The organism is Gilliamella sp. Nev5-1 (assembly GCF_001690895.1).
Classification (GTDB): Bacteria; Pseudomonadota; Gammaproteobacteria; order Enterobacterales; family Orbaceae; genus Gilliamella; species Gilliamella apicola_C.
The window spans coordinates 1-57,671 of the sequence record NZ_LZHO01000023.1; the positions used below are offsets into that span (position 1 = coordinate 1).

Genomic DNA, 57,671 nt, shown 5'->3' on the forward strand with positions numbered 1-57,671 from the left:
ATTATTATAAAATATATATTTAAATATAAAGTTTATTTGTTAAACCATTTTTTATAGATAGCATCTAGTTCACCGTTAGCTTTCAGTTTATCTATTGCTTGATCAAATTGGTTAAGTAGCTTTTCGTTACCTTTACGTATCGCAATTCCTAGCCCTTCACCAAAAAAGTTGTGGTCAATAATTTTATCACTTAAAGGAACAATGTCTGCATCTTTACCTAACCATTCACCAGCAACAATTGAACTTGAAACGATTGCATCAATTCGCTTAGCTTTTAAATCTAAAATAGCGTACTGATAGCTGTCATAACTTACCTGTTTTACATCTGGGTACTTTTCATTTAGATATTTTGGATAAGTTGTGCCTTTTTGGATCCCAACACGTTTACCCTTTAATTGTTCAAGATCCGTTAGTGTATCTTTTAATGTAATAAACTGAATTGAGCTGTCATCATAATAAATTTTTGTAAAATCAACTTGTTTTTGTCGTTCTGGCGTAATGTCAATACCCGCTATAGCAGCATCAATTCGACGTGTTTTTAAGCTAGGAATCAGGCCATCAAATGATTGATTAACCACTTTACAAGATGCTTTTATTTCATCACAAATTTTATTTATGACATCAATATCGAAGCCAATAATTTCATTTTTTTCATTAGTAAATTCAAAAGGCGCATAAGTTGCTTCAGTGCCAATGGTTAAAGTGTCTACAGCTTGAGCTAAAAATGTTGTTCCTGCAAGACAAATGGCTAGTAACGTTTTTTTCATATATCCACCCAATTTTATTTTAATTAATGTGATAAATAAGCTTTAAATTGCTCGGTTTTAGGATGTGCAAAGCATTCAAGTTGCCCTTGCTCAATAATTTTGCCATGCTCCATATAAATGACTTGTGAAGCTACTTTGCGTGCAAAATCGACTTCATGGGTCACAATAATTTGTGTAATACCTGTTTGCGAAAGTTCATTAATAATTTCAGCAATTTGTGATGTGATCGCTGGATCTAATGCGGCTGTTGGTTCATCAAATAATAATATTTGTGGCTCCATCATTAATGCCCTTGCAATAGCCACTCTTTGCTGTTGACCTCCTGATAGATGAAGGGGATAACGCTGAGCCATATTATCAATTTGTAACCGCGCTAAAATTGCCATTGCTTTATCGCTAGCTTCTTTTTTCGATAACTTTAAAACTTGGCAGGGCGCTTCAATCAAATTTTCTAACACCGTTAAATGTGGCCATAAATTGTAATTTTGAAAAACCATGCCGACATTTTTGCGAAGATGTCGAATTGTGGATTCGCTGATTTTTTCGGAAAAATCAAAATGCGATTTGGCAATAGTCATTTTACCTGATGTCGGTATTTCAAGTAAATTGAATACTTTTAATAAAGAGCTTTTACCGGCACCACTTTGACCAAGTAATACAATTGTTTCGCCAAGTGGATAGCTAAGAGAAACATCATTTAAGGCCTGATGTGCACCATAAAAACAGTTAATATGGTTTAATTCAATATTCATTATATATTTTTCTTGACTGTATAATTGATTAAATATTACTTTTTTTTGCATAAAAATGCAATCTAATTTATTGGACAATCTTTTCTTTGCTGTGTTTTTATCCCAAAATAGATGTATTACCTGAATTCTCTTTACAAAAAATTTAGGCTAAATAAAACTAATGACTATTAGTAATGATAGGAATTACTGGACCAAGATATTTAGGTTCTTTATTAAGAATATAGAGATCAATAAAGGCACTGACGCGCGCAAACATTTCACGAATGCGCACTAGTTTCATGCTTGCTGGCGCTGGCACAGCAAAGCATTGCGCTTGAATGTTATGCGCAAGCGCAATAAAAATAGCCCGTTCACAGTGAAATTCTTGCGTAATAATAGTAAAGTCATTGGCATCAAATACTTTATTGGCACGAACTACCGAATCAAATGTTCTAAAGCCTGCATAATCTAAAACAATCGAATCGCTAGGAATGCCTGCTTTTATTAAATCCTTCTTCATGGTGATTGGTTCGTTGTAACTCAAAAGCGCGTTATCGCCACTTAATAATAGATAATCAACTTTATTTTGCCAATATAGATCGATGGCTCCATCAATACGATTTCGATAAAAACCATTTATTCCGCCACCACGAACATATTTTGCTGTACCGAGTACCACACCGATCGCACGGTATGGCAGTTTGTTTTCATCATGGTAAATATAAGGTGCTGTTTTGTAGCTGATCCAATAGTCTAACCCCAATATTGCAGACATTGTAATCAAGCACAATCCAGTAAAATAAGCAATAAGCTTTTTTAAGTTCATGCTATAACCAGTCAAAAATAATTACCATTATTGGAAATAAAAAAGGCGCTGTCAATGATGTCATAATACCGCATAGTACTAAGGATAACGAACTGTAGGCTCCTTCGTTGTAATCTACTTCAATACAACGAGCAGTGCCAACAGCATGCGACACAGCACCAATAGATAAACCTCTAGCTGAGGCTGATTTTATTTTAAATAAATTTAATATTTGATGCCCAAATATGCCACCTAATGTGCCAACAAGTATTACACATAATGCTGCAATAGACGGAATTCCTCCCTGATTGCTGGCAATAGTCACTGCAATTGCCGTTGTAACTGATTTTGGTAAAACCGATGCGGCTATTTCACCATTACCACCTAACCAAAATGTAATACAAACACCTGTTATCATTGAAGCGATTGATGCGGTAAAAGTAATAAGCATTATCGATTTCCAACGTGCTTTGATTTGTGGAATTAATTCATACAAAGGGTAGGCTAAAGCAACTACGGAGTAAGGTAATAAGTCATTAATAATTTGTATGTTACTAACATATTCTACATAACTTGTGTTGGTTATTAGTAAAATTGGAATTAACACAATGACTGAAATCACTAAAGGGTTGAATAGCGGATTTTTTAGTTTAAATGCAGCCCGACGAACAATGAGAAAAACGCCAAGCGTTAAAGGCAACATCCATATCATGGTTGATTTTCCTTTTTTTGGGGTTCAACAATTGAGTTCTTAGTTGGTAAGCGATGGCAATGTTCAGTTAAAAATGCAGTTAGTAGCAGTACGATGAGTGATCCTCCTACACTACTAAATATTATAGGTATCCAGTTTTGCAATAAGAGTGAATAATTATCCATTATTCCCATAGCTGCGGGAATAAAAAGTAATGTCATGTAGCGCATGAAAAGGTTACAACTATTTTTAACCCAACAAGTAGGAATAAGTTGAAAAGCAAGTAAGAAAAATAGAATCAACAAACCGATAATACTACCAGGGATCATTATCGGTAATATTTTAGAAATAATGTTTCCCACCCATAAGCAAATAGTCAGTATAATCAACCCTCGGCTATAACTGAACAGTGTATAGTACAAAGAATAAAGCCGATGTCTTATTGTGGCGTGCTTCGCTAAAAAATGTTTCATAACGTGAATGCTATTAATCTTAATTTTTAATTATGACTATATGCCTGTAGTTAGCGTTGACATAAATCGAATAAAGCATATCATACGCCCGTCAAATCTAATTATCCAACTAAATAATGACAATAGTGATAAAGTTGTTTTAGTATTAAAAGTTTTTCCGGCTGTTCTATATAAGTTTCCGCAAGCTGTTCTAAGGTTAGTAAGTAATCTTGAATTTTTTGGATATTAAATTTATCGCGGCAATAATCCTTCCAAATAACCTGTTCATGCTCTGTTAGTATTTCTGGGTAATTGCGTGCTTTATATCTAAAAAATAGCGTTGCTAAGCGAGGATCATCAAATGTGAATGATAAGCTGTCTAATAAATGTGGCGGAGTTGTTCGAATAGTTTCACAGCGTAATTTGTCTTGGCTATTTAAAAAACCACTATATATTTGACCATCAACATCAGAACTAATCGAAAAATGATTATCTATTGCAAATAATTCTCTCATTTTATCTTGCAATATTGTTTGATTTTGCAATAGCCGTTGTTGATTGATTAAACATTGTTCTATATCAATATCAAACCTTGTTGCGTTTTCGGGTAATAGTGTTTTTAACGGAGCAACAATAGGGCATTTGTTTATATGAATTAACTTTAAAGGAATTCGTGATTCATTAAGTTCAAGATCTTCTGTTTTTGTATAAAGTTTTTCTTTAATTTTTTCTGCTGGTAAATCAATAATTGAGTTAATATCTCCAGTTAAATCACAAACAATAACGGCATTATTTTGTAACGGATGCCAAGCAATAGGGCAAACTAATGATAGATTGCCTCGATGGCTACCTAGCATGCCCGATATATGAACAATAGGATTCATATTAATTACATCAATAAGCTCAGCAACTTTATTTTTGTTGCGTAATGTAAAAAAGTAATTGAAAAGTTTAGGTTGTTTTGTTTTTATTAATTTTGCCATGGCAATTGTTGCATACACATCAGACATTGCATCATGTGCATGCTCATGTTCAATATGATTCGCTTTTGTTAAATGCTCCAAACGAAAGCTAGGTAATCCCGCATCATTAATCGGCCAGTTGATACCTTCAGGTCTTAGCGCATAACACGCTCGAACAACATCAAGAAGATCCCATCTTGAATTACCATTTTGCCAACTATAAGAATAGGGATCGTAAAAATTGCGATATAAAATATTACGCGTTACTTCATCGTCAAAACGAATATTGTTATAGCCTAAAATACAGGTATTGGGGTGGCAAAAAGCGTGATGAATTAGTCGGGTAAATTCTGCTTCACAAATACCTTCTTGATTGGCTTTTTGAGGTGTAATTCCAGTGATGAGTACAGCTTCTGGACTAGGTAGATAATCTTGTGTTTGACGGCAATATATCACTAGTGGGTCTTCAATAATATTAAAATCCGCATCAGTACGAACTCCAGCAAATTGAGCAGGGCGGTCTAATGCTGGATGAATTCCAAATGTTTCATAATCATGAAAGTAAAAAGTTGGCTGTTCTAGGTTGTTTTTCATGGTGCTTTTTTGTTTAGTATCGTTTTTTATTTAAATTTAATTAAATTGATATTTGTTCATTTTTGTTTTAGTTATTTACGTGTCTTGATTTGTTCACATTGCAAATGTGCACCGATTGAGTACATAACTATTTTTTTATATATGTACAGAATGTAAAAAATGGCGCTAAGTGATAGCAAATCAATATTAAATAAACCTTATACAGGGTTGTTTGAGCTAACCGATGGTTTAGGTGTAAGGATATCATAAAAAGAAACAATTGCATTTCAATTTCGTTACTGATTGTAACTATCTTCTAAAACAGTACAGTAAATAAGGTAGAAAATTCTCGATGATAAAAGTAAAAGGGGATTTAAGTATGAAAAAATGGCTGAACATCAAATTTTATCTATTTTAAAAGAAACCAAGGCAAGCGCTCTTGTTAAAGAACTGTGCCGTAAATATAGCATGGGTAATTTATCTTTTTGTATATGGTGAGAAAAATGTGGCGGAATGGAAACTTTAGACATCAGGTTAATCTTAAACAGATGCTTACCGAACTTAGCTTAAAATCATAACTTCAGTAGGAAATTATGAAAAAACTTTAAAGCCCACAAGGTCACGTAAAATTTGATTAAAACGACTTAGGAAAAATTATTTTATTGCTATTGCTACGAACGGTGTAATTGTTGGCTTAAGCCATTGTGCTTACTATGATCAACCTAAGTTGCAGGATCATTCTATGATTATTTCGGTACTGAGCGCCATTAATTACTAACAGGTATTTATACTGAGACTTTCCTAACATGTCAGGTATTACGCTTGCTTAAATGTGAACTAAAATCAAATAGCTATTAAGCACACCAAACTTAGTGCATGATATTAAGGGCAAGGCTATGATGCATCTGAAAAGAACCGTAAATAAGCATAATAAAAAACCGTCAGAAAAGTTATTGATTTTATTTGGTTTTTTAATTCTAGATCCTAGATTAAAACATGCATTACAATTTTAGACTCGGTGAAGCGAAGAAAGTAGAAAGGTGATTTATACTAGCTACTTCGCACCACAACGGTTTGGCGATTGTGATGCATTATAATCATCTTTCTTATATACTAGTTTAGTCTTTGGGGGCACTTTCGATAATATCAGCCAATTTTTCGAGTGTCAGTCTTAATAATTTTGGCATAGACTCCAATTCAATTGAGTCCATTAAATTTTTAACGTAAAGACCCAGCTCAGTATCACCTTCAACAATTAAACGTCGTTGAAAGAATAGGGTATCAGGATCTTGACGTCTGGTTGCTATCATAATCAAATCATTAGCATTACCAATAAAACTTACATCAGCAATCTCTTCTCTGCTTACGACAAGTTTATTGTCAATAAGGCTTACAAACCAAATAAGACCAAGATCGGTAACTTGAATTTTAAGCCATCGATTTTCTAAAAAGTCGAGATCACCATCTTCAAGGGAATGTTCAAATTGTAACTGTAATAATTGCTCTATGGCCTGCTTTTTTATATTAAAAGGAATGTGTCGTAAAGTAAGCCCCAAAATATGGGGCGCTTTATTAACAAACTGTGAATGAATCTTGCTTAAAATTTCGCTTCTTGATCCAATCATTTAGGCATCTCCAGAAATCATTTTTTCATAGATATCTAAATCAGTACTTAAATGTTCATAAACTTCTTCACTAACTTCATTACGAACTTTCATTTGTAGTAAAGCTGTACGTTCTGCACCAATTGCTACTAGACGCATACGCCTTTCTAGATTTTCTGCCTCAAGTGCTTTTTGTTCTAAGTCTTTCAGACCCGTTCGCCGTCTTAACGAACCAATAACACGAGAGCCAATTTCATGAATAATCTCTTGATCTAAACCTGTTTCTGATGTTTCTTGTAATAAATTGTTTTGCATTTTTTCAAGACTAGTAATGGCTTCTTCGGCCATATGTCCTTTAACTGTTAAAATTTCATTGTGTTGTTCAGAATTATCTAAAATGACACTACCTCGTAATAAGATAGGTAATATTATAACCGCTGTAATTAATGAAATTAAAATGATACCTGCTGCAATAAAAACAAGTTGATAACGGCCACTAATACTTATTGGTATTGCTAATACACCCGCTAGAGTAATAGCACCTCGAACGCCTGCAAATGTCGAAATTAAAAGATCTCTTGTTGAATAAGCTCTAAATGCAAGTGGACGTTTGGTTCCAAAAGGCATAGCAGGCATATGCTTCATTGCCCATAACCAAGCAAATCGAGTTCCCATTAGCACTGCAAAGACAAATAATACAATTAAACATAATTGCCACACTTCAATTGATTTATCTATTTGGTTTTCTGCAAAAGTATTATTTAAAATGCTTGGTAGCTGAATACCTAATAAAACAAACACAAATCCATTAAACACAAAAGTTAACATTGACCATGTGCTATCTGATTGTAAGCGTGCAGTTAACGGTGCATTTCGCATCATACCTGAATGGTTTACTGTCATACCTGCACTTACAGCAGCTAAAATACCTGAGCAGTGGAATTCTTCTGCAATGATATAAGCGGCAAATGGAAGTAAGAATAGTAATACAATTTGAATAGCTGGATCATTGTGAGTCAGCTGATTTATTTTACGTAAAATACGTGCATATAACCAAGTAAATAAGACACCAATAGCTAAACCACCAATGGCGACGATAAAAAAGGTTACGCTAATTTGTAATAAGTCAAATTGTAATGTGCCAGCTGCAATTGCTATAGCAAAATTTAAAGAAACTAAGCCGGAAGCATCATTCATTAATGCTTCGCCCTCAATGATTTCCATTTTTTCTTTTTCTATTCGTCCTTTACCCACAATTCCACTTAATGCTACAGCATCGGTTGGAGATAACACAGCAGCTAAGGCTAAGCATGCAGCTAACTGAACATTTGGTAGTATCCAATAAAGAATGTAACCCAATGCAATAATCGAAATGACAACTAAAACTAAAGCTAATCCGATGATTTCTCTACCATTGTAGATAAAATCTTTAACTGACGTTTTGCGTCCGTCAGCAAAAAGTAAAGGGGGAATAAATAAAACGAGAAATAATTTTGGATCAAATTCTACATAAACATTAAATGCTGCCAATATACAACCTAGTAATATTTGCATTAAAGGTAATGGAATTTGAATTGGCAACATTTTAACAACGACACCAGAAAGTGATACAATTAGCACCAAGAGTAAAATTATTGAAAAAAGTTCCATAGTTTTCCTTTTATTTATCCTATAATCCTGTTGTTTATATTGATTATACAGGATCTTTAGTTAAATTTCAGGTGAAAATTTCGTAGAATCACCTAAATTTTGGTCAGATACAAATTTTAATTAAAAAATAATCGAATTAATTAACAGGTATTTTTGATGGAAAGTTGGCAAAGGGCATTTATATTACACACTCGTTCTTATACTGAAAGCAGCCTATTAGTTGATTTGTTTGCTGAAAATGTTGGAAAAATAACGGTTTTAGCTAAGGGAGCAAAAAGAAAACGTTCATCATTAAAAGGGATGTTGCAACCTTTTACTCCACTAATTGTACAATATTCAGGTCAAGGTGACATAAAAACATTGCGTCAAGTTGAAGCAATGTCTCTCTCTTTGCCATTAGCATCTGTTTATTTATATAGTGCTTTTTACTTAAATGAACTATTACACCGAGTCTTAGTCACTGAAACTGAAATGCCAACACTTTTTGATGACTACTTAAAAAGCTTGCAACAATTAGCACAACAGGTTTCTGCTGAAAATGTGCTACGAGCTTTTGAATTATCCTTATTAGATAATTTAGGCTATTGTGTTGATTTTTTTCACTGCTGTGCCACTGGCGATAGTATTGTCGAATCGATGAATTATCAATATCAAAGTGAAAAAGGGTTTATTAGTAGCTTATTAAAAAACAGTACCAGTTTTACAGGTAAACAAGTTTTGGCACTAGGAAAACGCCAATTTAATAGTGATGATACACTGAAAGCCGCAAAACGTTTTACTCGAATGGCATTAAAACCTTATGTAGGATCAAAACCTTTTAAAAGCAGAGAACTATTTTTGAAGCTCTAATTTTTACCAATTACAATTTATACATAATACTAATAGAAAGATTTATTAGAAAAGTGATGAATTAATTTATCAAGTTGATTGGCAAACTTTTCTCTATCTTTAATTGAAAAAGGAGAAGGGCCTTTAGATTGTACGCCACTAGCTCGCATAGTTTCCATAAAATCGCGTATAGTTAGCCGCTCTTTTATCGTATCGAGTGTATATTGTTCTCCTCGTGGTGTGAGTACTAAAGCGCCTTTATTTAATGCATCTGATGCAAGTGGAATGTCGGATGTGATAACTAAATCGTTTTTTTTAACTAACTCAATAATTTTATTATCTGCGGCATCAAATCCTTTTCCAACTTGTAAACTTTGAATGTAAGGTGAGAGGGGAATCGTTAATCGTTGATTAGCTATTAATATTGTATTAATGGCTTTTCGATTTGCTACTCGATATAAAATCTCTTTAATTGGGTTAGGGCATGCATCAGCATCAATCCAAATGTTCATAGTTACTCTATTCAATATTCAATTAAAACTTCCAATATTTAGTGATTATATCGTCTATTATAAAAAAACAATCAATTATTTTTTGTAAAAGTGTTACAGAGTTAGGATACGTTATAGTCTATTTTATACATATGTTCATGTTGATGCTACGGCAATTGTTTCTATTTAAAATCTTAATGATAAGTGATAGTATATGCGGTCTACTTTATTTATGTATGCAAGTGCGCTTTCGTGTGGCGCACCACTGTTATAAGGATTTATTATGCCAATAATTACTCTTCCTGACGGAAGTCAACGTCAATTTGATAAAGCCGTTACTGTTTTAGAAGTTGCACAAAGCATAGGTGCAGGGCTAGCAAAAGCATGTATAGCTGGACGTGTAAATGGTGAGCGTAAAGACGCTTGTGATTTGATAGAACAAGATGCCACATTAGTCATTATTACGGCAAAAGATGAGGATGGTCTTGAAATTATACGTCACTCTTGTGCGCATCTATTAGGTCATGCTATTAAGCAATTATGGCCTGATACGCAAATGGCCATTGGTCCAACTATTGATAATGGCTTTTATTATGATGTTGATTTAGATCACTCTTTGACGCAAGAAGATCTTGATGCATTAGAAAAACGTATGCATGAATTGGCTAAAAAAGATTACGAAGTAAAAAAAGAAGTGGTTAGTTGGGAGCAAGCTAGGGAAGTATTTTGGAAACGACATGAACCCTATAAAATAGCTATCTTAGATGAAAATATTCCTAAAGATTCAAAACCAGCACTTTATCATCACGAAGAATATATTGATATGTGCCGAGGGCCACATGTGCCTAATATGCGTTTTTGCCACCATTTTAAATTGCAAAAAGTCGCCGGCGCTTACTGGCGTGGTAACAGTGATAATAAAATGTTACAACGCATTTATGGCACTGCATGGGCTGATAAAAAACAACTCGATAGTTATTTACAATTCTTAGAAGAAGCAGCCAAACGTGATCACCGAAAAATAGGTAAACAACTTGATCTTTACCATATGCAAGAAGAAGCACCGGGTATGGTATTTTGGCATAATGATGGTTGGATTATCTTCCGTGAGCTTGAAGTTTTCGTTCGCACCAAATTAAAGGAATACGATTATCAAGAAGTCAAAGGCCCTTTCATGATGGATCGCATTTTATGGGAAAAAACAGGGCATTGGGGTAATTATAAAGAGTTAATGTTTGTGACTTCATCTGAAAATCGTGAATATTGTATTAAACCAATGAATTGCCCAGGGCACGTGCAAATTTTTAACCAAGGGTTAAAATCATATCGTGATTTACCATTGCGTATGGCTGAATTTGGTAGTTGTCATCGAAATGAGCCGTCAGGATCTTTGCACGGATTAATGCGTGTTCGAGGCTTTACGCAGGATGATGCACATATTTTTTGTACGGAAGGCCAAATTCGTAGCGAAGTTAACAGCTGTATTAAAATGGTTTATGATACTTATAGCACTTTTGGATTTACTGACATTACGGTTAAGTTATCAACTCGCCCAGAAAAACGAATTGGTAAAGATGAAACATGGGATCTTGCTGAAAAAGATTTGGCTGAATGTTTAACTGAAAATGGCATAGAATTTGAGTACTTACCAGGTGAAGGCGCATTTTATGGACCGAAGATCGAGTTTACTTTACATGATTGTTTAGGTCGTGCATGGCAATGTGGTACTGTTCAGCTTGACTTTATGTTGCCTGAACGTTTAGATGCAACTTATGTAGGTGAAGATAACGAACGTCATATTCCAGTTATGATCCATAGAGCTATTTTGGGCTCAATGGAGCGTTTTATGGGGATTTTAACTGAAAACTGTGCGGGGTTCTTTCCAACATGGCTTGCTCCATTACAAGTTGCAGTAATAAACATCACTGATAATCAAGCTGAATATGCCAAACAATTATGCGAAAAATTACAAAAAGTTGGTATTAGAGCAAAAGCAGACTTGAGAAATGAGAAAATTGGGTTTAAAATCCGTGAGCATACTCTTAAACGTGTTCCTTATATGTTTGTTTGTGGAGACAAAGAAATGGAATCAGGAACAATTTCAGTTCGAACACGCCAAGGTAAAGATCTTGGTAGCTTTGAAGTGAAACATGTTATAGAATTGTTGCTTAACGAAATTCATAGTCGTTCATTAGAACAAATGAATTAATGATAAATTAATTTGGAGGAATGAGATATTAAAGTCAGTAAACGTATTCAGTCAACACGCGCGCATAAGATCAATGATGAAATTACAGCTCGTGAGGTGAGGTTAACCGGCGTCGATGGTGAACAGCTCGGTATAGTAAGCTTAGACGAAGCTTTAAAACAAGCTGAAGAAGCAACTCTTGATTTAGTCGAAATAAGCCCTAATGCAGAGCCACCTGTTTGTCGAATTATGGATTATGGCAAATTCCTCTATGAAAAGAGTAAAGCAACAAAAGAGCAGAAGAAGAAGCAAAAGATTGTTCAGGTTAAGGAAATTAAGTTCCGACCTGGTACAGACGAAGGCGACTATCAGGTAAAACTCCGCAGCCTGATTCGCTTTCTTGAAGATGGCGATAAAGCTAAAGTAACGTTGCGTTTTCGTGGACGTGAAATGGCTCACCAACAGTTAGGATCTGAAATGCTTGATCGTATTAAAGAGGACTTAGCTGATTTGGCTGTCATTGAATCTTATCCAACTAAGATTGAAGGGCGCCAAATGATTATGGTGCTTGCGCCGAAGAAGAAGTAATGGTTTTACAAGTTAATTTTTGATTCATCAAAGATTACACCATTATTTTATTTTTATTAACAATGCGAAGTGGAAATTAATAAAATGCCTAAAATTAAAACTGTAAAAGGCGCAGCAAAGCGCTTTAAAAAAACAGCTTCTGGTGGCTTTAAGCATAAGCAAGCTAACAAGAGTCATATCCTAACTAAAAAATCAACTAAGCGTAAACGTCATTTACGTGGTTTGACCACCGTGTCAAAAGGCGATTTAGGTTTAGTTACTGCGTGTGTTCCATACGCTTAAGTTATTGGTTAATTATTTAGAGGATATAATTTATGGCTCGTGTTAAACGTGGTGTTATTGCTCGTGCACGTCACAAGAAAATTTTAAAACAAGCAAAAGGTTACTATGGTGCACGTTCACGTGTATACCGTGTTGCTTTCCAAGCAGTAATTAAAGCAGGACAGTATGCTTATCGTGACCGTCGTCAACGTAAACGTCAATTCCGTCAATTATGGATTGTCCGTATTAATGCGGCAGCTCGTCAATGTGGTCTTTCTTATAGCCGTTTTATCAATGGTTTAAAGAAAGCATCAATTGAAATCGATCGTAAGATCCTTGCTGACATTGCTGTATTTGACAAAAATGCATTTGCCGCATTAGTTGAGAAAGCAAAAGCGGCACTATAATAGCTTTATAAAAGCCGAGTTATCTCGGCTTTTATATTTTCATTTTTATTATAAGAGTTGATTAATTATGAAGTTAGTTATTTTTCGTTTCTTTTTTGATTGCTTTAGCAATACTATTTTGTGAGGCAAAGAAAAAACGAAAAATAATTATAAAAGCCTCAAAAGAGGCTTTTTTTATGCAATAAACAATAAGCAGGAGAACTGTATGTCTCAATTAGTTGAACTGGTAAATAATGCCAAATCCGCTATTGAAAATGCTAATGACATTAATTCGATCGAACAAATTCGGGTGGAGTATTTTGGTAAAAAAGGTCATTTTACAATGCAAATGGCTTCATTACGCGATGTTCCAGCTGATGAGCGCCCAGCTGTCGGTCAAAAAATAAATGATGCAAAGCAAAAAGTTGTTGAAATATTAAATCATAAGCGCAAGTTTTTAGAGCGTCAGGCTCTTGATGCAAAACTAGCTAATGAAACAATTGATATTACGTTGCCAGGAAAATCAATTGAATTAGGTGGATTACATCCAGTGACAAAAACGATTAATCGGTTAGTCGATTTTTTTGGCGAACTTGGTTTTGCTGTTGAAACGGGGCCTGAAATTGAAGATGACTATCATAATTTTGACGCATTAAATATTCCTGCTCATCACCCTGCTAGAGCTGATCACGATACATTTTGGTTTGACTCAAAACGATTATTAAGAACACAAACTTCTACGGTGCAAATTCGCACAATGGAAAACCAAAAACCACCAATTCGAATCATTGCTCCAGGAAGAACTTATCGTAATGATTACGATCAAACTCATACGCCAATGTTCCACCAAATGGAAGGCTTACTGGTTGATAAGGATATCAGCTTTACACATTTAAAAGGGTTATTACACGATTTTCTTCATTGCTTTTTTGAAGATAATATGGAAATTCGTTTTAGACCAGCTTATTTTCCATTTACAGAACCGTCAGCAGAAGTTGATATTAAAGCGAAAAATGGCAAGTGGCTAGAAGTGTTAGGTTGCGGAATGGTTCATCCTAATGTATTACGTAATGTAGGCATTGATCCTGAAGTGTACAGTGGCTTTGCTTTTGGTATGGGAATCGAGCGGCTAACAATGTTACGTTACGGTGTCACTGATTTGCGTTCTTTCTTTGAAAATGATTTACGTTTTTTAAAGCAATTTAATTAATTCTGGAGATCAAAACATGAAATTTAGTGAAAGTTGGCTACGTGAATGGATCAATCCAGAAATTAGTAGCGAAACGTTAGCTGATCAATTAACAATGGCTGGTTTAGAAGTCGATGATGTTGAAAAAGTAGCAGGCGATTTTACAGGTGTTGTTGTCGGTAAAGTCGTTGAATGTATGCAACATCCTAATGCAGATAAACTTCGTGTCACAAAAGTCGATATTGGTAAAACTGAATTACTGGATATAGTTTGCGGGGCACCAAATTGCCGTAAAGGTTTAATGGTTGCTTGTGCAACGGTAGGCGCTGTATTGCCTGGCGATTTTAAAATAAAACCAGTTAAATTGCGGGGAGAGCCATCAGAAGGCATGTTGTGCTCTTATTCTGAATTAGGAATTTCTGATGAACATAATGGTATTATTGAATTACCTGATAATGCACCGTTAGGACAAGACATACGTGAATATTTGAATTTAAATGATGTCATGATTGATATCAGCGTAACACCGAATAGAGCAGATTGTTTTGGTATTATTGGCGTTGCTAGAGACATTTCTGCAGTTAACAATATTTCAATGAAAGAGCTACAAGTTGACAGTATTCCTGCAACCATTACCGATACCTTATCAATACAGATAGATGCTCCTCAAGCCACTCCTCGCTATTTGGGACGTGTAATCAAAAATATTAATGTTAATGCAGCCACTCCACTTTGGATGAAAGAGAAATTACGTCGAGGTGGAATTCGTTCAATTGATGCAGTTGTAGATATAACTAACTATGTATTATTAGAACTTGGTCATCCAATGCATGCATTTGATTTGACTCAGATAGAAAAGGGAATAGTTGTTCGTTACGCAAGTAATGATGAAAAACTGGTCTTACTTAACGGTAATGAAGTTAACCTTAATGATAAAACTTTAGTAATTGCCGATCACCAAAAGGTTTTGGCTTTAGCCGGAATTATGGGGGGTGAAAAATCGGCTGTAACACAAACAACTAAAAATGTATTTCTTGAATCTGCATTTTTTAATCCATTAGCAATAACAGGTAAAGCTCGAGAATATGGCTTACATACTGAAGCTTCGCATCGTTATGAGCGTGGTGTTGATCCGTCTTTACAATTTGTTGCAATGGAACGAGCGAGTCAATTACTAGTTGATATTTGTGGTGGTGAAGTTGGTCCAATTATTGATGTAACACAGCAAAGTGAACTACCAAAACAAGCAATAATTAAGCTTCGTCGTAATAGAATTGATCGTATCATTGGTTATGCAATTGAGACACAAAAAATCACCGATATTTTAATTAGGCTTGGTTGTGAAGTCGAATATAATGACAATGTTTGGACTGTAAAATCACCAAGTTGGCGTTTTGATTTGCAAATCGAAGAAGATTTAGTTGAAGAAATTGCGCGTATTTATGGCTATAACAATATTCCAAATGCCAATTTAAAAATTGAGTCAGTAATGAAACCAAAGCCTGAAAGCCAAATATCATTGCGAAGAATAAAAGACTTATTAGTTGATAGAGGATATCAAGAAGCCGTAACATATAGCTTTGTTGATCCCAAAATTCAACACATTCTTCACCCTGAGCAGCCAGAGATCACATTACCTAACCCCATTTCAAGTGAAATGTCAGTTATGCGTTTATCACTATGGTCTGGCTTATTAGATGCAGTACTATACAACCAAAATCGCCAGCAATCTCGGGTTAGATTGTTTGAAACAGGGTTGCGTTTTATACCGGATGAAAAAGATGAATTAGGTGTACATCAAGAGTTAATGTTATCAGGCATTGTTACAGGTAGCTTATATGAAGAGCATTGGCAACTTCCTAAAAAGAATGTCGATTTCTATGATCTTAAAGGTGATATTGAATCAATCTTTTCTCTTTTAGGCTGTGCGGATAAAGTACAGTTTAAAAAAACTCAACTACCTGCCTTGCATCCTGGACAAAGTGCTACTATCTATTTGAATGATGAGCTATTAGGCTATCTAGGTGTCTTACATCCAGAAATTGAAAAAAAATTATCTTTAAATAGTAAAACACTTGTTTTTGAAATAAATTTAGCTAAAATTAATAACAAGACAGTACCTGTTGCTCAAGACTTATCAAAGTATCCTTCGAACAAACGAGATATAGCTATTGTGGTATCAAATACAATTCCAGTAGCTGATATTATTTCTGAGTGTAAGCGGGCTGGTGGTGAGCAACTTATTAAAGTTAATTTGTTTGATGTTTACCAAGGTGAAAATATCAAAGAAAATCAAAAAAGTCTTGCTATCAGTTTGATTTTACAAGATAAATCACGTACACTTGAAGAAGAAGATATAACAAACATTGTAAGTAAATGCGTTACTGCTTTACAAAATCGTTTTAAAGCCCTATTAAGAGAATAATAATATGACATTAACTAAAGCTGATATTGCAGATCGTCTTGCCGAAAAATTTACCATTGATCGTCAAGAAGCTAAAGTCCTTGTTGAACTCTTTTTTGAAGAGATTCGAGTGGCTTTGGAAAAAGGGGAGCCAGTAAAATTATCTGGATTTGGTAATTTTTCGGTACGAGATAAAAACTCACGCCCTGGTCGAAATCCTAAAACAGGAGAAAGTGTTGATATCTCAGCTCGACGAGTTGTTACCTTTAGACCTGGAATTAAATTCAGAGAGCGTGTAGAAAAAAATTTAGTTATCTAATATTAAGTTCTTATTCTGCTTGCTTAATATAATAGCCTTTCTCTTGTTAAAAACACTGGAAAGGCTAACTTTTATTTGTAAAAGTGCTTGTATTAATTTCGTAAATAAAGCATAATAATCATTCTTCAATGGAGGCTTTATGGGTCCTCTTGCAACATTTTTTTGCTCATCAGGTCAGGTCCGGAAGGAAGCAGCCAAAGTAAAAAATATGTGTGTGGGATGTGGCTGATAGAGTCTCCTCCAAGGCGTATTTTATAGTAAATTTATCTATTTTTAAAAATTATAAATAATTAGGTGTTATTTTGTAATTTATAACGCACTAAAAAATAACTTATTGATGACAAGGAATTTATTTTGAAATCCCCATCTCTTATTCCAATAGCATTAGCAATGATTTTAAGTGGTTGTACATTTTTACCTCATGCTGGGCCCAATTTTTCTTCCATAAAAAATATGAATAAAAAACAGGTTGGATTAGATACGATTTATAGTAAAGTTAAAATCGTTAGTTTAAATACTTCGCCTGATTCTATAAAAAGGGACCAAACTAATTTATCCAACTTCGTGAAATTTATAAACAAAAAAAGTGCCCAAGCTAAAAAAGTGGATAATATTGGAAAAGGTGATATTTTAAAAATTTCTATTATTGAAACCCCTCCGGCAATATTATTTACAGGTTCAAGCGATACTGGTGCACCGAGAACAGGATTAACTGATTTACCAGTGGTTGTTGTTGATTCTCAAGGAGTTATTTCTTTACCATTTGTTGGAACTATAAGAGTTATTAATAAGACTCCTGCACAAGTACAAAAAGAGATAATTGAAAAATTATCTGGCATTGCAAATAGACCTCAAATTATGGTTTCAGTTTTAGAAAAAAGATCATCAAGTGTGACCGTAATCGGTGATAAATTTAGCGGTAAAATGCCGATAACAGCTAAGGGCGAGCAATTACTAGATGCAGTTACTATGTTGGGTAGTAGCATGTATGACATTAAAGATACTTTAATTCAAATTACTAGAAACAATAAAGTTAACGAAATCCCACTGAGTTTAGTTTTATCTAATCCTAAATTTAATGTACAACTACAAAAAAATGATGTCATTACTTTAATTAATAGGCCAAACTCTTTTATTTCTATGGGAGCTATAGGTGCTACTAAAGAAGTTCGTTTTGAAGCTGTTGGAATTAATTTATCTCAGGCATTAGCTCGTATTGGTGGTTTACGCGATAACCAATCTGATGCACGAGGTGTCTTTGTCTTTAGATATCAAGAAACATCATCAGCTAATAATAAGAAAGAATTAGTTCCGACGGTTTACCAAATAGATTTAAATAACCCCAATTCATTATTTATAATGAAGAATTTTCAGGTTCAAAATAATGATATCGTTTATGTTGCATCTGCTCCAATTATAGAATTACAAAAATTCTTATATGCAATTTTTTCACCAGGTGTTGGAGTTGTTAATCAAGTCAACCAGATTAGTGAATAATTTTTTTACTAATCCACTTGTGAGAGATTATGCACTTAAAATTTAAAAGAAAAAAAAGTTGGTTATTGCACTTATTAGTTACATTGCCAACTTTATTATCAATGATTTATTTTGGGTTAATAGCTGAGAATATTTATACTTCAGAAGCTACATATATTATACGTTCTTCAGATACCCAATCATCATTAGGCGGTCTAGGTACTTTTTTTTCAAAAGTTGGAATTTCACGTTCCAACGATGACTCATATGTAGTCTTGTCGTATATCAAATCTAGAGATGCATTATCTTCTGTAGAAAAAGTTTTACCAGTACAAGAATGGTATACGAAGAAGGGCGACATAATATCTCGATTTAATGGGTTTCATTTTGATTTTTATGACAAAAAAGAATATTTTTATCGATATATGAGTAATATGATCAGTGTTAATTTTGATAGTTCCACAGGAATTGCAACAATCAATGTAAATGCTTTTGATATGCAAGATGCGTTCAAAATAAATGAACAATTATTAAGGCAAGCTGAAGGCTTTGTTAATCAGATAAATTTGCGTGCTAAACAAGACCTCATAACAGCATCTTTAGCAGAATTAAAAAATGCTGAATCTCAGATGAAGAAAGAAGCCCAAGCCTTGTCCGAATTTCAAAAAAATAAAAATAAAGATGCTAATTTAGCCGAATATCAGCAGATACTGATTAATAACACAGTAGCTAAACAACAATTTGAAGCGGCAACATTGTCGTTACGTAATGCGCAAGTTGAAATAACAAAAAAACAACTGTACTTAGAACGAATTGAACAACCTAGTTTATCTGATGTATCGTTTAAACCTGCACGAATTTATAATATCATTGCAACCTTTATAATTAGTTTTTTAATATATGGTATTATTAATTTACTTGTAGCTGGAGTAAGAGAGCATAGAGATTAATGGCTGAAGTAGTTACACAAACATCGTTTATACGTTCCTTAAAAATACAGGCCAATGTATTAAACGCCTTGATTCTAAGAGAAATTATTACTCGTTATGGTCGTAATAATATTGGTTTTCTTTGGTTATTTGTTGAGCCTATGTCATTAACTTTCTTAATAAGTTTAATGTGGTTTTTTTTTAAAATAAATCATGTATCTAATCTTAATATTGTTGCATTTGTTCTAACAGGCTATCCAATGGCAATGATGTGGCGCAATGCTTCATCTAGAGCTAAAGGTTCAGTTACAGCTAATCAAGCATTGCTATATCATCGTAATATTAAGATTTTAGATTTAGTTTACGCACGTGTTTTTCTTGAAATGATTGGTGCAAGCGCAGCTCAAGTATTTGTTATATTGCTTTTTACTTTTGTAGGATTAATTGCCATGCCTTATGATCCTTTTTATATGCTATGTGCTTGGGGGTTAATGAGCTGGTTTTCTCTTGGTTTAGGTTTAATAATCTTTGTTTTATCCGCTAAATATGAAGTTTTTAATAAAATGTGGAGTACTTTAAGTTTTATACTTATGCCTCTTTCTGGTGCTTTCTTTTGGATTGACACGTTCCCTGGTAACATTCAAGAGATATTGCTTTATATTCCTCCAGTTAATGGCACAGAAATGTTTCGTTCAGGATATTTTGGCCCATCTGTTATAACTCATTATAATGTAAACTACTTAGTTTTATGTAATATCGTTTTATTATTTGTCGGATTAACTATGGTTAAGATTAATGAAAATCATATTCTTGAGGATAATTAATGATCATTGTTAAAGATGTAAGTAAACGATATTTAACAAGAAAAGGCTATAGAACTATCTTAAATAATATTAATTTTTCCCTACAAAGAGGAGAAAAAATAGGTATATTAGGGCGAAATGGAGCAGGGAAATCAACGCTTATAAAACTTATTAGTGAAATTGAAAAGCCGACATCTGGTTCAATAATAAGAAATATGTCAATTTCTTGGCCACTTGCTTTTTCAGGTGGTTTTCAAGGTAGTTTATCTGGAATGGATAATTTAAAATTTATTTGTCGGATTTATGGATGTAGCATTGAAAAAACCAAAAAATATGTTGAGGATTTTGCAGAATTAGGCGATTATTTATTTGAACCAATAAAAAAATACTCTTCAGGAATGAAAGCTCGCCTAGCTTTTGCTTTATCATTATCAATTGAATTTGATTGCTATCTGATTGATGAGGTAATTGCTGTTGGTGATTCTAGATTTTCAGAAAAATGCAAAAAAGAATTGTTTGAAAACAAAAAAGATCGAGCTCTTATCTTAGTCTCACATAATATGAATGCTATAAAAAATTATTGCGATAAGGCAATGGTATTAGATAATGGTTATCTATACCAATTTGACACGATTGAACAAGCATATAAGTATCATAATAATCAACAAAAAATTGCTTAATACTTATAATAGATCTTATTAATTTAGAAGAAAACTAAATGAAAAATGTCTCAGTATTCTCTAAAAAAATTCTAGCCATAAAACATATTAATCATTTTTTTTCTAATTTATCATTTAGTTATAGAATTAAAAGAAAAGCTGACGCAATTGCTGGATGGGGATATCGTCCAACAACGCTTAAAGCGAGGGCATATGCAACTAAACATTCATTACCATTTATTGCTCTTGAAGATGGTTTTTTACGTTCTGTTGGTTTAGGGCTCGAAGGATTTCCGCCGTTATCACTTATTGCTGATAGTATTGGTATCTATTACGATTCTAGAACCCCTTCACAGTTAGAAGAATTAATAAAAAATAAAACACTTTTAAATCAATATATTAATGAAGCAATTTCTGCAAAAAAATTAATTATTGATTCAGAATTAACAAAATATAATCATGCGCCCGATTTTTGTGGTTTCGATGCTAAAATTAACAATCAAACAAAAAAAGTATTAGTTATCGATCAAACATTTGGTGATATGGCAGTTGAATTGGGTGGGGCAAATCAACAAACATTTATATCCATGCTTAATTGTGCTGTTGAAGAAAACCCATCTTCAACTATTTATGTAAAGACTCATACAGACGTAATAAATGGATATAAGAAAGGTTATTTAACAAAATTAGCTAATCATTCTGTGATGTTATTTAGTGAAGATGTAAACTCTCTTTCATTACTTAAATATTTTGATAAGGTTTATGTTGTTACATCGCATATGGGATTTGAAGCCCTTTTATTGGGAAAACAAGTTATTACCTTTGGTTTACCTTGGTATGCAGGTTGGGGTGTTACAGACGATCGTCATAAAAATATAAACAATTTGCGATCAACAAATAGAAGAACTCAAGCTACAGTTTTAGAGTTGTTCACTGCAAGCTATCTATTGTATTGTAAGTACATAAACCCTTATACAGGTAAAAAAGGGACTATTTTTGATGTTATTAATTATTTAATAAAAATTAAGGCACTTAATAATAAATTGAGAGGTACGATTAACTTAGTTGGTTTTTCGTTTTGGAAAAAACATGTATTATTACCTTATTTAAAATTGCCATCAGTAACATGTTGCTTTTATTCGGTAAATTGTTTTACAAAGATTATTAATGATGAAAAAAAAGCGAAAAAAATAAAGGCAGAAAAGCTATTAATATGGGGGCAAGGGAAAAAGGCATTGCACCCAATTATTGACACTTTAAGTTCATTTCGTGTTGAAGATGGTTTTATCCGTTCAATTGGTTTAGGTTCTAATCTAGCTATGCCATATTCACTGGTTATTGATAAGTTAGGTATTTATTTTAACTCTCAAAATACCAGTGAATTAGAGTTTTTATTAGCAAATAAAAAAATTACTAAATGGGAAAAAGAAAAAGCAAACTCACTACAAAATTTGCTTATTTTGACGAAACTAGGCAAATACAATGTTGGTCAAAAGATGAATATTAGACCAAGTGAAGGTAAAACAAAAGTTATTTTAATACCTGGTCAAGTTGAAGATGATGCATCTATTTTATACGGTTCGCCTATTATAAAAACAAATCTAGATCTGATAAAAGCAGTTAGGCAAAATAATCCGAATGATTATATTATTTATAAACCTCACCCTGATGTTTTGAGTGGCAATCGAATTGGAAAAGTTAATAAATTCGAAATACAAAAATATGCTGATGATATTATTGAATCTATTAATATTATTGATTGTATTGAGCAGGTTGATGAAATTCATACAATCACATCGTTAGCGGGATTTGAGGCCCTAATTCGACATAAAAAAGTGGTGTGTTATGGGCAGCCATTTTACTCGGGTTGGGGATTAACCGTTGATATGTATCCTAACATCAGAAGAAATAGAACACTAACACTTCAAGAGTTAATTTATATTGTGATGTATGATTATGCTATTTATATCCATCCTGATTCGTTAAATTTTACTGATCCAGAGACTTTAATAAATTATTTATACGATAAAAAAAACAAAAACTCAAAGCCAATCAAACAAAGTTGGTTAAAAAAACAATTCAACAAATTAAAACAACTCTTATTTCTTATTTATAAAATTAAGCTAAATAGAGTTAATCACTTCTAAATTGGAATGTTGAATTTACCACTTATTTTAGTAAATATTTTTTACACAATTATAGTAGATTTCAATATATTCAAATAGCGCTTTATTGGTTTCTTTGCTTTTAAGTAATGAATCATATTTACGATTAAACGGTATAGTGGAATGGCAACACATATTCAAACAACAAAATTAAGAGGGGTTGTTTGTTAAACTCTACTGGTGGCAAATAACCTAACGATGAATGTAACCGTTTATGATTGTATCAATAATCATAGATTGCAAAAGATTGTCACAACGCTTCGGTTGCCACAAATTTTTTTCCTTTAACAAATTCTGTTTTTATGGTTTTAAATGTCATTTCCGCTAGGGCATTGTCATACGGACTCTCTTTTTGTTTAGATAGCGTTGAATATTAAGTTCTATTTAGATCAAGATAATTTATTAAAGCAATTACGTAGTATTGATTCATCGATGAAAAATATTCGATGCCAAATGCCAAATGCCAAATGCCATATGGCAAGTTAGGTGACGGATGTTATGCTTTATTTGAGTGGGAAAATCATGTCATTAAATTAATTGGCATCAATGCTCTTTATCCTGCTGATGTTTTAGAAATATGCGTTGCACCAGCACATTACAGTCAGGATATTAAAGATCAAGTTCGTGAAAATAATAGCTATATTATTCTATATTATACTGGGTATGAAAAGGATATACTTGAGCAATATGTTGCTTTAACACAGTTTGCTGTTGGATTTGAACATTGCGATATGAGCGCGCTTATTAATGCAAAGGCTCATCAAATTTTAGCAACACATGTTGCTAGCGCACTGGCAAATGAACAAAAAGGCGTCTATTTGTTACGTAATTGTTTACCACTGTTTTTTATTGGATTTGTGAAATTTAATGTTGACCGTTTTGATGGCGTATGGATGCGTACTTATGGTGCGGATGTTTTTGGCTTGCCCGATTTGGCTATATTAGCCAATAGTCATGAAGATAGCGAAAAGTATATGAACATGTTCAATAATTTATTGCTTTATTTGCGGGATAGTGGGGCATCGATACAAGCAGGTCACACTACAGAAGATACCGAAGGCAAAAAAATGTTATTACGTAGCCCATCAGCACAAGAATCTTTTTTACAAAATGGTGGAATGGTGTTGGTGATGGAATACCTTGTTGAGTAATCTTCAGTAATAAATCAGATTTATTGATATAACGATTAACATCCTCTTGATAATCATCGATTTTAGAAAAATTTAATATTAAGGAAGAATAAATGAATATTTTTTCACGTCTATTTGGTAAAAAGTCACAGCCACAACAAACTAATGGGGCACTAGTTGAAAATCCAGATATTAAGAAACCATTAACATTAGGTGTTGTGTTTAAAGGGCAATTTTGTTTTGAGGAAGATAATTTATTAAATAAATTACGCAATATAGATTCATCAATGAAAGACATTCAATGTCAACAGCCATTTGGACAGTTAGATGATGGATGTTATCTCTTAATTGGTTGGGGAAAACATGTGATTAAGCTATTTGGAATCAATGCCCCATATCCTGCTGAGGCTTTAGAAACTTGTGTTGCACCTGCACATTATAATCAGGATATCAAAGCGCAAATTCGAAATAATGATAGCCATTTAATTTTATATTATATTGGGTATGAGCAAGATGTACTTGAGCAATACCTAGCTTTAACCCGTTTAGCCGCTGGTTTGGAGGAGTTTAATGCTTTAGCCGTGATTAACGGAAATGGGCATTCTTCGTTACCAATAAGTACTATTCGTGGATTGGTTACAGATAAAGGTGGAATTGATAGTTTACGCCATTGCTTACCTTCGTTCTTTTGCGGATTTGTGAAATATGAAGTAGAAGGTGTTAAAGGGGTATGGATGCGTACTTATGGTGCGGATGTTTTTGGCTTACCTGATTTTGCTGTATTAGCCAATAGCCATGATGAGGGGGAATATTATTTTGAAATGTTTGGTAATATCCTAGAGTATCTACGTGATAGCGATGCAACAATGATGCCAGGTGATACTATGGAGGTAGGTGATAATAAAATGATGTCATTACGCGCTCCAGAAAATAATGAATACTTTTTGAAAGATCAAGGTCATGTTTTGGTGGTTGAAATAAATAGCAATAATGCAACTGCATAACTTGCCAGCAAAATTAATCTAATAAAATAAACGTCTATTTTTCAATAGAGTGTTTATTTTTTATGTTCATTTTATCACTTAATTTATTGCTTAATTTACTTATCGATAGTGCTAGCCCATTATCAAAACGTTATTTTTTCATTGTAAGTACAATATCGCCAGAATTAAGTCTTACCTTTTCACCATTATATTGGTACTCCGACCACAGAGCAGGATTATCCGATTCACAGTCATTAATAATTCGATATTCACTATAACCTGTATTGTTGCTTAAGATAGGTATAATCTTACCAACAGATCTTTCAATATCATGTTCAGACAAGTAGATAATTAATTTTTTGACTAATTCTAGTTTGTGTTTTAACTCTGGATTATCTTTATATGATGATTCAATAAAATCAATAATATCTAACATTTATAACCTTTATAAAAATGTAAAACCAAAAAAATGATTTGGGTCAAAAAGTAAATTACCACAGCCTTGGCCATTGAAGTAACTTATACTCATTGAGGAAAAGGGTATTGATGAGTATGTTATCTTGGTGATAGTTACAGTTTGCTCGGTTTTGAATAATTGCGAATAAATTGACATTAATGAAAAATGGTCATCATCATCTAAAGTAAACCATGCTTTAATTTCTGTTAATTCATTATATTGTATAATACCTGCTTCACTGAGATATAACTCAAAAATAACTTCATCAATAATAAAATATAATCTATCATAAAGCGGGTGAAAAATCGGTAGAGTAGCATAATCAACATAGCCAGCGATCATTACATCCTTTAGTTCACCAAGCATTAATCTATCAAAAAATCCCTGCATGATTAACTCTTTTTTTACTTTGTACAATTAACTCAAAAAACGATTCTGTTGTAATCAGCATATCAAGAAAGTTTTTTATATTAAAATTAACATTTACGCCATCCATTTTTTCACCTATACTTGTTTAAGCATCTATGGGCTGCTTCTGCCAAAGCCTCAAACCCCACGTACAGCGCTCCCAATCGTGGCGGTGATTGGGTTTTGTTTTCTTATATTATCGTTTAAATATTTGAATACTGACATGCAGTTGCTCTAAATAATCAAAGTTATCGTATGTAAATGTTGTCACACTCAACTAGCATCATTAGCTACTTCAAACATCATCTAAAAGGCATCTATTATTTGATAAATAGAACTCACCGATTTCTTGTACATCTTTATCGTCACTTTGTAAAGCTAAAATCGCCAATTTTTTTGATAACTTCTGGCTAAATGAATTGAATAAATACATCAATATACCAAATGTTTGATAATCCTGTTGCCCTAAAATAGGTGTAATATAATTCCAAATATGTTTTTCTAGCCACTGTGTATTGATACTTAAAATAATCTCTTGGCATAATTTTGTATTGCCATCTAAATATTGCATAATGTTGATAATTTCAGGTAATAAGCTTATTTTGATTGCTTCTGGAAATTGTTTGATCAAGTGTAATAACAAGGGATCAAACTTTTGGGTTAAATGTGTTTTAATTAATTCAACGGCTTTAGGCTGATTAGCTAATAAATAGAGTTTATTTAATAAATTATCCTGTAGATTAATGCAGTCGGTTAAAAACTGATTTATATCATTAAATGAGTGCATATTTTGGGTTACCTGTTTTATCTATGATGTTGCTCAAGGTTTTATCTGGCAAAACCATATCCAATTATCATGATGAAAATAGAATGCAATATTGTTATCAGGGCAGATAAGTAGACTATCATTATGAATATTATTTAGACAGTGGGTTGATATTTCCATCCCATTGGTATAGGCATCATAATAATATCCTGATTTAATGGTATAGTGCTTTATAATTTGAGTAAATTTTTCAAAAGCATTGTTATCAATTCTTACACAATGGTGATTCAAATGTTTATCAAGATGTTTGATGTTATTGGCAAATTTCGGCCATTTTCCATTAATTAGAAAGTGGTATCGTTGTTTTTTATCTTTTTTTATAAAGTTGTTTATAAAAAAATTAAGATGATTCATAGTATATTGAATATTAAGTTATGATTTTACCTTTATATATTGCCATTTTATCTTAAAAAATACCTTTTAATTGTTTTTTTGATATTTTGATCTGTTTAGCAATGACTTCTACATAGAATGAATGGCTTTGAATAATATAATGCCAATAGTCACCGCGATCATATTGTTGCCAATTAGGGAAATGAGATTGTCGTTCATTGACTAATTGCTCAAGCCATGATGATTCAGGGATAACCCAATAACAAGAATTAAAATCATCGCTATCACAATGACTGTAGTAAGCGCACTGTTTGTTTCGTTCAAAACGCATTGCCCAAACATTAGAAAACTCGAATATACCCGTAAATTTAGAATACTTTGCAGGTTTATACCATATTTTGCAATAGGCGGTTAATGTATCGCCTTTGGATTTTATGACAATATCATCGTTGGGGGCTTGCCAAAAAGGAAGTTCAATGGGATAGGCATGATCTTTGGCTTGTGAGCGTTGATAAGTGATACCATGATTGGTTAAGGTTGTTTGAATATGCTTTTCAACGTGGTAATTAGGATATTTACCCTCTGTAATCATAAAAGTAACAATATAAGATGGATTAAGAATGATGTCAAAAATACGATCAATTTTGTCATGAATCATTATAGCAAAATCACCTAACTTAGCTTTAGCAATACCACTATCATTTTTATAAGTGAATGTACAGTTAAAGGCTTTCGTAAGCTTGGCTAATAGTTGTTCAAATGAGCAATTCTCATCAATTAACAATCTTAACCATTTTGGGGGAGTATTCATCTGTTCCTGCTTAGCACTATTACTTTGTGATTAATTTAAGGCTGAACCGGTAAAAATATTCGCCAGTTTGCCAATAATATTTATCAATTTTAATCTTTTTGGGGATGAATTGTTAGGCTAATCTTATTTTTTATTATCTAAATAATTTTATTAAACGATTATTTTAAATTGAAGATAGTACTGAAAGTTGATTGATAGTTTTGCTATTTACTAATTTGTTAACGCTATCTATGCATAGATTACCATGGTTAGGATTTTTGTTTCTGTTAAATCTAAGTCACTATATAACGAATATGAGTGGATATTGATATTATAACGTTTTCTCAAATTAGCATTTAATTAATCGCGCAACTATTAAAAAAATAGCAGTGCGACGTGTAAGTCGCACCGTTATTGCTTATATTATTGTTAGTGTCGTTGAATTGATTTAAATTGTTTTGTTGTTTGTTTAAGTGCTATTTCTGTTGGTAAACGTTCCATTGAACTAGCTCCATAAAACCCATTACAATCAGGGCAATTGTCTAAAATATATTTAGCGTCTTCTGGAGTAGCAATAGGGCCACCATGGCATAAAATTATAATATCTGGTCGAATTGCTTTAGCTGCTTTAGCCCATTGATTGATTAAAGGCACACAGTCAGCAAGCTTTAAAGCCGTTTCTGCACCGATACTACCGCCCGTAGTTAATCCCATATGGGGTACTAAAATATCAGCGCCAGCTTTAGCCATATCGATTGCGTTTTGTTCACTAAATACATAAGGTGTTGTTAGCAGATCTTTTTCATGTGCTTTGCGAATCATTTCTACTTCTAAAGCGTATCCCATACCTGTTTCTTCAAGGTTTGCTCTAAAGTTACCATCAATTAGTCCAACAGTTGGGAAGTTTTGTACGCCAGCAAATCCAGTTTCCTTTAATTTATCTAAAAATTGATCGAATTGACAAAATGGATCTGTCCCATTAACGCCTGCTAACACTGGCGTGTGTTTAACTACTGGTAACACCTCTTTAGCCATATCCATCACAATTTCGTTAGCATTGCCATAAGCAAGCAATCCAGCTAATGAACCTCTACCAGCCATACGGTAACGTCCAGAATTATAAATAACAATAAGGTCGATACCGCCAGCTTCTTCACATTTTGCCGATAAACCTGTGCCAGCGCCCCCACCAATGATGGGTTGCCCTTTTGCGATCATGTCATGAAATTTTTTTAGTAATTGTGAACGTTGATTTTTCATAATTTTCTCCACTTAATTTTTAATTATTTGAGTAAATTCATTAATAATCAGATCACAAAACTGGGGAGAGTTAATATGATGGGGTGTTTTTATTAATTTTCTTTTAGGGGTCTGAATAAATGTTTTTTCAAATTCATCAATAAGGGCTTTATTCGCTTTTGGTGACCAAAAAGTTCCTCCTTCAATATCCAATGCTGAAAACCCACCTTCAGGGATAATAAAAGTAACGTAACCTTGGCATTGATTAAGCTTATTTGCGATCCAATTAGCCATTTTTTTATTTTCTTCAGGCGTTGTTCGCATTAAGGTTACTTGTGGATTGTGTTGGTAAAATAAACGATCTTTATATTTTTCTGGAATAGTTTCAGGGCTAGAAAAATTAACCATATCAAGTGCTCCACACGATCCAATATATGGAATTTGGCTTCTAGCAATTGCGCCAAAACGATCTTCATTGCAAGCTAAAACACCATCAAATAAATAGTCACATACTTCTGTTGTGGTAATATCCAGTACTGCATGTAATAACTTGCTATCAGCTAGCTTTTCCATCGCTTTACCTCCGCTGCCTGTAGCATGGAAAACAAGGCAATCATATTGATCGTGCAATTTGGCTGATATAGATTGAACGCATGTGGTTGTAACACCAAACATAGTTAAGCCAATTGCAGTTTTATCTTCGATCGTTTCTTGGGTTTTAAAAAGAACTGAACCCGCAATAAAGTTAGCCGCATTTGATAAGACTTTTCTTGATATAACATTAATTCCTGCAATATCTGTGACTGAATACATCATTGCAATATCGCTTGCGCCAATATAATCAGAAATATTGCCAGATGCCATTGTAGATACCATGAGTTTAGGAATGCCAACAGCAAGTGATTGCATAGCAGGAGTAATTAATGCCGTTCCTCCTGAGCCACCTAATCCTAGTATAGCGCCTATATCATTTTGAGCCATCAAAAATAGTTTGAATGCATCTGCCATTGCAACAATCGCTTTACCTCGGTCACCACAAAATATAGCCGATTTGCCATGTGGATGGTAACTTGCAACCATTTCTGACGTGATAGTTGCTAAATGATTAAATTGATGAAGTTGTGTGGAAATATCGATAATTTTACAATTAAGATTTTTTAAATCGAGAAGGGTTTTGATATAAATGATTTCTTCCCGTTTGGTGTCTAGTGTCGTAACCAGATAAATTGTGCTAGTTGATGCCATTTATAGCTCCTAAACAGGTTAATAAGGTTAATACTTTTACCAAAAGGGTGGTTAATAGTCATACATTATATACTCAAAATGAGACATAAGTCTCATTTTTATAATACTAATTTTAACTTAGTGATTAAAATGCAGTATTATTTGATGATGAATTCAAATTAATAATATATCTAATGATTCAAGAGACTTTATTGCGTTCTACAAAATATACAGGCGCCAAAAAGAAGACTTATGAACGTTTAATTAATACAGCATTAGAAGCATTAGAGCAGGGCTTTGAACTGTCTATAACCGAATTAGCTGACAAATCGGGGATTTCAAGAGCAACCGCTTATCGCTATTTCCCAACACAAAGTGATCTTATTTCTGCAACTGTTGAAAGCGCTTTAGGTCCCATTTTTAGTTGGCGATCAGAAAAACAAAATGCAGAAGAACGCATCAATGATTTTTTAGCTTTTGCCTTTCCACAAATGTTAAAACATGAAGGGGCACTACGCGCAGCACTAAGGGTTTCATTACAACAATGGGCAATAAAACGAGCGTCATTATCTCCACAAACCGAAAAATTGGTGCGAGGTAATCGCAAAGAAATACTTGCAACAATTTTATCTCCTCTTAAAGCCGAGCTCCCTGATGAACTATATAATAAGGTTATTTATGCAATTTCGATTATTTATGGCTCTGAAATATTTATGGTACTCAAAGATATCTGGATGCTTGATGACCAGTCTATAATATCACTATCGCAATGGATAGCTAAAGCAGTCATTAACCAAGCTAAACAAGATGCCTCAAAATTTTGATTGATGTGCTATGATAGCTAGTTAGCCTAATTTTGCTGATCGCTAGTGCTATGATAAAAATAAATGATTTTGTGAAAATTAATCCTTATTCACGTGTTTAAAGTAGGAAAATGATAATGAAAAAGCTTGTTTTTATTCTGATTTTTTGTCTTTGTGGGTGTGTGCATAAGCAAACGCAAATTTTACCCAGTAGTGACACCATTATCAAATTAAAGAGTGATGAAAAAATAGGTATTATTGCTGAATCACAAACATACTCATACCAATTTACAAGTGCCGATGCGATAGACAAGCTCAAAAGCTACCGTAATTTTTTAGCAGAATATAAAAATGATATTGAAAAAGTCTCTATCACTTTTTTCCGAGAACATGCAAGCGATGAAATGATCGTTCGGTATAGTAATCTTATCCCAGAAAAAACAGTTTTAAACAATAACAATTTTTCAATGAAGTCTAAATCAGAATGGGTGTTAAAAGATGGTTATTATCAAGTGTCATTTAGCACAAAAGGAAATGCCTATAAGCAAGCAAATACGCTATCTGATCAATATTTATTACCAACCCCCATTACCGTGTTAGTCAAACCTAGAAATGAAATAAAAGCTAGTGAGGACATCACAGGTGATGTAGCAGGTTTAATTATATTGCCAGTTTTTATTCCATTAATGATGATTAGTTGTATTATGGGACCTTGTTAAAAGCTATGTATAAAAGCTATGCATAAAAGCTCTGTGTAGAAAAAGTTCGCCATCACATGCCAGGAAAATGAGAATAATTGATCTACTGCCTATGATTGGAAGTGGAAAAGCAGAACAAAAAAGCTAGCCAATGTGTTGTTATAATTTACTATTATTAATGACCAAAAAGCTGAGTATTTTAAATATGCTCAGCCCTTTTTTAATAGCTATTAAACATTTTAACTTTACTTGCTAAATTTGAAAATGCACACTTATTTGTGCATAGTCACTATGCTTATCGTTAGTGATATTGAATAGGGTGTTCACTTTGTTCATCATGTACTATTTGTTTATCATGTACTAAAAGTAGACATGTGTCACTTGATGATACTGCTTGTTGTAAGCGAGCTTTGTCTTGCTCATTAAGTTTATTGATACAAGCAACCACATAACTGCAAGTTTTGTTTTGTAACGCTTTTTCAATAGTTGATATTAAGTTTGCGTTATTTAAATTTGCTAGATGAACAACTTTGTTTTTATCTAAACCTGCGATATTAATCCATGAACGCTTTAACATTGGTCGGGTCGAAAGCCATAATTGCCATTTTTTAGCTTTGTTAAGTGATTTTAATAAAGGCCGTTGTTGTTGTAATACTTGTTGAAAAGGTGATTCAAAATTAATCGCCATAAGTTGTTGTGTTGAATGTTCAATAAGCATAATAATCTTAATACTGTTTTTATATACAGTACATGTTAGTACAGTATTTCCCGCTTGTAAACTTTATTTTGATTGGTTTTTTATATTATTTACAACTATTCAACTTTAAGAACGTAACCATTGATATGACAATATTCCTAAAAAAGTCATTAAAACAGAACCAATTACATGTATAAATAGGGTTGCCAACCCCCAAGATATTCGACCTTCTTGTAAAAAATTGACAATTTCGGCTGAAAAGGTTGAAAACGTTGATAACCCGCCACAGAAACCCGTTATAACCAATAACCGCCATTCTGCCGATAGGTTAGAATGATTAAAAAAAGCAATCGCAAAACCAATAATGTAGCCTGCAACTAAATTTGATAGTAGTGTACCTAATGGGATAGCAAAAGTGATCGCATTGAATTTAAGTGATAAAAACCACCGTAATAAACCGCCAGCTACAGAACCCACTGAAATGGCTAACACCAGTTTTAGCATGATAAAACATCCTTAATGATAAAAAACATCAAATTAACTTTAACAAAATCTTAGTATTGGCCTTTTATTGCTAATTACAATAAAAATCATTTCTTAAATAATCAAAATCCATAAAATTATAGCGTCATCATACCAGTTGAAAATACAAATAGGAACTTCTGACCAAGTTGCGATAGAATGTTCATCATTAAGTAAAAAATTGGGGTATAGATATGTTTACGGGTATTGTTCAAGGCGTTGGTCAGATTATTGATATTATAGACCAAGATAAATTAAGAACTTATAAAGTGAAGTTACCGCATCAATTAACCGATAACATTGAAATTGGGGCTTCGATAGCCAATGATGGTTGCTGTTTAACTGTAACGAAGTTTGATAATAGCGTAGTATCATTTGATATTATGGAAGAAACGTTAGCATTAACCACATTAGGTGATAAAAAAATTAACGATTTTGTAAATATAGAACGAAGCGCAAAATTTGGTGATGAAGTGGGTGGGCATATTATGTCAGGGCATATATCTTGCACAGCAATAATTGTTGATATTCAAAAAACAGCAACTAATTGCCATATGACACTACAGTTACCATCTCAGTTTAGCAAATATGTATTATATAAAGGCTTTATTGGTATTGACGGTGCGAGTTTAACGGTTGGGCAGATAGATAAAGATAGCTTTACGATTCATTTAATCCCTGAAACGTTAGCTATTACCACGTTAGATTCGAAAACGGTAGGGGATAAGGTAAATATTGAAATTGATGCTCAAACACAAGCTATTGTTGATACCGTTGAACGGGTACTGGCGGCAAAATAATCTTGAGTAATTGGAATAGGCGATAAATAATAATACTTATACTCATGAATAAATAAAGATTAAAACCACACAGACTAATTGCGTTTTAACATTCAATAATCAATTTTAGTTAAAAATTCAAGGCTCTGGGCTACTTTTTTAAGTAATAGATTGGCTAAATAAGAACTATTAAGCTAATCCAGGGCCTAATTTATCACGGCAAGATGCTAATAATTAAAGATGAGAGTAATTAACCGATCAAATAACGACGTTTTTTGTATTAAAGCCTTTAATTGTAAAGCATAATGTATCTTTGTAATATTGACTAACCCTAAATAAGATAAGCAATACTTACTTTTGTAAAATAATAACAATATCGCAGGTCTATTATGGAGTAATAATTTAGGCCACTCATCACCTCAAAACCATTAAAAACTTTAATAAAATCAATGGTTTTTCTGAATGATTTTTTCTCTAATCAAGCAGGCTATTGATCGATAGTTTGTTTAAAAAATAGACTTGATTTTTTCTCAAATCAGCGCTTATATATAACAGTGATGAGCATGGTGCTTATCACTCATTTAACTTTGGAGGAACTTATAATGGTACAAAAATTTGCTCCGTACGGTAGTGATGTCTCGTCTGGCACTTATAAGTGTGCCGACTGTGGGTATGTTTATTCAAACCAAAGTAAGAAATCGTTACCTCCTTGTCCTGATCATAATAAAACACCGCATAGCAAAAATGGTTGGTATATTATGTCTGGGCAAGGGGATTCAGTTAAAGATCCTCATCCTGATAAAAAGTAATCTTATAAGTTAATACTATCAAAAGGTAGCCGACTAGGTTACCTTTTTTGACCGCATTAAAATTAAATTCATAATGTTATAGGGCTATATGATTTAAAAAGTAACACACTCATTCTTGTATAAAAATTAAGTGAATTATAAGAGCCACATTCATCAAAATAAGTGACGGAAAATAGGAAATAAAGAATCATCAAATCAATTTTTAAAGATCACACATTGTTTATTGCTTTTGCAATTTGTTATGTATTTATGATTAAGCAATATAAATAAGTGACATTGTCACTTATGGTAAAATACCCAATTATAAAAATTATTTTTCATTGATATATTTTATTACCAATATTTCCTCCTGTTGTTTGGGTATTCATCTTAATTAACTTAATATTTAATTATTTTTATCGATTTTGTATAATATAGTGATCTAATTAGAATTGTTACAATCAACAATAATTAATAATAAGGGATATATTGACTCAGTATTGGCAACTTTTAATAGCCAATTAAATTATGCTAAAAGCAAATGGATGTTGTGCTATTTATGCGATTAAAATAACATAACTTAATTAAGTTTCAATTTAAGGAATACCGAAGTGAAAAAACGAATAAAATTGGCTGTGCTACTTTCTTCATTTTTGATAATTTCGAACGCTTATAGTGCGGAATTGCCCTCGTCAGCTAATATCACAAAAGCTTTCGCTGATAGCGCTAAAAGATCAATATTAGGCGAAGGAGGAAAGTTTCCTGTTAAAACTGAAGCGGGCTACGAAGTCACTAATATTTTTTATAATCTGAATAACGTCGTATTTGAATATAGTATGCCAACTGATAGCCAAAGCGTTTCCATTGTAGATATTACTGAAGGAATCAGACTTGGGCTCAATGCACAATTTTGTAGTAAACAAGATGTGATTGATGTATTACGGGCTTATGATATTCGCTTCTTGTTCCGTTTCCAATTCAATGATGATCGAAATGTACCAGCAACATTGTCAATTGATGAAATTTGTGAAGAACCAAAATAAATAGCTTTGGCCATCGCCCCAAGTAGTTCGTAAAATTAACGCTCATTTTGCGAACTTACTTTATTCAAAGTTACTGCTAGCTGATTTATTAAGTTATTTTTGTAAAAATTTTTTAGATTTTCTATTTACATAACTAAACCTTTGCATAATAGCATAATTCACTTTTCAAATTCTGCACTGCATATTCGCTTTTTATTGATTTATTATCATTGTTGCCGCTTTCTTTTTGGATTATTATCACGACAAGCACTAATTAGCATACCTTGCGATTAAAGTTGTGATGTTATATTGAGTTAATCAGAAAAAGGGAAACAATGATGAGCCTTAAAAATAGATTAGTTGAATACACGCAGACTTTGAATAATGTTCAAATTGATAATCCTTTCAAAAAGTTTCCTGACTATCAAGTTCTTAGACACAAAAGTAGTGGTAAGTGGTTTGGTCTAATTATGTCAGTAGAGAAAAATAAATTAGGTCTCAACTCGGAAGAGGTCGTGGAAATCATTGATGTCAAATCCGATCCTGAATTAATTTCTATAATAAAAAATAGCACTGGTTTATTACCAGCATATCATATGAATAAAAATAACTGGATTACCATAATGCTTGATGGATCTGTGCCACTGGAACAAATAATACATTTATTAGACTACAGTTATAATTTAACGAATAAGGATAAAGTTTGAATCTGCACTGATATATCTAATGACTGTCTCGACAAATAAATAACCGTGTAATTCATGAAAAACGGCTATAAAAAAGTGATCTAAGCCAAGTTACTCAACAACTGTTTTTTGTTTCTCACAATCTATGAGTAGTTATATGATAAATCCCCTATAGAGCATGCGAGGTAAATATCGCCGGTATTTTTATAAAAACATATTGAAAATCATTATGTTTTAAATAAGGAGTCACTGGATCACACGGAATTATTTTATATATAGAAGTTTGATTTTATTTTAGAACAACAAACAGAACGATAAATCTTATTGTTTAAAATAAGATTTATCAGAAAATATTATTCAATTGCATTATAATGCCTAAGGACAATCCATTTACCATTTATTTAGGAATCAATTCATGTCATTTGACTCTCTTGGTTTAGATGCCGAGATTTTAAAAGCAATTCAAGAACAAAACTATACCAGCCCGACGCCCATTCAACAACAAGCTATACCGGTCATTTTATCTGGTAAAGATCTTATGGCGAGTGCACAAACAGGGACAGGTAAAACAGCGGGCTTTGGCTTGCCTATTTTACAAAAACTGCTTGAGCAGAAAACTAAAGACGCTAATAATCCAAATAGCAAAAAAAATAAACGTTCTTTATATGCCTTGATTTTAGCGCCAACACGTGAGCTTGCAGCCCAAATTGGCGAAAATATTCGTGGCTACAGCCGTTATTTACCGATTCGATCCTTAGTGGTATTTGGTGGTGTAAGTATTAATCCTCAAATGATGAAATTACGGGGCGGTGTGGACATATTAATTGCAACACCGGGACGATTACTTGATTTAGCACAACAAAATGCTGTGGATCTTTCAACCGTGAAAATGCTAGTATTGGATGAAGCCGATCGCATGTTAGATATGGGATTTATTCATGATATCCGTCGTGTGATTGCTAAATTACCGAAAAAACGCCAAAATTTAATGTTTTCAGCAACTTTCTCCGATGAAATAAAAGTGTTAGCGCAATCTCTATTACATTCACCAGAATCTGTTGCAGTAGCTAAAACCAATAGCGCTTCAGAGCAAATAACCCAATATATACATAGAGTAGATAAACGCCGTAAACGAGAGCTATTGTCTTATTTAATTGGTAAAAACCAATGGCAACAAGTATTAATCTTTACCCGCACTAAATATGGTGCAAATCACTTAGCGGAACAGCTAACTAAAGATGGCATTAAAGCAGCTGCTATTCATGGTAATAAAAGCCAAGGGGCACGAACTAAAGCCTTAGCCGATTTCAAAAGTGGGCAAATTAGAGCATTAGTAGCCACTGATATTGCAGCAAGAGGCCTTGACATTGAGCTGTTGCCTTATGTAGTTAATTATGAATTACCACAAGTTGCTGAAGATTATGTACATCGCATTGGGCGAACAGGGCGTGCACAAAATGAAGGGCAGGCTATTTCGCTCGTGTGTATTGATGAACTGGCTCAATTAAAAGCGATTGAAAAATTAATAAAAAAGCCGATTCCAGAATTAACAACTAACGGGTTTGAAGTTGATCCAAAAATTAAAGCAGAGCCTGTAAAAAAATCATTGCCAAGGCGAGCATCACCAAAAAGAGCGAATGTAACGGGGGCTGGTCGATCGTCGCACTCTAATCAAAAGAGTATTAAATCTTCAAATAGATCGAATCACTCTAATAATAAAAAAACTAATATTTAACAAAGTAGAAGGAAACTATTATGGTAAATCGTAGCAAGCGTTTACGAAAAAAATTACATATTGAAGAGTTCAAAGAATTAGGCTTTACTGTTAGCTGGTCTTTTGACGAAGGCACAAGCGAAGAGACTTTAGATAACATTGTTGATCAGTTTATTCTTGAAGCCATTCAACCAAATGGTTTAGCTTATGAGGGGAGTGGTTATTTAAATTGGCAAGGTATTATTTGCACCCAAAAATTAGGAAATTGTACTGAAGAACATCGTGACGTTGTCACAAAATGGTTGGAAGATCATGGTTTAAAAAATGTTAAAACCAGTCAACTTATTGATATTTGGTGGGATGAGTTAGCATTTTAATTATTAGGTTATTTTTAAATATACGTTATTCTTAAATAAAAGTAGTCACGTATGTGGCTATTTTTATAACTGAATTTTATCGTACTAATGGTGAATTTATTTTTTATTAACTATTATATTAATATCAACTACATCACCTATTATATTTACATCTTTTTAAGGATGGCTATTTATAATACAATCATACAAACGATAAAATATATCAAATAATAAGTGGATTACCTCGGTGAGTAAAAAACTATCATTAAGATAATTACTGTCTACTATTTGGGCAAGGCTCAATTACATTATGAGTGAAAACGCTATTTTCAAGCTTGATAAAAAATATACATCTTTTCTATTAAAACAGTCAGGTGCGTATTGATTTTATTATGTTTTTACCTTGTTGTTTTTTACAAAAATCAAAAAAAATTTCAATCCCTTAAAGCTTTCTCCAAAGCTTAATATGTTTTTTTTACATTCCTTTACAAAAAATCACAAAAAAAACTAGCCAAGCTTTTTTTTAACATTATAATTTTAACGGTAAAAATTAAATTAGCTTTTTTACAGGCTAATAATCATAAAAAATAAATAAAACAATATTTTATTTGTAAGGTGGGATGTTATGCAGTATAATCTTGGACAACAGACAACAGACAACAGACAACAGACAACAGACAACAGACAACAGACAACAGACAACAGACAACAGACAACAGACAACAGACAACAGACAACAGACAACAGACAACAGACAACAGACAGGGCAAGCCTATGCCTTAAATTTATCCAACAATTGCATTAGCCGGTTTTTTACACTTCGCTCGTTTATATCATCAAAATTATCCACCAAATTATTTAAAAAAATCCCGTTGGCATTAGCGCCAGTATTGTTATTGCCGTATTCGCAAGGTTCGCAAGCATTAACGGTACATACTAGCCAAGTGATTCAAGGTAGTGCCCCGTATTTAACGTTTGATGGTGGTAAAACCAAAGTGACCACAACAACGGAGTTATTAGGTATTAAATTATCGGATGGTCGAGAATTCACCCCTACAACCAATAGTTCATCACCCGCAAATCCAATTGAGTTACCTGCAGTGGGTCAAAGCTTTGCTGATATTCAAATGTTAGTCCCGCCATCAACTAATTCTGTAAGTTTAAATGAGTTAGTAACAAACTATAATTATTGGGGCGATGATGATGGCGATGGGCAGGAAGCAGGAGAGATAACCGCAACAGGGAATTTAGCGGTTAGTATTACAGATAAGAATGGTAAAACAGTGAATCGTAGTGAAGTATTAATGATATGTAATGCGCCTTATAAAGTGGTAATAAGTAGCGAAGAGGGTAGTTTAAGTACCCGTTACGGCGTTCCTAATAGTAGTACTTTCACTGGTGACACAGCAACATATTATATTAATCCAAAATCATCACCATTTATTTGCTTTGCAAGACCAGCTTTAAAGAGCTCATCTGAAACTTGGATAAACGGCATTTTGGTTGACCATACTGGTCCGGCTACTGTCTGGAATCCGGATAAAGGTTTCCTTACGCGCTCAGTCACGCCATCGCAATACGGACGAAACTTTCCAACCGCAGGAATTGATGGTGTATATTTTGACTTAGATATAGGTGGAGTTGATGCCAGTCAACTAACGTGGTTACCCGTTACGCATGGAGGAATAACCGCTACTGTAACAAGGGCGTTACCAACAGATGATTATTGGATATCCGATCATTCAGTACCAGTAACGCGTGTTACGCTAAAAGGTCCAGAGGCAAAGAGCCAATTGAACAGTCCTCATCCTAGTGCAATTACTAAGCCAAATTTGCCGCAGACATTTGAGTTAGTGGGTAGAGATAGTCGTGGTAATGCAGTAGTGAAATATGGGTTTATATTACAGAAATGGTTTGTCAATGGAGGAGTTGTAAATTACAGAACTTATTCTGAAGCAGAAACTTGGTGTCGTGATTTAGGTTATCGTTTGCCACAGGTAAATGAGCTAACTAACGCTGTCTGTTCTGGTTTGTTAGGTAGTCGTTGTCAGGGTGCTGTTGGAGGCAAACCATCATCAAGTGGCAATTATTATCAGCGTCAAATAGGAGCTGGATTATTGGCGGAATGGGGCAACATGATTGATTACCCAGATACAAAAGAGATAGAATCCTGGACAAGTGAAAAATTCATAGTGGATAGTTATAATGCAACAATAATTGGGGGAAAGAATGAGAATGTGTCGGAAAAACAAACCAGTCCAGTTGTTTGTGTCACGCCTTAGCATTTATCACTGAATCCTGTAGGTCGCAGTTAGGTTTATGAAGCTAACCAAGGACAAACCATCAAAGAACCAAGCCCGCATAAGCCGAGGCGCTGAGCGGGGTATCTAGCAAACTTGTACTTTAATGACGGAAAGTCAAGAAAAATACTTCCCCGACTGACGATGCCTAAGCTGTGAAGAGTTACTCAACATAAACAATTAGACATTATCATAATAAAAATTGAGTAAAATTAGTACCAAAAAAACAGCTATTTTTTAGCTGGTTTTTTGTATAAATGTCAAACGATTTTTTTATAAAAATATCAAAAAGTGATGATGTGTGATTGTAGTAAGGTGGTTTTTTGTGGCGTATAATTTGGTCTCCAATAAACAACTTTCTAACGTAAAATCAACATGAAATTTAATGTAATTATTGCAGCCTTAATGGCAACCAGTTTATCTTGTGCTGCTGTAGAGCCTGCTCCGCATTGGGATTATGAAGGCGAATTTAAACCCGAAAATTGGGGAAAACTTTCACCTGAATTTTCAACCTGTGAAAACGGCAAAAATCAATCGCCGATCAATATTGAACATGCACTAAAAACCCATCATGATAAACTTAAACTGGCGTTTAAACCCAGCAAGCAAGAAATCATCAACAACGGCCATACCATTCAAATCAATGTTAACGAAGGTAATACCTTAGAAATTGATAATGAAATCTTTACGTTACAACAATTCCATTTTCATGCACCAAGCGAAAATATGATTAAAAGTAAACCCTTTCCGATGGAAGCTCACTTTGTTTATAAAAATGACAATGGTGACTTAACGGTTGTTGGTCTTATGTTTAATAGGGGAAAATCTAACCCCGAATTAGCTAAAGCTTGGCAACATATTCCGACACAAGTAGGAAACACTGCGACATTAAGTCAGTCGGTTAATATTAAGGCATTATTGCCAAATAGATTAGATTTTTACCGCTTTAGCGGCTCACTAACAACACCGCCTTGTACGGAAGGTGTGAGATGGATTATTTTAGAACAAGAAAGTAGCGCATCTGCCACACAAATTGAAAAATTCCACTCAATCATACATCATGATAACAACCGTCCAATTCAGCCTTTAAATGGTCGTGTGATAGTTAATTAATATTTTTTGGCTCTATCGGTGAAAGCGAATAGAGCCAATAATTAGTGCACTTATCACTTATAACACACTAAAATATATAATGTATTTTTTAATGGTTTTTTGTCACTAAACATTACACGAATAACGTATAAAAATTTTACGCTATCATCAAATAATATGAATACCCATGTCAAAAATGAAAATTCATATAATCAGGGCTGCTTTATTGATTTTATGTTCAGGTATTTTTTCTTTATCTTATTTTTAAGTGTTTTAGTATCTTGATAGTCATCACTCATATTCTATAAATACGAGTGGATAGGTTAAAGTAACTGACCTATCTATCGTTATATGCTTTTAGGGATGAAAACATGATTATAGGCAAATTAAGGTCAAATCATCAAAGAAAAGTAGTCTTAGCTTAAGAGCAATTGCGCCCACCAATATAACAGCAATACTCAATCCAGCACGAATTACAAAACAAGTTAGGTTTGTAATAATGTACTTAATCCATAATCGATCACCTAATATAAGTGATTAATGACTTAAATTTTAAAAAAGGTTATATTATTCAACAATAAAAATTGTGTTTTTTATAATTAAAAAGGGATAGTTAACATGAAAGGAAAAATTTTTAGTATTGCCATAATATTATTAGCTGGAGCTTGTATGCCCCTTTCAGCTAATGCAATTTATGAGATAACTTGCCCTGATTCAGTTCAGGTAAACGCTATCCCCACCGAATTAGAAACATTACCTGAAGGATGGCAAATATCCGAACAAAAAAATCTGTTTTTGCGAGTTGATAGTGGTGAAGTATACCATGGTAAACCAGTGAATTTAGGACAGATGATACCCTTTACAATTACCATTAAAGGTAAAAAATATAAGGATTCATGGAGTGTTGATACTCGTTATGATACACCCAATGATACTGGTTATTGGTTTAATTGTTCTTATTCACGTAATCGGGTTCGCCTAATAAAACACATCGATCCGACCATGAAAACCTGTTGGGTAATCACTTCAAAAGATGCAAAAGGTAATACGAAAGTAAAACTAAATTGCGATAAAAAAATACATGAAGGTCAACAATCATACTCTAAACGTGAAAATAAAGTTAGTTTAAGCTCTAACATCGGATAAAGTTAGATAGCAAAAATAGCCTTGGTTTGGATAGTTAATAGCCTAATGCATTTAACTTAATAAAACGATATTAACTATTAGAAATCATTGCTTTTTTATAAGATTAAGAAGGAATAGCAAACATGAAAGGTAAAATTTTAAGTCTAGCAGCAATTGTCGTAATGGGGGGGAGTCTTTGCCGTTCAGCTAATGCAAATCAAGAGATAGTTTGTCCCGAATCGGTAAAAATAAAATATGCTAAACCTGAACTAGAAGTTGTGCCTGAAGGCTGGGAAGTGTCTGAAAAAGGCTATGATATGAATAAAATTAATGGTTTAATCTTGCCAGAAGATATCGCTCACACCAGTTCTCTTATTCGACTAAATCAAGTGGAAGTATATTCAGGAAAATCAACTGACTCAGCAAAACGAATAAAACCCAAGCCCGCAACGATAAATGGGAAAAAATATCAGGCAGTTTGGTTGTTAGAGAGCAGTGATGATACTAATAAACTGAGCTTTTGGGCTAGCTGTAATTATAACTACAATAACGAAGTACAATTGACAAAGCCTATTGATACATCACTGAAAACTTGTTGGGCAGTTGACACCCAAGATCAGCATCAAGGAACACTTGCTAAATTAGTGTGTAGTACTGAAAAAGCAAAATAAATTAATATTAGTTTGGATATTTCGGGGATATGTTCACATTTCCCACAAAAGTTATACCTCAATAAAGACAGTAAAAGGTAGTCGTTTGTGACTGCCTTCTACTTTTGTCAGAGATTGGCTTTTTATATAGTCCTTTATCACACTTATAACTATATTGGAGCAAGTGATATAAATAATGAAAATCTGATCGGATTAAATCGTTATATAGATTGCTTCTCTATATGTTGATTTATAAAATCAATGACAGGTTGCCAAATTTCTTGTTCGGGTGCTTGATAATCCCATAAAGGTGTAACCAACTCATCTAATATTTGCAATTTAGCGAGAAAATTTTTTGAATAGGTTTGACGTTGTTCATCTGACATGGATAGTAACCTTTCTGACGAAATGTATTTGCGCTTTTGCCGTGGGTTTTCAATAAAATTGCCTAAACTACATAATTCTTTCTCATTTTCACATTCTGAATAGGAAAAGGGATAAGTTTGTTCTACTTGTTCAAAAGCATCTGCAATTTGCGGTAAATTTACTGCTTTCATTGCCGGTACAACATATTTTGCTGTAGCATAATTCCATAAAAGATTACACCAACCATCACTTTGCCAATGACTAATGGTATGAATGACAACAAAAGCATAGAAAGCATTTCGATCCAGTTTTGTGCTTAGCTCTGATTCGCAAGGGATACACTTATAAATCTTATCAAAGAACGCGATGACATCTTCAAAATCAGATAGCTTTTTATTCTGAGTTAACATATTAATTGTTATCATATTATTTCCTTATCCTAATTTATTTGAATTTTAACATATTTGAACAGCAATGAAATGCTATCTTAGCAGCAGTCTTAAAACTGTGCTGTTTTATGGGGTGGTTACAACCTGTCCCTTGATATTCACGTCCGTTATAGGTATAAATACATTCAATGATATAAGGACATTGGGCTAATACATCATTTTGTAGAAACTGTGTTGAGCTAAATTGGGATTTATCGGGGTATATGACCCCATAAAGCTCACGTAAAAAATCAGTCTCGTGTTTTTTTTCGTTTCATTTTTAAGTAACGGTAAACGTTTGGTGTCAACATAGAGCATTCCGCCTTGATAGGGTTTATTATCGCGCTTAGCTTATCTTCTTAATTTATCTTCAATGGACTTTTCAACTTTAACCAGATGTTTAATACCATAAAAGAGAGTTTTATATCGTTCGTTTTTACTTGTCAAAGGAACAAATGTAAATACCCCAAACTTAGTACAAGATTCAAGTAGAAAATAATACTCCTTGTTTAGGGTTTTATACTCAATCTGCGTCATATTATTTAATGCTTCATGAGGTTTTTCGTTGTTATAACTGGTTAGCCATTCTTCTGTTACCTTTCTTGCTTGTTCCAGATTATTAAATAGATATAAATCGAGTACCTCTGTGCGATAGATGCGATTAAATCGTTCCAATATACCCATTTTGATATGGGTTGCCGAGCTCAATATAATCAATGGCTATATCATGTGATTTAGCCCAGTTAATAAACGTATTTCCAGTGAATTCCGGTCCATTATCGACTCGTATTTTGAGTGGATAATTATGATATTCAGCCAGTTTATCCAGATAACGGGTGATCCTGCCAGCCGGCAAACTGACCGCAATATCAATGCCTAGCACCTCACGATTAAAGTCATCGATGACATTGAAGTGTGGATAATTCAACAGTAGATTCCTCCCACAATTGAACGTAGTTTATTCGACTTGCCTACGATAGTTATTGCTAGTTAGGTAGTTTCTGTGAAATAAATAGTGCTGCTAAATTTCCTGCAATTCCATTACCAATTATGATTAGTTTATTCTTTTTTATATAAGCCCTTTAGACTCTATATAAATTAATCCAAATGATTTTTAAAGTTTAATATCACATACATCAGCTCTTTCCATATAATTTGTGGAAACTGAAGAAAATAGAATTTTTTTATTTTTATCAATAAGATAAGTTGCAGGAATAGGCAGTTTATACGTCTTATCATTATTAAATAATTCTAAATCTGCTCCCATGTTTTTATAGATATCACGAACATTTTCTTGCAGCGTAAAAACAAGCCCATATTTATCAGCAATTTCGTTCCCTTTATCAGAAAGTATTCTAAATTCGAGGTTATTTCGTACCGTTACATCGTGATTAAAATGAATAGTTTGAGGAGAAATCGCAATAACCGTTGCACTATCAATAAGATTGTTATTTATAGCTTCTTGGTAATGTGCTAATTCAGCCATACAAAACGGACACCAATTACCACGAAAAAAGCTAAGTATAACTGGATTATGTTGCAATGTATCGTAGAGCGAAATAGGTAGACCCTCAGCATCTGGCAACGTAAAATCAGGAGCTATATCACCGACTTTAAGAGCGTGGTTTTCTAAATTTAGCTCTATAAGTTCATGAAGTGATTGTCCGAACGCATTTAAAATATCAACTGGCACAGTTTGCGCCATTTCTTTTTGTATTAGCTCAAGTTTTTCATTTAATTTCATGATTATTTTCCTTTAGAGGTTTATTTATTGTGCGTATAGCTTTTTTAACAATACGCTGTGTAAATGCTGAATCACTTTCTGATAACCATTGTGAATAGAGGTCTGATACCCAACTTGGTCGAGTTTTACTTGCATCATTTAACCAATTAGCAACTGAATCTTGGACATATTTTTCAGGTTCGTTTTTTAATGGTTCAAGTAAAGAAAGAGCCATTTCAGGTTGTGTTTTTAACTCACTAATATGCTTAGACCAACCCCCTCTAGGCCTTAAACATTCAACAGCAAACCACCTAACGTAGGGATTTGGGTTTATTACCCAAGTAGAAAGTAATTGAATAGAAACAATTAAATCAGAAGATAATTTTTCTCGAACGGCCATCCAAACCCATTTGCAAACTCTAAAGTGGATATCTTTAGCGTAAGATTGAATCTGGATAAGTAATTCTTGTAGCGATAGTGGAGGTTTCTTTTGGGTAAGAACCACTCTAAATAAATGCTCTTGATCTATTTGTAAGCATTCATTGAGATTAGTCGTGGCACCAAGCCCGTTATTCAATATGTCAATACGATTCATTATTCGTAATACCCTGGTAATATGATATTGTTGGGGTAGATGATTTTTTAATCTGTTCAGTTAACTTTCCATGTATCGTATCACTCATAAAATACTGACTCATAAAGACCGAATGAAGTCGATATGGAGTAAAACCGAAGGTTCTTCCCATTGTCAGCAATTCATAATAACAATCAATAATCTGATCTACATGTAATACTATTAAAAGCCGATTATTCGGCATAATTATTAAGTACGGAGAGAAATAAGGTAGTTTTCGTTCACTTTTAATAAGCCCTTTGAGAACATATTCTCGACTTATCAACCAAATAGCTTCAAAAAACGCATCATACGTGGAAGCAAATTTTATTGTTATCTTATCTTTAATAAAAGATGATTTGTTAAGATGCGTAACAATTCTAAGATTCTTTGTTTCCTGAAGCATATCAGTAATCTCTAAATTCATAAATTATAATTAATCATCTTTAAGCTGAGACATTTTATTTAAAATACAAACGAGCGTTTTAATTTCAGAATCTGTTAAATTTTTTGTAATGTTAGCAATCCAAAGACTATGTTCCTTGAAGATTCGGTGTATCAAATCTTGGCCTTTTTTAGTCAGAGTAATATCAATTTTTCTTCCATCGGTGATGTCTTCAGTTTTATTGACCAATTTTTCTTTAACTAAAGAATGAATGAAAGAGGTTATCGTTGGTTTTGTAACTCCACTCAGAGTAGCAATTTCTTGCGGTGATAGCACCTTATGCTCAAATAGAAGTACGAGCACCATAAAACGCCCCTCAGATAACTGATAATCACTTAGTCGTTTAGCACATTCTTTGTCTATTCTCATTCCAGTAGAAAGTATACTAAAACAAGCTTCTACCGATAATATATTGGCTGCTTTATGTTTTTTAATAATACGAGCTAATGATATATATTTTTTTTCCAACTTCACGATTATGACCTCCTTTTAATATAGTTAGATGTCTAACTAAACTGCCAAAAAAATAGTTAGACATCTAACTATATCTGGATTATAAAAAAAACATATTCCTTGTCAAGAAATATTAAAAAATAATTTCACTTAAGTATAAAGCTCATCAACAAAACAAATTAATACAGATTGTAACTATCCCCTAAAATAGTACAGCAAAAAAGTAGAAAATTCTCTATGATAAAAGTAAAGGGGATTTAATTATGAAAAAAATGACTGAACATCAAATCGTCGCTATTTTAAAAGAAGCTGAAGCGGGTATTCCCGTTAAAGAACTGTGCCGTAAATATGGCATGGGTAATTCAACTTTCTATAAATGGCGAGAAAAATACGGCGGAATGGAAACGTCGGATATCAAACGCTTAAAGGAGCTGGAGGCTGAAAACCGCAAGCTTAAACAGATGTTTGCCGAACTGAGCTTAAAATCCCAGCTTCAGGAAGAAATTATAAAAAAGCTTTAGTGCCAACTGGGGCACGTAAAACGTGGGCACAGCAACTACAACAAAATCATTCAGTTACTATTGCTATGAGTTGTGCCATTGTTGGCTTAAGCCGTTGTGCTTACTATTATCAATCTAAGTTACAGGATGATTCGGTGATTGTTTCGGTGTTGAATGCTATCACAGACCGGCATTTACGCTGGGGCTTTCCTAAATGTTTTAATCGTATCAGAAAGCTCGGCTATCAATGGAATCATAAACGGGTATATCGGGTGTATTGTGAATTAAAGCTTAATCTCAGGGTAAAGCGTAAAAAACGCATTCCTCCACGATGCCCGGAAAGGTTATTAGTCCCCAATAAACAAGGTGAATGTTGGTCAATGGATTTTATGAGTGACAGTAGTCGTAATCAACGTCGATTTAGGACATTCAATGTCATCGATGACTTTAATCGTGAGGCGTTAGGTATTGATATTGCAGTAAGCTTACCGGCAGGGAGAATTACCCGTTACTTAGATAAACTGGCCGAATATCATGGGTATCTATTAAAAATACGAGTCGATAATGGACCAGAATTTACAGGAAAAACCTTTACCAACTGGGCTAAATCACATGATATAGCCATTGATTATATAGAGCCTGGTAGCCCATATCAAAATGGCTATATTGAACGATTTAATCGTACCTATCGTACTGAAGTACTCGATTTATATCTTTTTAACAACTTAGCACAAGCAAGGAGAATAACCGAAGAATGGCTAACCAGTTATAACACCGAAAGACCGCATGAGGCATTAAATAACATGACACCGATTGAGTATAAAACACTAAAACAAGCAGCATGATTTTCTACGTGAGCTGTGTACTAAGTTTGGGATATTTACAATATTACAATTTTAATATGTTTTGCTTTTTTACAATTTTCTTTTTAATTTCAAGTGAAATATATTCAAGCTAATATTGACAATATCTTAATAAAAAGGTCAGTATTTTATATTTAAATGATGTTATTTTTCATTTACAATATAGGCTTGTTTTAGTGGTTACTATATTTCTTTTTTATCTAACTAAATAAAACAAAAAAGATTTTATAAAAACTAACCAATGTACTATAAAAATATTATATTAAACAATGCATTGATAAATTGAATGGGTTATGGTAGAATGAAAGACACAACACAACACAACACAACACAACACAACACAACACAACACAACATTAATTTGTTCTTTTTGTAAAAAAATATTACCAAGCAAGTCTCTCGAAAATTTATTATTTGTTTATAAAAATCACCATAAATACACTATTTATGATCTTAAATTGATAAAAGTACAAAAAATTGAGGTGATAAATTTCATCTTTTTAGTTTTTATGACATTATTAGCCATTACTAATAGTCATGCTGCTTTATCTACAAAGACAATAAAAACAATTGAAGGTTCTGCTCCTTATATCAAATTAAATGGCTCTGCTATTAATGAACTAGCTGATTTATTAAGTTTTCAAAAATCCGATAGTTCCTCTGGTTCTGTAGTCATTGATCCATCGATGAACAAAGTAATTTATGCGCATGATGGGGACAAATTTAATCAATTTATTACGAAAGTTGTTGCTGATGGACAACCAAATCACTTATCAAATGTTGTGGGGGTAAGTTATGGTGATGATGATGGTGATTTCGCTCATTTAACTATGGGAATAACTGGTACTTTAACTGCTACTTGGCGTTATCGACAGCCAGATGGTACGATAAGAACGTTATCTGCTGATGAATTAAAAAACAATTTAGATTCATGTAAAAGCCCATATCAATTGACGATTAGCGCTGATAATATTAAAGCGCAATCTCAATATGGCATACCATTTGAACATGCTTATGGCAGTCTTAGCAAAACATATACAATAAAAGTTGATGATTTCAAAATTTGTTATATAAAGCCTGCTAGTTTACAAATTTATGATGCTTCTGGCATTGACAAAAATACTTGTACCAATACGACAAATTGCAAATTTATAGGTGGTTATAACCCTAAAGTTTTCTTCCCTAATGAAGGGTTTTCTGCTTTGGCTTCTACTAAGTTTCCGACAACGGCTTTTGATCAAGCAAAATTTACTTTAAGAATGAGTAACGAACAGAGTGATTATATTTATACATCAAGTAATCCGAATTTAGTTTCGATAAGTAATGTAGCAGGAAGTGAAGGTGTTGTTACCTTTAATTCATCTGTTCATCCCAATTTACCTTTTAATGTAATCTTAACAGCAAGGACAAAACCCAATGTAATAACGCCTTCAAAAACGTCTATTTATTCTTTTACCATTAATAAATGGATACGCGCACTTCCTCCAACACCATATAAAACAGAGCAGTATTTAGATACTGGAAATGGTATTTTCCCTGCAGCTAATGCTTGTGCTGGACGTGATTTAGGGATGATTAGTGCAGAAGAAGCGGCAAGTTATTTTTATTCGCCAAGTGAATTAACCAATGCACCTAGCGCAGCAACTGCCGTAACCGGGCATGGCATAGGTCTATTTCCTGAATGGTATCATAATCGAGAAGCAAGATTATCGCGAGATATTGACGGTACATTTTACGGAGAATGGGGAAATTTATATAAAGGATACCCTAATAGTGGTTTTGGAGCATCTGTTGGATGTACGTGGAGTAGTCAGGTATATACAAATGCGCTTATATTTGGTATTGATAGGGAAAACGGTTATGTAGGTTATAATTTGCTTAAATATGATGGTTGCACTCCAGTTTGTCGAAAATAGTAATGATAAATAATATTTTATCGTAGAGTGAAACAATAAAAATTATTGGTAACCAAAAAATAGCCACATTGGTATTTGTGGCTATTTTTATTAATGAATGATTATTCAATTCCTTGACTACGCAGATAATCTTCATAATTACCCGTATAATCGTTCACTTTTTCAGGTGTGATTTCAACAATTCGAGTCGCTAAGGAACTTACAAATTCACGGTCGTGCGAAACAAAGAATAGTGTGCCTTGATAAAGCTCTAATGCCATATTGAGTGATTCAATTGATTCCATATCAAGATGGTTTGTTGGCTCATCCATGACAATAATATTCGGGCGTTGCATCATCAATTTACCAAATAACATACGTCCTTTTTCACCACCAGATAGGACCTTAACTTGTTTTTTAATATCGTCTTGTGAAAATAATAATCGACCTAGAATACTACGCACGGCTTGTTCATCGTCGTTTGGTTGTTTCCATTGGCTCATCCAGTCAAATACCGTTAAATCGCCTTCAAATTCGTATTCATGATCCTGCGCATAATAACCAATATTTGCGTTTTCAGACCATTTTATATCGCCTTGCTCAGGAGTTAGTTCGCCCATTAGCGTTTTTAATAATGTGGTTTTACCAATACCATTAGTCCCTAAAATAGCAACTTTTTCGCCCACTTCAACCATGAGCTTAAGATTTTTAAAAAGAGGGCCATTGTCAAATCCTTTGGTAAGGTCTTCAACAACAAGCGCATTACGAAATAGCTTTTTATCTTGCTCAAAGCGAATAAATGGATTTTGTCGACTAGAAGCTTTGACTTCTTCAAGTTTGATTTTTTCAATTTGCCTTGCGCGTGATGTTGCTTGTTTTGATTTTGATGCATTGGCACTAAAGCGACTAACAAACGATTGCAGTTCACTAATTTGTGCTTTCTTTTTGGCATTTTCGGCTAACAAACGCTCTCTCGCTTGCGTTGATGCGGTCATGTAATCGTCGTAGTTACCCGGATAGATGCGCAATTCACCATAATCTAAATCTGCCATATGGGTACAGACCATATTCAAAAAATGGCGGTCATGCGAAATAATAATCATAGTACTTTCGCGTTGATTTAAGGTATCTTCAAGCCAGCGGATTGTATCAATATCTAAGTTATTGGTTGGTTCATCGAGTAATAAGATATCTGGATTTGAAAATAGGGCTTGGGCTAATAATACCCGTAACTTCCAACCTGGTGCGATTTCGCTCATTAATCCGTAATGTTGCTCAATTGGAATACCAACACCTAATAATAATTCGCCAGCCCGAGATTCGGCACTGTAACCATCCATTTCAGCATATTGGGTTTCTAAATCAGCAACTTTAAAGCCATCTTCTTCACTCATTTCAGGGAGTGAATAGATGCGATCCCGTTCTTGTTTGATCTGCCATAATTCGGTATGTCCCATAATTACGGTATCAAGGACAGTAAATTCTTCAAAAGCAAACTGATCTTGGCGTAATTTACCGAGTCTTTCATGTGGATCTAAAGCCACATTACCTGATGTAGGCACGAGATCGCCACCAATAATTTTCATAAAGGTAGATTTACCACTGCCATTAGCGCCGATTAGACCATAACGATTACCGTTGCCAAATTTAACCGAGATGTTTTCAAATAATGGCTTACTGCCAAATTGCATTGTGATGTTATTTGTACTTAACACGAAAATTGACTCTCTTTAAAATGCGTTTTGCTCAAAAGCAATAATTAGCCTTTGCATGACGTCGCGAAAATATAAATTGGCGCACATTATGCCATAATTAATCATTTTTGAGGATCTTTGTTTTAGATAACGGCATTTAGGAAGGGTATATTTAATTTAATTCTTAATATATTGTAAAATATAGGAAAGTTTCAGGACGTCTACACACCATAATTAAAATAAATTTCTAATATTTACAATATGTTAGCCATATCTTAAATTACTGTCAACAGCGTGAATTATTCCTAAATTTATTTTTACCCTTGATTTCAGGTTAATTGGGAAAGATATAATCACTTGATTACCGTATAACTCATTGATTGTTCTCAAAACCATTTTAAATTTGAAAATAAAATAAAATCAACAAACTAAAATTAACTGCAAGAGAATGATAATATTAATCGAATTTGTGTCAGATTTAAGCTAATTTGTGCCGATTATAGCTTGAAAATTCCTTATGATGGCTTTTATTTAATCGTTAAAAGAGGCCAACATGCATATTTTGTGCAAAGCGAAAGCCATTATTTATAGTACATTATTATTGAGCACAAGTTGCAGTTATGCGACACAATTACAATTAACTAGCACTGATCTTATCAATAATGGATTTACTACTCGGTTTATATCCAATCAATTTGGTTGCCAAGGCGAAAATATATCTCCACAAATTTCATGGAAAAATCTACCCAAAACGACAAAAAGTTTAGTATTAACTATGTATGATCCTGATGCACCAACAGGTTCTGGTTGGTGGCATTGGGTGATTGTTAATATTCCTGTACAAACATCGTTTATTAAACAATCAGCAGGAAATAATCCCAATTTATTGCCTAAAGGAAGTAGATTAGTACGTAATGATTTTGGCGTGATAAATTATGGAGGGCCATGTCCTCCGCTAAATTCGACTCATCGATATCAATTTACACTTTATGCACTAGACATTGATCACATTGAGGTTGATGAACAAACTACCCCAGCTCTAGTTGGTTTTATTGCTAATTCGCATCAAATAGCAAAGGCAGATATAATTTACTCCTACTCACGTTGATATTGATTAATAGGCTATTAGGATTATGGATTTTGCTTCAATTGGTCGAGTGAATTATATAACACAACGTTGTAATCAAACCCTAAAACAGATTCAAAGCATTGATCCAATGATTGTCTATGTCATAAATGGCGAAAAACAGATCGAATGTGAGGGCGAATATTTTAAGGTAAAAACAGGTCAGTTAGTCCTGATTCCAGCAGGTAATTTAATGAATATAAATAATTTTTATATTGATGATAAGGATTATCAAGCCATTTGTTACTCTTGGCATGCGCAGCTACTAGACCAATTTGCTTTATCTCATTTTTATCAGAGTAATCAAATTCTTAAAAAAATTAAAGTTGAAACAATATTACCTGAAACTTTTATTACTCGACTAATACAGATTAAAACAGAATTATTTACACATAACCAATGCAATTCTAATCTTGTTAAACATTTATTTATTGAACTTTTAATTAGATTATCTGCATTTGGTGTGTATTTTCCACTGAATAATAACCCGAAAATTAGCCAAAAAATTCGCGAAATTATTAACCAGCAACCAGACAAAAAGTGGCAGGCAGCAGAAATTGCTAAACAATTTGCTATGAGCGAATCAACTTTACGGCGACATCTTGCTTTAGAAGGATATAATTTATCCAAAATTATCTTAGATATAAGAATGAATTTTGGTTTAATGCTGTTACAAACCACCCAAAAAACGATCCTACAAATTGCCCAAGAAGTGGGATATGAATCAGGCTCTCGTTTTGCTTTTTACTTTAAACAACGTTTTGGATTTTCACCAAAGAGGCTACGTTAGCCAATTTTTTATTACTAACATTTAATTTTATTTATTAAATTATTTTTTATGCATGTCCATTACCATGGTTTCTCAGAACTATAGTATATAGCGCTAGCAATTCCTACAGATTATCAATTATTTTATCATAGTAATCAATTTTTATGATGTAAAGTTTACAAGTGCTAAGCCAATTGATACGATGCGTCTCTCATTATTTTCTTTATTTTCATCAATTATGCTTTATCTTATTTTTGTAACAATTATTTGGTCGTTTTCGTTTAGTTTTATTGGTGTTTATATCAGTGGACAGGTTGATACTTGGTTTGCTGTGGTTATGCGTGTTGTGTTAGCATTTATTACCTTTTTGCCTTTTTTACACTTTAGAAATATTAAGCTTAAAACCATGTTTCTTTTAATGGGGGTTGGGGTTTGTCAATTAGGGGTTATGTACTTTTTTTATTATAATTCCTTCCAATATATTTCAGTACCTGAAGTGCTGTTGTTTACCATTTTTACACCAATTTATGTCACGGTTATTTATGATTTACTGCAACGTCATCCATTACGATTGAGTTACCTTTTTACGGCAATAATAGCAGTTATTGGTGCCGCTATTATTCGTTATGATCATATTAGTGCAAACTTTATTATTGGCTTTTTATTAATTCAAGGGGCTAATATTGTTTTTGCCTTAGGGCAGGTTGGTTATAAAAGAATTATGGAGATATATCCAATGCCTCAACATCAGGCTTTTGCTTGGGTTTACTTTGGGGCGGTAATTGTGGCAACAGTAGGTTGGTTACTTTTTGGCGATGCATCAAAATTACCAACAACTAATTTGCAATGGGGAATTATTATTTGGCTTGGAATAGTGGCTTCTGGTGTGTGTTACTTTTTATGGAATTTTGGCGCGACAAAAGTTGATTCGGGCACTTTGGCTATTATGAATAATGTGGTTATTCCAACAGGGATTTTGGTGAATGTGGTGATTTGGCATCAATCAATAGACTGGGTACGCTTTATATTAGGTAGTGTAGTGATTATGTTGGCACTATTGCTACACAACAAAGTTAAAATTGCTCATTAAGTTAAGAACAATAATCTGTAGGAATTATTCGCGTTATTGACAGTAATTTGAGAAACGGCCGTCATAAATAGGCATAAGAAACAGAACTAACGCCAAATCAAAGATTGGCAATATGGGCTTAATTATAAAGAAAAATAACCGTCACTGATTTGGCTAAGCGTTTTGGTGAGTCGTTCGACCATTTGATTAAAATTTAACAATCGATTAAATATAAATTAAGACGGCAAGCCCAGTATTCATTTTTCAAGTGATAGGTTTTGTAAAAAATATTCAGGATTCTATACCGTTTGGTGATAAATTAAAACTCTACAGTATTTTGTTTGTTAGATTCAAAAGATAGAAAATGATTTATTCATTTTTATACACATAAGATGATTTTAAGTAAAACGCTTTAGGCATTGTTAGCAAATTATTTGAATCATGAAGTGTAAGCAATCTGGTGTTGTGCTATAAAGCTGTGCTATAAATAAGCGTTTAAGGTAAATGTGTCATAATTGATAAAATTAACGGTGTTGTAATAGAAGATAGCATCGTTGATATTAATAAGCTTGAAGCGATAGAGCCTTGCAACACTTCAAACTGCCTTGCCATCATATAACAATTTATCGCAATTGAAACTGAACTGAGTAATACCACCACTTGCAATTCTAAAGTTGGTAGTCCAATGAGTTTACCTAAAATATAAGTAACAATAGGTAACATAGCCAATTTTAATATGCAGATAGCTGTTGTAATTAAAAGTTTATCTCGAATTTTATATTCCGCTAGTCCCATGCCTAAAACAATTAATGAAAGAGGTGCGGTCATCTCACTCACCATTTTAGTTGATTTATCAATAAAGTTAGGTAACGGTAAACCAATAAAATTCACTATAATGCCTGTAAAAATTCCAATAATAATGGGATTTTTTGCAACATTTTTAAAGGCTTTAACAATCCCTTTAGTTGAACATTTTCCCATTTGCACAAATTCAATAGAAACCGTCGCAAGTGTCCATAAAATTAAGGCATTAAAGATAACGATAATGGCAACAATGGGGATAGCATTATCGCCTAATAACATTTTAATAATAGGAATACCAACAAACACCGTATTGGTATAAATACTACCCATAGCAAACATTGTACTTTCTGAACCATTTAACTTAAATAATTTAGATGCAATTAGGCAACCAATTGCAAAGACAATAAAGGATCCACCAAAAAAGATGAATAACAGTTTTATATCGATTTGCGAATGTTCAGAAAAATGGCTCATGATCTGAAATAGCATGATGGGAAATGCAATATAAAAGGTAAATTTGGTTAGGCTATCGGTGATTGTTTTTTGCCAACGACCTACTTTAACCGCTAAAAAACCGAATAAAATTAGCATAAAAAGGGGCAGGGTAGATAAAAACTGCGCCCATAATGTTGTAAAAAATGCCATCGTCATTATTTTATTGATGATTGCGTATGAAGTACCATTCTAAGTCAGTTGATCGTTTTGAATCAAATTGATAGCCTTCTAAATTGAAATCTTTAATATCATCACTGTGATTAATTTTATTTTTTATAATAAATCGGCTCATTAAACCACGCGCTTTTTTAGCATAAAAGCTAATCACTTTATAATCATCTTTGCTTTTATCTAAAAATATCGGTTGAATGATCTTAGCATTGAGCTGTTTTGCTTTTATTGCTTTGAAATATTCGTTTGATGCCAAATTAATTAATGTGGGATGTGATGATTTTAACAACTCGTCATTAAGTTTATTTGTTAATGATTCTCCCCAAAATTGATAAAGATTAGCATGGTTACCGTTTTTTAAGCGAATACCCATTTCTAAGCGATAGGGCTGAATTAGATCAAGTGGTCGTAATAAGCCATATAATCCTGACAGAATCCGTAGATGTGATTGAGCAAATTTTAGATCACTATCATTAAAATCTTCAACATGTAAGCCCTCGTAAACATCACCTTTAAAAGCCAGTATCGCTTGCCTTGCATTCTCAAGATTAAAATCACTATGCCAATTTTGAAAACGCTCATAATTAAGCTCAGCTAATTTGGGGCTGATAGACATTAATTGGGCTAAATTCTCTACACTCAATTTTTGACAATCTTGTATAAGGGTTTTAGTTGAGTCAATAAATTGAGGAAACGTATAATTTTGGGTTAATA

At 33.4% G+C, this 57,671-nt stretch carries 59 protein-coding genes and 1 other RNA gene (1 of these 60 running past the window's edge); 34 read left to right on the plus strand and 26 right to left on the minus strand.

The window, feature by feature from the left end; genetic code table 11:
• Positions 1-32: 32 nt before the first annotated feature.
• The 8 genes from A9G41_RS03220 to A9G41_RS03255 form a co-directional block, all read right to left on the minus strand.
• A complete protein-coding gene (locus A9G41_RS03220; RefSeq protein WP_065581774.1) occupies positions 33-767 on the minus strand; it encodes a transporter substrate-binding domain-containing protein in 735 nt (244 codons plus the stop codon).
• Between the two features lie 23 nt (positions 768-790).
• Positions 791-1,519 (minus strand): arginine ABC transporter ATP-binding protein ArtP, encoded by a 729-nt coding sequence (gene artP / locus A9G41_RS03225; RefSeq protein WP_065581820.1) that lies wholly within the window; start codon positions 1,517-1,519, stop codon positions 791-793.
• Between the two features lie 157 nt (positions 1,520-1,676).
• Positions 1,677-2,324: an ElyC/SanA/YdcF family protein gene (locus A9G41_RS03230; RefSeq protein ID WP_065581775.1), complete on the minus strand. Its 648-nt coding sequence runs from the start codon at positions 2,322-2,324 to the stop codon at positions 1,677-1,679.
• A 1-nt stretch (position 2,325) separates the two neighbouring features.
• Positions 2,326-3,015, minus strand: coding sequence for a CidB/LrgB family autolysis modulator (locus A9G41_RS03235; protein ID WP_065581776.1), 690 nt, complete (start codon positions 3,013-3,015; stop codon positions 2,326-2,328).
• Positions 3,012-3,467, minus strand: coding sequence for a CidA/LrgA family protein (locus A9G41_RS03240; RefSeq protein ID WP_081302123.1), 456 nt, complete (start codon positions 3,465-3,467; stop codon positions 3,012-3,014). The genes A9G41_RS03235 and A9G41_RS03240 overlap by 4 nt, the downstream gene beginning before the upstream one ends.
• Positions 3,468-3,568: 101 nt before the next feature.
• Complete coding sequence (sbcB, locus tag A9G41_RS03245; RefSeq protein ID WP_065581777.1) at positions 3,569-5,002, minus strand: exodeoxyribonuclease I; 1,434 nt, start codon at positions 5,000-5,002, stop codon at positions 3,569-3,571.
• 1,097 nt (positions 5,003-6,099) lie between these two features.
• Positions 6,100-6,585 (minus strand): ubiquinone anaerobic biosynthesis accessory factor UbiT, encoded by a 486-nt coding sequence (gene ubiT / locus A9G41_RS03250; protein ID WP_065581822.1) that lies wholly within the window; start codon positions 6,583-6,585, stop codon positions 6,100-6,102.
• Positions 6,586-6,606: 21 nt separating this feature from the next.
• Positions 6,607-8,235, minus strand: coding sequence for a Na+/H+ antiporter (locus tag A9G41_RS03255; RefSeq protein WP_065581778.1), 1,629 nt, complete (start codon positions 8,233-8,235; stop codon positions 6,607-6,609).
• 156 nt (positions 8,236-8,391) lie between these two features.
• Here A9G41_RS03255 and recO point away from each other — a divergent pair, with 156 nt between their 5' ends.
• Positions 8,392-9,084 (plus strand): DNA repair protein RecO, encoded by a 693-nt coding sequence (gene recO, locus A9G41_RS03260; protein ID WP_065581779.1) that lies wholly within the window; start codon positions 8,392-8,394, stop codon positions 9,082-9,084.
• 29 nt (positions 9,085-9,113) lie between these two features.
• Here the strand turns inward: recO and A9G41_RS03265 are convergent, their stop codons facing one another.
• On the minus strand, positions 9,114-9,575 hold the full coding sequence (locus tag A9G41_RS03265; RefSeq protein WP_065581780.1) for a YaiI/YqxD family protein: 462 nt from the start codon (positions 9,573-9,575) through the stop codon (positions 9,114-9,116).
• A 262-nt stretch (positions 9,576-9,837) separates the two neighbouring features.
• Between A9G41_RS03265 and thrS the strand changes: the two genes are divergently transcribed.
• The 16 genes from thrS to A9G41_RS03340 all read left to right on the plus strand — a co-directional run bounded on the left by thrS (position 9,838) and on the right by A9G41_RS03340 (position 25,055).
• Complete coding sequence (gene thrS, locus A9G41_RS03270) at positions 9,838-11,763, plus strand: threonine--tRNA ligase (RefSeq protein WP_075539324.1); 1,926 nt, start codon at positions 9,838-9,840, stop codon at positions 11,761-11,763.
• A 27-nt stretch (positions 11,764-11,790) separates the two neighbouring features.
• A complete protein-coding gene (gene infC, locus A9G41_RS03275) occupies positions 11,791-12,330 on the plus strand; it encodes a translation initiation factor IF-3 (protein WP_065566615.1) in 540 nt (179 codons plus the stop codon).
• An 84-nt stretch (positions 12,331-12,414) separates the two neighbouring features.
• Positions 12,415-12,612, plus strand: a complete 198-nt coding sequence (gene rpmI / locus A9G41_RS03280) for a 50S ribosomal protein L35 (RefSeq protein WP_034945602.1) — start codon at positions 12,415-12,417, stop codon at positions 12,610-12,612.
• A 32-nt stretch (positions 12,613-12,644) separates the two neighbouring features.
• Positions 12,645-12,998, plus strand: a complete 354-nt coding sequence (rplT, locus tag A9G41_RS03285; protein ID WP_024496189.1) for a 50S ribosomal protein L20 — start codon at positions 12,645-12,647, stop codon at positions 12,996-12,998.
• Between the two features lie 67 nt (positions 12,999-13,065).
• Complete coding sequence (gene pheM, locus A9G41_RS14940) at positions 13,066-13,122, plus strand: pheST operon leader peptide PheM (protein WP_141671930.1); 57 nt, start codon at positions 13,066-13,068, stop codon at positions 13,120-13,122.
• Between the two features lie 81 nt (positions 13,123-13,203).
• Positions 13,204-14,187, plus strand: a complete 984-nt coding sequence (gene pheS / locus A9G41_RS03290) for a phenylalanine--tRNA ligase subunit alpha (protein ID WP_065581782.1) — start codon at positions 13,204-13,206, stop codon at positions 14,185-14,187.
• A gap of 16 nt (positions 14,188-14,203) precedes the next feature.
• Positions 14,204-16,591 (plus strand): phenylalanine--tRNA ligase subunit beta, encoded by a 2,388-nt coding sequence (gene pheT / locus A9G41_RS03295; RefSeq protein WP_075539325.1) that lies wholly within the window; start codon positions 14,204-14,206, stop codon positions 16,589-16,591.
• Between the two features lie 4 nt (positions 16,592-16,595).
• Positions 16,596-16,889, plus strand: a complete 294-nt coding sequence (locus A9G41_RS03300) for an integration host factor subunit alpha (protein WP_065566618.1) — start codon at positions 16,596-16,598, stop codon at positions 16,887-16,889.
• A 138-nt stretch (positions 16,890-17,027) separates the two neighbouring features.
• Positions 17,028-17,123: signal recognition particle sRNA small type (ffs, locus tag A9G41_RS03305), an RNA gene on the plus strand.
• A gap of 120 nt (positions 17,124-17,243) precedes the next feature.
• Complete coding sequence (locus tag A9G41_RS03310; RefSeq protein WP_065581784.1) at positions 17,244-18,386, plus strand: polysaccharide biosynthesis/export family protein; 1,143 nt, start codon at positions 17,244-17,246, stop codon at positions 18,384-18,386.
• A 29-nt stretch (positions 18,387-18,415) separates the two neighbouring features.
• On the plus strand, positions 18,416-19,315 hold the full coding sequence (locus tag A9G41_RS03315) for a hypothetical protein (RefSeq protein ID WP_065581785.1): 900 nt from the start codon (positions 18,416-18,418) through the stop codon (positions 19,313-19,315).
• On the plus strand, positions 19,315-20,118 hold the full coding sequence (locus tag A9G41_RS03320) for an ABC transporter permease (protein WP_065581786.1): 804 nt from the start codon (positions 19,315-19,317) through the stop codon (positions 20,116-20,118). The genes A9G41_RS03315 and A9G41_RS03320 overlap by 1 nt, the downstream gene beginning before the upstream one ends.
• Positions 20,118-20,777 carry an ABC transporter ATP-binding protein gene (locus A9G41_RS03325; RefSeq protein ID WP_065581787.1) on the plus strand — a complete coding sequence of 220 codons (660 nt, stop codon included), beginning with the start codon at positions 20,118-20,120 and terminating at the stop codon, positions 20,775-20,777. The genes A9G41_RS03320 and A9G41_RS03325 overlap by 1 nt, the downstream gene beginning before the upstream one ends.
• A 38-nt stretch (positions 20,778-20,815) precedes the next feature.
• A complete protein-coding gene (locus tag A9G41_RS03330; RefSeq protein ID WP_065581788.1) occupies positions 20,816-22,903 on the plus strand; it encodes a capsular polysaccharide biosynthesis protein in 2,088 nt (695 codons plus the stop codon).
• Between the two features lie 464 nt (positions 22,904-23,367).
• Positions 23,368-24,072 (plus strand): DUF4261 domain-containing protein, encoded by a 705-nt coding sequence (locus tag A9G41_RS03335; protein ID WP_065581789.1) that lies wholly within the window; start codon positions 23,368-23,370, stop codon positions 24,070-24,072.
• Between the two features lie 92 nt (positions 24,073-24,164).
• Positions 24,165-25,055 (plus strand): DUF4261 domain-containing protein, encoded by an 891-nt coding sequence (locus A9G41_RS03340; RefSeq protein ID WP_075539326.1) that lies wholly within the window; start codon positions 24,165-24,167, stop codon positions 25,053-25,055.
• Between the two features lie 130 nt (positions 25,056-25,185).
• Here A9G41_RS03340 and A9G41_RS03345 read toward each other — a convergent pair whose 3' ends face one another.
• The 6 genes from A9G41_RS03345 to A9G41_RS03375 form a co-directional block, all read right to left on the minus strand.
• Entirely contained in the window at positions 25,186-25,470 is a 285-nt protein-coding gene (locus A9G41_RS03345; protein ID WP_065581791.1) for a hypothetical protein, read from the minus strand.
• 9 nt (positions 25,471-25,479) lie between these two features.
• The gene (locus A9G41_RS03350; protein WP_065581792.1) at positions 25,480-25,881 is read right to left on the minus strand and encodes a hypothetical protein; all 402 of its coding nucleotides are present in this window, start codon (positions 25,879-25,881) and stop codon (positions 25,480-25,482) included.
• Positions 25,882-26,194: 313 nt separating this feature from the next.
• Positions 26,195-26,686 (minus strand): hypothetical protein, encoded by a 492-nt coding sequence (locus A9G41_RS03355; protein ID WP_065581793.1) that lies wholly within the window; start codon positions 26,684-26,686, stop codon positions 26,195-26,197.
• A gap of 445 nt (positions 26,687-27,131) precedes the next feature.
• Positions 27,132-27,869: a hypothetical protein gene (locus A9G41_RS14450; protein WP_218057747.1), complete on the minus strand. Its 738-nt coding sequence runs from the start codon at positions 27,867-27,869 to the stop codon at positions 27,132-27,134.
• Positions 27,870-28,277: 408 nt separating this feature from the next.
• Positions 28,278-29,111, minus strand: a complete 834-nt coding sequence (locus A9G41_RS03370; RefSeq protein ID WP_176700430.1) for a phosphoenolpyruvate hydrolase family protein — start codon at positions 29,109-29,111, stop codon at positions 28,278-28,280.
• A 9-nt stretch (positions 29,112-29,120) separates the two neighbouring features.
• Positions 29,121-30,332, minus strand: a complete 1,212-nt coding sequence (locus tag A9G41_RS03375; protein WP_075539327.1) for a Tm-1-like ATP-binding domain-containing protein — start codon at positions 30,330-30,332, stop codon at positions 29,121-29,123.
• 173 nt (positions 30,333-30,505) lie between these two features.
• Here A9G41_RS03375 and A9G41_RS03380 point away from each other — a divergent pair, with 173 nt between their 5' ends.
• Positions 30,506-31,135, plus strand: a complete 630-nt coding sequence (locus A9G41_RS03380) for a TetR/AcrR family transcriptional regulator (RefSeq protein ID WP_075539328.1) — start codon at positions 30,506-30,508, stop codon at positions 31,133-31,135.
• Between the two features lie 116 nt (positions 31,136-31,251).
• Positions 31,252-31,833, plus strand: coding sequence for a hypothetical protein (locus tag A9G41_RS03385; RefSeq protein WP_065566663.1), 582 nt, complete (start codon positions 31,252-31,254; stop codon positions 31,831-31,833).
• A 280-nt stretch (positions 31,834-32,113) separates the two neighbouring features.
• On the opposite strand, the gene A9G41_RS03390 is transcribed toward A9G41_RS03385, so the two are convergent.
• Positions 32,114-32,530, minus strand: coding sequence for a cell division inhibitor SulA (locus A9G41_RS03390; protein ID WP_065566664.1), 417 nt, complete (start codon positions 32,528-32,530; stop codon positions 32,114-32,116).
• A gap of 105 nt (positions 32,531-32,635) precedes the next feature.
• Positions 32,636-33,013 (minus strand): fluoride efflux transporter CrcB, encoded by a 378-nt coding sequence (crcB, locus tag A9G41_RS03395; RefSeq protein WP_065566665.1) that lies wholly within the window; start codon positions 33,011-33,013, stop codon positions 32,636-32,638.
• 212 nt (positions 33,014-33,225) lie between these two features.
• On the opposite strand from crcB, the gene A9G41_RS03400 reads away from it, so the two are divergent.
• From A9G41_RS03400 to A9G41_RS03450, 10 genes are all read left to right on the plus strand, one after another.
• Positions 33,226-33,831: a riboflavin synthase subunit alpha gene (locus A9G41_RS03400; RefSeq protein ID WP_075539329.1), complete on the plus strand. Its 606-nt coding sequence runs from the start codon at positions 33,226-33,228 to the stop codon at positions 33,829-33,831.
• Positions 33,832-34,412: 581 nt separating this feature from the next.
• Positions 34,413-34,619 carry a hypothetical protein gene (locus tag A9G41_RS03405; RefSeq protein ID WP_065566667.1) on the plus strand — a complete coding sequence of 69 codons (207 nt, stop codon included), beginning with the start codon at positions 34,413-34,415 and terminating at the stop codon, positions 34,617-34,619.
• A 590-nt stretch (positions 34,620-35,209) separates the two neighbouring features.
• Positions 35,210-35,641: a hypothetical protein gene (locus A9G41_RS03410; protein WP_065588369.1), complete on the plus strand. Its 432-nt coding sequence runs from the start codon at positions 35,210-35,212 to the stop codon at positions 35,639-35,641.
• A gap of 317 nt (positions 35,642-35,958) precedes the next feature.
• Entirely contained in the window at positions 35,959-36,327 is a 369-nt protein-coding gene (locus A9G41_RS03415; protein WP_065566669.1) for an MmcQ/YjbR family DNA-binding protein, read from the plus strand.
• A gap of 394 nt (positions 36,328-36,721) precedes the next feature.
• Positions 36,722-38,041 carry an ATP-dependent RNA helicase RhlE gene (rhlE, locus tag A9G41_RS03420; RefSeq protein WP_081295730.1) on the plus strand — a complete coding sequence of 440 codons (1,320 nt, stop codon included), beginning with the start codon at positions 36,722-36,724 and terminating at the stop codon, positions 38,039-38,041.
• Between the two features lie 20 nt (positions 38,042-38,061).
• Positions 38,062-38,397: a YggL family protein gene (locus A9G41_RS03425; RefSeq protein ID WP_065566670.1), complete on the plus strand. Its 336-nt coding sequence runs from the start codon at positions 38,062-38,064 to the stop codon at positions 38,395-38,397.
• A gap of 599 nt (positions 38,398-38,996) precedes the next feature.
• On the plus strand, positions 38,997-40,658 hold the full coding sequence (locus A9G41_RS03435) for a hypothetical protein (RefSeq protein ID WP_143425405.1): 1,662 nt from the start codon (positions 38,997-38,999) through the stop codon (positions 40,656-40,658).
• A 393-nt stretch (positions 40,659-41,051) separates the two neighbouring features.
• The gene (locus A9G41_RS03440; RefSeq protein ID WP_075539331.1) at positions 41,052-41,789 is read left to right on the plus strand and encodes a carbonic anhydrase; all 738 of its coding nucleotides are present in this window, start codon (positions 41,052-41,054) and stop codon (positions 41,787-41,789) included.
• Between the two features lie 597 nt (positions 41,790-42,386).
• Positions 42,387-42,914 (plus strand): STY0301 family protein, encoded by a 528-nt coding sequence (locus A9G41_RS03445; RefSeq protein ID WP_065581804.1) that lies wholly within the window; start codon positions 42,387-42,389, stop codon positions 42,912-42,914.
• Positions 42,915-43,036: 122 nt separating this feature from the next.
• Positions 43,037-43,564 (plus strand): STY0301 family protein, encoded by a 528-nt coding sequence (locus tag A9G41_RS03450; RefSeq protein WP_065581805.1) that lies wholly within the window; start codon positions 43,037-43,039, stop codon positions 43,562-43,564.
• 200 nt (positions 43,565-43,764) lie between these two features.
• Here A9G41_RS03450 and A9G41_RS03455 read toward each other — a convergent pair whose 3' ends face one another.
• The 6 genes from A9G41_RS03455 to A9G41_RS03485 all read right to left on the minus strand — a co-directional run bounded on the left by A9G41_RS03455 (position 43,765) and on the right by A9G41_RS03485 (position 47,592).
• Positions 43,765-44,334, minus strand: coding sequence for a hypothetical protein (locus tag A9G41_RS03455; RefSeq protein ID WP_075539332.1), 570 nt, complete (start codon positions 44,332-44,334; stop codon positions 43,765-43,767).
• Between the two features lie 354 nt (positions 44,335-44,688).
• Positions 44,689-45,021: an integrase core domain-containing protein gene (locus A9G41_RS03460; protein WP_075539333.1), complete on the minus strand. Its 333-nt coding sequence runs from the start codon at positions 45,019-45,021 to the stop codon at positions 44,689-44,691.
• Positions 44,999-45,265, minus strand: coding sequence for an IS3 family transposase (locus A9G41_RS03465; protein WP_065581808.1), 267 nt, complete (start codon positions 45,263-45,265; stop codon positions 44,999-45,001). Before A9G41_RS03465 ends, A9G41_RS03460 begins: the two co-directional genes overlap by 23 nt.
• Before the next feature lie 186 nt (positions 45,266-45,451).
• Positions 45,452-46,081 (minus strand): peroxiredoxin-like family protein, encoded by a 630-nt coding sequence (locus tag A9G41_RS03470; protein WP_065581809.1) that lies wholly within the window; start codon positions 46,079-46,081, stop codon positions 45,452-45,454.
• On the minus strand, positions 46,068-46,655 hold the full coding sequence (locus A9G41_RS03475) for a DNA alkylation repair protein (protein WP_065581810.1): 588 nt from the start codon (positions 46,653-46,655) through the stop codon (positions 46,068-46,070). Before A9G41_RS03475 ends, A9G41_RS03470 begins: the two co-directional genes overlap by 14 nt.
• Before the next feature lie 454 nt (positions 46,656-47,109).
• The gene (locus tag A9G41_RS03485; protein WP_065581812.1) at positions 47,110-47,592 is read right to left on the minus strand and encodes a MarR family winged helix-turn-helix transcriptional regulator; all 483 of its coding nucleotides are present in this window, start codon (positions 47,590-47,592) and stop codon (positions 47,110-47,112) included.
• A 242-nt stretch (positions 47,593-47,834) separates the two neighbouring features.
• Here A9G41_RS03485 and A9G41_RS03495 point away from each other — a divergent pair.
• Positions 47,835-48,916, plus strand: a protein-coding gene (locus tag A9G41_RS03495) for an IS3 family transposase (RefSeq protein ID WP_442903289.1) whose coding sequence is annotated in 2 segments (ribosomal slippage) — positions 47,835-48,078 and positions 48,078-48,916 — 1,083 coding nt in all. Because the reading frame shifts where the segments join, the coding sequence is not laid out codon by codon here.
• A gap of 476 nt (positions 48,917-49,392) precedes the next feature.
• Positions 49,393-50,850 carry a hypothetical protein gene (locus A9G41_RS03500; protein WP_176700429.1) on the plus strand — a complete coding sequence of 486 codons (1,458 nt, stop codon included), beginning with the start codon at positions 49,393-49,395 and terminating at the stop codon, positions 50,848-50,850.
• A 101-nt stretch (positions 50,851-50,951) separates the two neighbouring features.
• On the opposite strand, the gene A9G41_RS03505 is transcribed toward A9G41_RS03500, so the two are convergent.
• Entirely contained in the window at positions 50,952-52,544 is a 1,593-nt protein-coding gene (locus A9G41_RS03505; RefSeq protein ID WP_065581815.1) for an ABC-F family ATPase, read from the minus strand.
• Positions 52,545-53,076: 532 nt separating this feature from the next.
• On the opposite strand from A9G41_RS03505, the gene A9G41_RS03510 reads away from it, so the two are divergent.
• From A9G41_RS03510 to A9G41_RS03520, 3 genes are all read left to right on the plus strand, one after another.
• Positions 53,077-53,631, plus strand: a complete 555-nt coding sequence (locus A9G41_RS03510) for a YbhB/YbcL family Raf kinase inhibitor-like protein (RefSeq protein ID WP_065581816.1) — start codon at positions 53,077-53,079, stop codon at positions 53,629-53,631.
• A 25-nt stretch (positions 53,632-53,656) separates the two neighbouring features.
• A complete protein-coding gene (locus A9G41_RS03515) occupies positions 53,657-54,439 on the plus strand; it encodes a helix-turn-helix domain-containing protein (protein ID WP_065581817.1) in 783 nt (260 codons plus the stop codon).
• 181 nt (positions 54,440-54,620) lie between these two features.
• The gene (locus A9G41_RS03520; protein ID WP_218837663.1) at positions 54,621-55,508 is read left to right on the plus strand and encodes a carboxylate/amino acid/amine transporter; all 888 of its coding nucleotides are present in this window, start codon (positions 54,621-54,623) and stop codon (positions 55,506-55,508) included.
• 474 nt (positions 55,509-55,982) lie between these two features.
• Here A9G41_RS03520 and A9G41_RS03525 read toward each other — a convergent pair whose 3' ends face one another.
• Positions 55,983-56,936: an AEC family transporter gene (locus tag A9G41_RS03525; RefSeq protein ID WP_075539334.1), complete on the minus strand. Its 954-nt coding sequence runs from the start codon at positions 56,934-56,936 to the stop codon at positions 55,983-55,985.
• Between the two features lie 10 nt (positions 56,937-56,946).
• A protein-coding gene (gene yaaA, locus A9G41_RS03530; protein ID WP_065581818.1) for a peroxide stress protein YaaA crosses the window boundary here: on the minus strand, positions 56,947-57,671 show its 3' portion. It continues 49 nt past the right edge of the window; the window shows 725 of its 774 coding nt (coding positions 50-774); the start codon falls outside the window, past its right edge — the gene reads right to left on this strand; the stop codon is at positions 56,947-56,949.

Excerpts from the sequence above, each read along its gene's own strand:
- A9G41_RS03220 (WP_065581774.1), bottom strand. The coding sequence starts at position 767 with ATGAAAAAAACGTTACTAGCCATTTGTCTTGCAGGAACAACATTTTTA.
- artP (WP_065581820.1), bottom strand. The coding sequence starts at position 1,519 with ATGAATATTGAATTAAACCATATTAACTGTTTTTATGGTGCACATCAG.
- A9G41_RS03230 (WP_065581775.1), bottom strand. The coding sequence starts at position 2,324 with ATGAACTTAAAAAAGCTTATTGCTTATTTTACTGGATTGTGCTTGATT.
- A9G41_RS03235 (WP_065581776.1), bottom strand. The coding sequence starts at position 3,015 with ATGATATGGATGTTGCCTTTAACGCTTGGCGTTTTTCTCATTGTTCGT.
- A9G41_RS03240 (WP_081302123.1), bottom strand. The coding sequence starts at position 3,467 with ATGAAACATTTTTTAGCGAAGCACGCCACAATAAGACATCGGCTTTAT.
- sbcB (WP_065581777.1), bottom strand. The coding sequence starts at position 5,002 with ATGAAAAACAACCTAGAACAGCCAACTTTTTACTTTCATGATTATGAA.
- A9G41_RS03255 (WP_065581778.1), bottom strand. The coding sequence starts at position 8,235 with ATGGAACTTTTTTCAATAATTTTACTCTTGGTGCTAATTGTATCACTT.
- recO (WP_065581779.1), top strand. The coding sequence starts at position 8,392 with ATGGAAAGTTGGCAAAGGGCATTTATATTACACACTCGTTCTTATACT.
- A9G41_RS03265 (WP_065581780.1), bottom strand. The coding sequence starts at position 9,575 with ATGAACATTTGGATTGATGCTGATGCATGCCCTAACCCAATTAAAGAG.
- thrS (WP_075539324.1), top strand. The coding sequence starts at position 9,838 with ATGCCAATAATTACTCTTCCTGACGGAAGTCAACGTCAATTTGATAAA.
- rpmI (WP_034945602.1), top strand. The coding sequence starts at position 12,415 with ATGCCTAAAATTAAAACTGTAAAAGGCGCAGCAAAGCGCTTTAAAAAA.
- rplT (WP_024496189.1), top strand. The coding sequence starts at position 12,645 with ATGGCTCGTGTTAAACGTGGTGTTATTGCTCGTGCACGTCACAAGAAA.
- pheS (WP_065581782.1), top strand. The coding sequence starts at position 13,204 with ATGTCTCAATTAGTTGAACTGGTAAATAATGCCAAATCCGCTATTGAA.
- pheT (WP_075539325.1), top strand. The coding sequence starts at position 14,204 with ATGAAATTTAGTGAAAGTTGGCTACGTGAATGGATCAATCCAGAAATT.
- A9G41_RS03300 (WP_065566618.1), top strand. The coding sequence starts at position 16,596 with ATGACATTAACTAAAGCTGATATTGCAGATCGTCTTGCCGAAAAATTT.
- A9G41_RS03315 (WP_065581785.1), top strand. The coding sequence starts at position 18,416 with ATGCACTTAAAATTTAAAAGAAAAAAAAGTTGGTTATTGCACTTATTA.
- A9G41_RS03320 (WP_065581786.1), top strand. The coding sequence starts at position 19,315 with ATGGCTGAAGTAGTTACACAAACATCGTTTATACGTTCCTTAAAAATA.
- A9G41_RS03325 (WP_065581787.1), top strand. The coding sequence starts at position 20,118 with ATGATCATTGTTAAAGATGTAAGTAAACGATATTTAACAAGAAAAGGC.
- A9G41_RS03330 (WP_065581788.1), top strand. The coding sequence starts at position 20,816 with ATGAAAAATGTCTCAGTATTCTCTAAAAAAATTCTAGCCATAAAACAT.
- A9G41_RS03335 (WP_065581789.1), top strand. The coding sequence starts at position 23,368 with ATGCCAAATGCCAAATGCCAAATGCCATATGGCAAGTTAGGTGACGGA.
- A9G41_RS03340 (WP_075539326.1), top strand. The coding sequence starts at position 24,165 with ATGAATATTTTTTCACGTCTATTTGGTAAAAAGTCACAGCCACAACAA.
- A9G41_RS03345 (WP_065581791.1), bottom strand. The coding sequence starts at position 25,470 with ATGTTAGATATTATTGATTTTATTGAATCATCATATAAAGATAATCCA.
- A9G41_RS03350 (WP_065581792.1), bottom strand. The coding sequence starts at position 25,881 with ATGCAGGGATTTTTTGATAGATTAATGCTTGGTGAACTAAAGGATGTA.
- A9G41_RS03355 (WP_065581793.1), bottom strand. The coding sequence starts at position 26,686 with ATGCACTCATTTAATGATATAAATCAGTTTTTAACCGACTGCATTAAT.
- A9G41_RS14450 (WP_218057747.1), bottom strand. The coding sequence starts at position 27,869 with ATGAATACTCCCCCAAAATGGTTAAGATTGTTAATTGATGAGAATTGC.
- A9G41_RS03375 (WP_075539327.1), bottom strand. The coding sequence starts at position 30,332 with ATGGCATCAACTAGCACAATTTATCTGGTTACGACACTAGACACCAAA.
- A9G41_RS03380 (WP_075539328.1), top strand. The coding sequence starts at position 30,506 with ATGATTCAAGAGACTTTATTGCGTTCTACAAAATATACAGGCGCCAAA.
- A9G41_RS03385 (WP_065566663.1), top strand. The coding sequence starts at position 31,252 with ATGAAAAAGCTTGTTTTTATTCTGATTTTTTGTCTTTGTGGGTGTGTG.
- A9G41_RS03390 (WP_065566664.1), bottom strand. The coding sequence starts at position 32,530 with ATGCTTATTGAACATTCAACACAACAACTTATGGCGATTAATTTTGAA.
- crcB (WP_065566665.1), bottom strand. The coding sequence starts at position 33,013 with ATGCTAAAACTGGTGTTAGCCATTTCAGTGGGTTCTGTAGCTGGCGGT.
- A9G41_RS03400 (WP_075539329.1), top strand. The coding sequence starts at position 33,226 with ATGTTTACGGGTATTGTTCAAGGCGTTGGTCAGATTATTGATATTATA.
- A9G41_RS03405 (WP_065566667.1), top strand. The coding sequence starts at position 34,413 with ATGGTACAAAAATTTGCTCCGTACGGTAGTGATGTCTCGTCTGGCACT.
- A9G41_RS03415 (WP_065566669.1), top strand. The coding sequence starts at position 35,959 with ATGAGCCTTAAAAATAGATTAGTTGAATACACGCAGACTTTGAATAAT.
- rhlE (WP_081295730.1), top strand. The coding sequence starts at position 36,722 with ATGTCATTTGACTCTCTTGGTTTAGATGCCGAGATTTTAAAAGCAATT.
- A9G41_RS03425 (WP_065566670.1), top strand. The coding sequence starts at position 38,062 with ATGGTAAATCGTAGCAAGCGTTTACGAAAAAAATTACATATTGAAGAG.
- A9G41_RS03435 (WP_143425405.1), top strand. The coding sequence starts at position 38,997 with ATGTTATGCAGTATAATCTTGGACAACAGACAACAGACAACAGACAAC.
- A9G41_RS03440 (WP_075539331.1), top strand. The coding sequence starts at position 41,052 with ATGAAATTTAATGTAATTATTGCAGCCTTAATGGCAACCAGTTTATCT.
- A9G41_RS03445 (WP_065581804.1), top strand. The coding sequence starts at position 42,387 with ATGAAAGGAAAAATTTTTAGTATTGCCATAATATTATTAGCTGGAGCT.
- A9G41_RS03450 (WP_065581805.1), top strand. The coding sequence starts at position 43,037 with ATGAAAGGTAAAATTTTAAGTCTAGCAGCAATTGTCGTAATGGGGGGG.
- A9G41_RS03455 (WP_075539332.1), bottom strand. The coding sequence starts at position 44,334 with ATGATAACAATTAATATGTTAACTCAGAATAAAAAGCTATCTGATTTT.
- A9G41_RS03460 (WP_075539333.1), bottom strand. The coding sequence starts at position 45,021 with ATGGGTATATTGGAACGATTTAATCGCATCTATCGCACAGAGGTACTC.
- A9G41_RS03470 (WP_065581809.1), bottom strand. The coding sequence starts at position 46,081 with ATGAAATTAAATGAAAAACTTGAGCTAATACAAAAAGAAATGGCGCAA.
- A9G41_RS03475 (WP_065581810.1), bottom strand. The coding sequence starts at position 46,655 with ATGAATCGTATTGACATATTGAATAACGGGCTTGGTGCCACGACTAAT.
- A9G41_RS03510 (WP_065581816.1), top strand. The coding sequence starts at position 53,077 with ATGCATATTTTGTGCAAAGCGAAAGCCATTATTTATAGTACATTATTA.
- A9G41_RS03515 (WP_065581817.1), top strand. The coding sequence starts at position 53,657 with ATGGATTTTGCTTCAATTGGTCGAGTGAATTATATAACACAACGTTGT.
- A9G41_RS03520 (WP_218837663.1), top strand. The coding sequence starts at position 54,621 with ATGCGTCTCTCATTATTTTCTTTATTTTCATCAATTATGCTTTATCTT.
- A9G41_RS03525 (WP_075539334.1), bottom strand. The coding sequence starts at position 56,936 with ATGGCATTTTTTACAACATTATGGGCGCAGTTTTTATCTACCCTGCCC.